We start from the raw sequence: 55,215 nt of genomic DNA, 5'->3' as shown, positions 1-55,215 counted from the left end.
CCGTGGCGGTGATCGTGGGTGCCATGCTGGTGGGCTTCATCGCCCTGATCGCCCTCATCAACTACCTGTTCGAGATGGCATTCGGCGTCAACTTCCAGCACGTCATGGGCTACATCTTCTACCCCATCGCCTGGATCCTGGGCATCCCGGGCAGTGAAGCGCTGCAGGCCGGTTCCATCATGGCGACCAAGCTGGTGACCAACGAATTCGTGGCCATGATGGATCTGGGCAAGATCGCGGCCCAGCTCTCTCCGCGCACCGTCGGCATCCTCTCCATCTTCATGGTGTCGTTCGCCAACTTCAGTTCCATCGGCATCATCGCCGGTGCGGTGAAGGCGCTGAACGAAGAGAAGGGCAACATGGTCTCCCGCTTCGGTCTGAAGCTGGTGTACGGCTCCACCCTGGTGAGCCTGCTCTCCGCCGTGATCGCCGGTGTGATGCTGTAAGTCATCCACCCGCTCTCACCACTACAAACCCCTGCCTCGGCAGGGGTTTGTTTTTTGGCGGCCGACCACCTAGCCGGGCCAGTGGGCCCAGTAACCGGCGGCCAGCAGGGTGAGGGTGCAAAAGCCGGTCTCGAGGGCGCCGCCACTTCTGAGCGGCCAGCCCGGCAGCCGGTAGCGGCGCTTGCTGGGCCAGAAGAGCGGGATGCCGGCCGGGGTGAGCCAGTCCCCCAGCAGGTGGCTGAGGTAGCCGATGATGAGGGCATCCTTGACCCCGACCGGCAGAGTATCGGGTGGCAACTGCTGGTTGAGCCCCCAGATGGCGACCGCCACCGCCAGCAGGCTGTGGGTGAAGCCGCGATGACCGAACAGGCGAGAGAGGGGTTTCGAGATCCAGGGCAGCCGCTGCCCCAATACCGACTTGGGGTGGTCGAGGTCGGGCAGCAGGGCGCTGGCCAGGGCGGCGGGCACGGTCTGCCACAGGCTGGCGTCGGCCAGGGCCGGCGTCAGCTGGAGTTTGTGGGCGATCAGGGTGCAGGTAACGGAGAAGAGCAGGTGCCCTTGGGCGGTCATGATGGCTACGACATGGGAAAATGGCGGCGCATCTTACCAGTGTCGCGGGCCATTGCAGCAAAAAACCGGGGCCCGGCGGGCGACCCGGTCATTAACTGCGCGGATCTTCCACCTTGGTGTCGGCAGGCACCCGTTTTTTACCCAACACCATGGCGCGCACCAGGTCGCTGCGGGTGAAGCGATCGGTCAGGATCACCACGGCCGCATGGACGCCGACGGTGGCCATCAGGGTGTTGGCGAGGACGCCGTGCAGCTCCTCCAGCCAGTCGTCGCCCCAGAAGGCATCCCAGGTGGTGAGCCAGCCGGTGACCACGGTGCCGACCAGCGACAGCAGCAGCAGCCAGATCATCAGGGCGCCGACCGGGTTGTGGCCGAGGTAGTAGGGGTGATGCCCGCTGGCCAGCTGGCGCAGGTAGTAGCGTACCCGGGCCGGGGTCGGCCACCACTGGCCGAAGCGGGCATAATGAGGGCCGATCAGTCCCCACAGCAGGCGGATGATGAGCAGGATGCCCACCGCGTAGCCGGCGTACTTGTGGAGCTTGCTCCCCTCTTCCAGCACGAAGAAGTTGAGCAGGCAGAGGGTGACGGTGGCCCAGTGGAACACCCGGATGAGGGGATCCCAGACTTTCACTTCAGACGAGGTTGTCATGGTGTGGCTCCATAGAAAGGGCCGGCAGGAGACCGGCCCATGGCCGGATTATTCGTCGATCTCTTCTTTCACTTTCTTCAGATCGGTCGGGTCGAAGTAGATCTCGACCTTGCGCTTCTCCTTGTCCCAACCGTAAATCTCGTAGCAGTTGGTCTCGGTGACCTTGAACTTCTTGATGTCATAGCCCATCGCCTTGATCTTCTGCTGGGCGTCGGCTTCGCTCATCCACTTGCTCTTGTCGGCCTGGGTACATTGGGGATCGGCCAGGGCTGCGCCGCTCAACAGAGGGATCAGTAACAACAGGGGGGTCAGTTTCATTGCTTGCTCCTTGCCGGTGGTTGGGTCAACAGCCACAAGGCTAGTTCACCAGCCTTAAGAAAGAATTAAGCGCAGAAGGGGATGAACGGGTCTCCCCGGCAGGGCGCCGGGGAGCGGGCTCAGCTCAGCTTGCCCCTGACCAGCCACTTGTCCAGCGCGTTGGCGAAGCGCTGCTTGTCGGCCGCGTTGAGGGGGGCCGGGCCACCGGTCTGGACCCCGGCCGAGCGCAGCTCTTCCATGAAGTTGCGCATGCCGAGCCGCGCCTTGATGGTCTCGCGGGTGTAGATCTCGCCGCGGGGGTTGAGCGCCTCGCCGCCGGCATCGATCACCAGGGCGGCGAGGGGGATGTCACCGGTGATCACCAGATCGCCGGGTTTGACCTGCTGGGCGATGACATGATCTGCCACATCGAAGCCCTTCTCCACCTGCTGGGTCTTGATGAAGGGGGAGGGGGGCACACGCAGCCCCTGATTGGCCACCAGGGTGGTCACCACCTGGGCGCGGTGGGCGGCACGGTAGAGGATCTCCTTGACCGGAATGGGGCAGGCATCGGCATCGACCCAGATGGGCATGGCATGGTTTCCTGTGTCTGAAACGAGTGGCGCATCTTAGCACGGCAGGGGGCGGCCGGCTGCCCCGGGGCTGAGTCGGGTCCGGCTTTGGTGTAAGCTGGGCCGATGAACATGAGCGAGAAGGACGAGCAGATGGATCGGGTGCCCAGTGACGTGATTTATGGCCTGACCCTGGATGGCAGGGGGGGCATGCAGCCGCTGGCGGCGGGCAGCGAGATACCGGCAGCGCAGCCGGGCTGGCTGCATCTGGACTATGGCAACCCGGAGGCGGCGCGCTGGCTGTTGCAGACGCCACTGCTGGGTGACGCGGCACGCGAATCCCTGCTCGGCCAGAGCAATCGTCCCAAACTGGTGCGGATGGGGGAGACGGTGCTGCTGATCCTGCGCGGCATCAACCACAACAAGGATCACAGGCCCGAAGAGATGGTGGCGCTGCGGATCTTCATCACGCCGGATCTCATCATCAGCAGCCGGCGCCGGCCACTGCTGTCGGAAAAAGACGTCTTCGAGCAGCTGAAGCAGGGGGGCGGTGCGGACACCCCGGCCGATTGGCTGGTGGAGATCTGCGACGCCCTGACCGATCGGGCTGGGGAGTTCGTCGAGGAGCTGCACGACCAGATCCTGGATCTGGAAGAGCAGGTGCTGATGCGCGACCTGCCTGCCAACGGCCGGCTGGCGCTGATCCGCAAGCAGCTCATCATGATCCGCCGCTACCTCTCCCCCCAGCGGGATCTGGTGGCGCGCCTCGCCAACGAGAAGATCAGCTGGCTGGATGAGGACGACCGGCGACGCCTGCTCGACATCGCCGACCGGCTGCGGCGCTGGCTCGACGATCTGGATGCCGGGGTGGCGCGCACCGCCGTGCTGGCGGACGAGATCAACAACCTGATGGCGGAGGCGACCAACCGCCGCGCCTACCAGATGTCGGTGATGGCGCTGCTGTTTCTGCCCGCCAGCTTCCTGACCGGCCTGTTCGGCATCAACCTGGGAGGCATCCCCGGAGCCGAGAGCCCGACCGCCTTCTGGATCTTCTGCGGATCCCTGGTGGCGCTGGCGACCGGGCTGGCGGTCTGGCTCAAACACAGACGCTGGTGGTAAGGAGCCGACATGACAACATGGGAATCTTTTGGCGTGACCCTGCTGCTGTTGCTGGGCCACACCCTCATTCGCGGCCTCATTCACAAGAGCCTGATGGCCCTCGGCCAGAGCCGGCAGGTGAGCGAGAACCGGGTGCTCTACGTGGAGCACGTGTTCCACTTTCTGCTCGGCTGCGCCACCCTGCTGATCCTGGCCGGGGTGTGGGGGCTCGACTTCTCGCGGCTGGTGGTGCTGGCCTCCTCCTTCTTCGCTGTGCTGGGGGTCGCCATGGTGGCGCAGTGGTCGATCCTCTCCAACATCACCGCCAGCATCACCATCTTCTTCGCCTTCCCCTACCGGATTGGCGATCGGATCCGGATCCTCGACAAGGATGACTCGGTCACCGGGGTCATCACCGAGATCGGCCTCTTCTATGTGCGGGTGCGCGATGACAACGGCGATCTGGTCACCTATCCCGCCAACCTGATCCTGCAAAAGCCGGTCAGACGGCTGGAGGGCAAGGGGGCTGACCCCCTGCAACCGGAATGAGAAAAGGCTCCCGCGGGAGCCTTTTTTGCGCCTGCCAGCTTCTCAGCGTTCGAAGAAGCGGTAGAGGTGCTCGATCTGGATCGGGCAGTCCGCCACCAGATGCACGTGCTGGCGGGCCTCTTCGACCGAGCCGAAGCTGAGGGGGCAACCCAGGGTGTCGGTCATCTCGTACAGTTTGCCGTCCTGTCCCCTGAACTCCACGATCCAGCCGGGCAGGATGGCATCCTGCAGGATCTCGGCTTCCTTGAAGGCTTGTTGCTGGTAGAGCAGACGAAGTTCATTGACTGTCATGACATCCTCCCGTGACGCTTGATGCCACTTCAAGTCTAGTGGTTGCGGCCGCCATCAGGCGGCTCATTTGGCCGTCTTGAGGTATTCCCAGGCCCAGCGCAGGCGGATGAAGGTGTCGGCATCGCCCCCCCGATCCGGATGGTGTTGCAGTGCCAGCTCACGCCAGCGGCGGCGAATGGCGTCAGGCCCCGCCCCGGCCGGCAGGGCGAACAGGGTCAGCGCCTCGGCCCTGTGTTCATCCCGCTCACAGGCCCGCCAGAAGCTGACGAGCAGGGCTTCCACCTCCTCCCGGTCTGTCTGCCAGAACACCCGCCAGTCGAGGTAGTAGCTGCGCAGCGCCTCGCCCTGGGCGAGGGCGCTTGCCGCGTTGCGAGGGGCGAGCGGTTCGAGCCGGATATCCAGGGTGCTGATCAGCAGCCACCACCCTTCATCGTGGAGCTCGGCCTGCAGCTGATAGAGGGCGTTCATGATGAGGAAGTTGAGCCGAAACAGCTGTTGCTGCTCGTCCCCCGGCAGAGGCGGGATAAGCTCCTGGCGGCGCAGCTCGGCCAGCAGCTCGTGTACCTTGTAGCTGCCGCTGGCCTGCCTGAGCAGTGCCAGCAGCGGGGCGAGCAGCGGGTTGGCGGTCGGCTCGACAGAATTCACTGGCCGGCCCCCTCTTTGGGGGGCTGCAGGGCGATCAGCAGCTCCCCGGCCAGCGGCTCGACGGGGCCGGTGACGATGCGGGTCCGCCCCTTGCCGTCCAGCACGAACAGCGGGATGGCGCCCGGGTTGGCCTCCTGGTACTGGACCCAGTCGAACGCCTCGCTCAGGCGGGTTGCCTTGATCTGGCCGCCCCGGCTCAGCAGGCCGCTCAGCCTGGCGTAGTTGATGTCGGGACCGAACAGGTTCTGACGGGCGCGGAAGGTGGCGCTCTCCCGGTTGGCCTTGCCGTGCTGCTCGCTGGAGCGCAACGAGTAGACCTTCTCCTCGCCGTAGAGGTGGGCGAAGTGCAGCACGCCGAGGGCGTTGTTGTGGCGGTTGGGGGAGAGCGCCAGCACGGTACTGATGCTGGTGAGCGGCAGGTGCAGCTCGGCGTGTTCGGATTGCGGGTTGCCGAAGTAGCAGGGCAGGTTGCTCATCCGCGCCTGTCGGCAGAACTCCCAGGCCGGATCGCAGAGCTGAACCGGCACCCCCTGATCCGCCAGTGCCCGGCCGATGGCCCGCGCCACCGAGTTGGCCCCGATGATGAGCCAGGTGTTGGGGGCGCTCTGGCGCATCTTGAGCAGACCGGCCAGCGGCGCCGAGGTGAGGCTCTGCAGCACCACGGTGGAGATGATCACCGCAAACACCAGGGGGACCAGCTTGTCGGCATCTGGGATGCCGGCCTCATGCAGGCTGATGGCGAAGGAGGCGCTGACCGCCGCCGCCACTATGCCGCGCGGCGCGATCCAGCCGAGCAGGGCTCGGGCCCGCCAGGAGAGATCGGATCCCCAGGTGGAGACCAGGATGCAGAGCGGGCGCGCCACGAACTGCACCACGCACAGCAGCGCCAGCACCATGGGGCCGAGCTGCCAGAGCTGGGCCAGATCGAGGCGGGCCGCCAGCAGGATGAAGAGGGAGGAGATGAGGATGACGGCGAGATCCTCCTTGAAGGCCAGCACCTCCTCCAGATCCAACCCCTCCTGATTGGCGAGCCAGATGCCGAACACGGTCACCGCCAGCAGGCCGGATTCGTGGCTGAGCCAGTTGGAGAGGCTGAAGGTGACCAGCACCAGCGCCAGTACCCCGAACTTGTGCAGGCTGACCGGCAGCCAGTCCTTGCGGATCAGCAGGGTGGTGAGCCAACCGGCGCCGACCCCGATGAGCGACCCCACCCCCACCGTCTTGGCCAGCGCCAGCAGGGTGTGACCGACCAGATCCCCCTGGCTGCCGAGGCGCACCGCCTCGAACACCAGCACCGCAAACAGGGCGCCGATGGGATCGATGACGATCCCCTCCCAGCGCAGGATGCGGTCCACCTCCCGGGTCGGGCGGATCACGTTGAGCATGGGGGCGACCACGGTGGGGCCGGTCACCACCAGCACGGCGCCGAGTACCATGGCGACCCGCCAGTCCAGCCCCAGCAGGAAGTAACCGGCGCTGCCGATGACGGCGAAGCTCACCAGCATGCCGGTGGAGCAGAGGTTGCGCACCACTTTGCCGATCCCTTTTAGCTCGGCCAGGTGCAGGGTCAGTGCCCCCTCGAACAGGATGATGGCGACCGACAGGGAGACCAGCGGAAACAGCAGGTCGCCGAGCAGGGCGTCGGGGTCGAGCAGGCCGCCGACCGGCCCCAGCAGCAGGCCGGTGAGCAGCAGAAACAGGATGGCGGGCACCCGCAGCGACCAGGCCAGCCACTGGGCCAGCACTGAGACCAGGGCGATCCCGGCCAGGGAGAGAGCGATCATGCAGACCTCGGTTGGGGCAATGGACCTGGAGGAAGTGTAGTGGGGAAGATGGTCAGATTGACACCAGCCGGCGGCGGGAGCAAGGGGGGACGCGGGTCGCGCGACAGCGGGCGTCACGGTTGCGGGGAAGGCGAGGCAGGGGGCCGCAGGCTACGGCCACCAGCCGGATTAGATGGGGCTCTCTTTGTGGAGTTCGGTGACGCAGTCGGCCACCGCCAGCACCAGCGCCGAGCGCACCACCTGATCGAGCCGGTTCAGCTGCATCTGGTAGAAGGGCCAGTCCTCCTCGTTGGCGGGGGCCTCCTGCGGCATCATGCCGCCCTGGCTGACGCCGTGCAGACGTGCCAGCAGATCGCGGATCGGCTTGTCGCTGAAGCGGTAATCCTTGGGGTCGCGCACCAGAAAATCGCGGATCTTCAGGTAAGCCTCGAGATCCTGATAACGTTCGAGGGAGATGAGGCCGAGGGCGAAGATGAGCTTGAGGCGCACCTCCAGCTGGCCGAGGGGGCCGCTCTGGTTGAGCAAAGGTTCGATGGCGTATTTGACGGCATACTCCTCCTGACGGAACGCGCGTCGCATCAGGGAGTCGACCGCCTCTTCCAGGATGGTCACGACCTCGAGAAAGAAGCCGCGGGGGCCATCCTGCTCGTTCAGTCGTTCCAGTACTTCATCTTCCTGGTGTGTGGTCATAAGTGCATTGGGTCCAGCTGACTGGGAGAGAGTGGGCCTCTCTCCCGGTTTTTATCGTATGAGGCGCTTTGGTGGCCGGCCTGAGCGGGCCGGCACGGTGGCGCCTCATCAGGTCACTTCAAATTGCCATAACGGGTGACGATGGCGCTGACGATGTCGCTGTCGGCGGCCAGGCCGGTGATGCGAGCCAGGGCCTGGGCCGGGCCCAGCTCCGCCAGCAGCTGTTGCAGCTCCACCGCCTGCGGGTCGTCGGCGTTGCGATAGTGCAGGGCCGCGGCGATCCCCTCCTGCAGGTGATCGTTTGGCAGGCCGTACTCCAGGGTGCCGAGCAGCGGCTTCACCAGCCGATCCCCCGCCGCCAGCTTGCGCAGCGGCTGACGGCCGACCCGGTCAATCTCGTCCACCAGATAGGGGTTGGCGAAGCGGGCCAGGATCTTCTCGATGTAGGCGGCGTGCAGGCGCGGGTCGAAACCGTAGCGTTGCACCAGCACGGCGCCGCTCTCCTCCATGGCGCGGCGTACCTTGCTGCGGATCAGCGGATCCTCGATCGCCTCGCGGATGGTGCGATAGCCCCTCAGCTTGCCGAGGTAGGCGGTGACGATGTGGCCGGTGTTGAGGGTGAACAGCTTGCGCTCGACGAAGGCCATCAGGTTGTCGGTGGGCTCCATGCCCGCCACCTGCGGCAGCTCCCCCTTGAACTGGGTCTGGTCGACGATCCACTCGCTGAAGCTCTCCACCGTCACTTCCAGCGGATCATCGTTGGCCGCCGCGGGCGGAACGATGCGGTCCACCGCCGAGTCGACGAAACCGATGCAGGCGTCGAGGGTGGCATGATACGCGACCGGCAGGTACTTGAGTACCTCCTGCTTGAGGTGGCTGGTGCCGCGCACCATGTTCTCGCAGGCGATGACGTTGAGCGGTGTCAGGTTGCCGGCATCGAAGCGGGCCTGCAGCCCCTGGGCCAGGGTGCTGGCAATCTTGTCCAGAATGTTGGGGCCGACCGCGGTGGTGACCAGATCGGCGGTGATGATGCGGGCGATCACCTCGTGGCCGGCGGAGCTCACCGCCGCCACGTTGCGCACCACGTCCAGCTTCTGATCTGCTCCCACCACGTGCACCTTGTACTCCTGGCGGTGGTTGAGCTGGTCGATCAGGGTCTCGTTGACGTCGGCGAAGGTGACCTGGTGGCTGGCGTCAGCCAGCAGTTTTCCGATGAAGCCGCGACCGATATTGCCGGCACCAAAATGCAATGTTTTCATGATATTAACCTCTTGAACCAAAGACGATGAAGGACGATCAGGCAGCCTGCTCGGCACCCAGCAGATCCAGGAACTCCTGGGGATCCTGAGTGCTGGCCAGCCGGTCGATGAGGCCGGGTTCGTCCAGTGCATTGGTCAGGCGGGTTATCACCTGCATGTGTTCGTCGTTGCGGGCGGCGATGCCGATCACCAGCCGCGCCACTTCATCGGCCGCCTCGCCGAAGGCAACCCCGGCCGGGTATTGGCAGATGACGATACCGGTGCGCTTCACAAACTCCTTGGCGGCAATGGTGCCGTGCGGCACGGCGATGGATTCGCCGAGGTAGGTGGAGACCAGCTTTTCGCGCTCCAGCATGGCGTTGACGTAGTCGGGCGCCACGTAGCCCCGCTCCGCCAGCAGCTTGCCGGCAGCCCGGATGGCGGCCTCCTTGTTGTCGGCCTTGAGCCCCAGGTGCACGTCATGACGGCTCAGGGTAAAGACCTCGGCCGCTTGCGGCTCGTAGCTGTCGTCGTTGGCAGCCACCAGCAGCTGCGGGTTGGCGACGTCATCGTTGGCGGCCTGGGTCAGGCTCTGTACCAGCTCCTGATAGAGACCGTTGTCGAGGAAGTTGGTGAGCGAGATGTGGTGGGCGTGCGGCGCGTGGCGACGGGCCCTCTCGGTCAGATCCTTGTGGGTGATGACCCAGTCCACCTGATCGTCAAGCTGATCGATGGCGCGGTTGGTGACGCTGATGTCGAGGCCGGCGGCCTGCACCCGCTTGCGCAGCAGGCCGGCGCCCATGGCGCTGGAGCCCATGCCCGCATCGCAGGCAACGACGATGTTGCGTACCGCCATCAGTTCACCGCCCGGCTTCTTGGCCGCTGCGGTCTCGGGCTTGGCACCCTTCATGGCTTTCATCTTGCGAGTGGCTTCACCGAGGGCATCGGCCTCGTCGGCTTCCGGCTGCTGGGCGCGCACGAACACGGCGGCGACCAGGAAGGAGACCAGGGTGGCGCTGATGATGGAGAGGGCGACCCCGATCAGGGAGGCTTTCGGTGTCATCAACAGCACGGCGAAGATGGAACCCGGTGAGGCGGGGGAGACCAGACCTGCGTTGAACAGGGTCAGGGTGAACACCCCGGTCATGCCGCCGGCAATCACCGCCAGAATGAGGCGCGGGTTCATCAGCACGTACGGGAAGTAGATCTCGTGGATGCCGCCGAAGAAGTGAATGATGGAGGCACCGGCAGCGGACTGCTTGGCGGCGCCGCGACCGAACACCATGTAGGCCAGCAGCACGCCCATGCCCGGGCCCGGGTTCGCTTCGATCAGGAAGAAGATGGAGCGGCCGTGCTCGGTGGCCTGCTGGATCCCCAGCGGCGAGAAGATGCCGTGGTTGATGGCGTTGTTGAGGAACAGGATCTTGGCCGGCTCGACGAAGATGGAGGTGAGCGGCAGCAGGTTGTTGTCCACCAGGAAGCCGACGCCACCGGCCAGTACGCCGGAGAGCACCTTGACGAAGGGGCCGATCACGAAGAAGGCGAGGATCGCCAGCAGCATACCGATGAGGCCGGCGGAGAAGTTGTTGACCAGCATCTCGAAGCCGCTCTTGACGCGACCTTCCATCGCCTTGTCGAAACGTTTGATGGCCCAGCCACCGAGCGGGCCGACCATCATGGCGCCCATGAACATGGGGATGTCGGTCCCCACGATGACGCCCATGGTGGTGATGGCACCGACCACGCCGCCGCGCTCACCACCCATCAGCTTGCCGCCGGTATAGCCAATCAGCAGCGGCAGCAGGTAGGTGATCATGGGACCGACCAGCTTGGCCAAGGTTTCGCTCGGCAGCCAGCCGGTGGGGATGAAGAGGGCGGTAATAAAGCCCCAGGCGATGAAGGCGCCTATGTTGGGCATGACCATATTGGACAGGAAGCGTCCAAAATTCTGTATCTTGACTTTGGTATCCGGTGATAACATGTCGGGACCCCGTTTTAAGCCTGTTTGATTAAAAGTGGTAGTCGGGCTGGCCGGTTTTGCCGAACCGCCATCCCTGTCGTCTAAGCAACTTCAATCTACCAGCTTGTGATCAAATTAGGCTGAAAACGGGGTGTCTTGTGACGCATCTCTCAAATACCTCGACCTCCCCCCTCCCTTCATAGTGACTTCGATCACATTCACTCTCTGTATTTCGGCTACATTTCGATCTTTGCTGCCGTCAGTATCTTTTTTATGTGACATGGCTCACCTTTTGGTATTTGCGCAAACCTGTTGTCAATGTGATCTATTTCTCATTTCTATTATTTGTATTCAAATGGAACAATCCGCCTGACCTGAAAAGTGAGGGTGTTGACGATGGATTTATTGAATCAGCGTTAAAGTAATCAATGAATCAATTATTTTGTAGCTCACTTTCAGTTTTTCATGATGCCCTTCAGCCGCAGAGCCGACGCATCAGCCACTCCAGTGGGCCTCGCTCGAAGCGCAGACTCCAGAGATTGGCAAACAGCAGCGCCGCCAGGGCGAAGAGGCTGGCGGCCAGCACCACCTCGGGCAGATCCTGCCCCTGCAGCCAGCCGATGGCCTCCAGCATCCCCATGCCGAGCATGATGTGAGCCAGATAGAGGGTCAGGGTCTGCCGGCCGACCGGCAGCCACACTCGCCACCAGCGGGCCTCGGGCAGGGCGCGTCCCAGCCAGAGACAGAGGGCGATCAGGGTGCTGGCCGCGCCCATGCCGAACAGCAGGTAGAGCGGCGCCGGGGGAATGGGCTGAGTTGCCAGCAGCGGCGCCAGCTCAGGGTTCGGCAAGAGGGTTGGCAACCAGAGTGACAGCCCCCTGGCCAACACCATGGCACTCACCCCGCCGGCCAGCAGCCAGCGCTGGGTGAGCGGATTGGCCAGAGACTGGCGGCTCAGCCAGAGGCCGTAGAGCAGAAAGCCCAGCCAGGGCACCACCGGGTGCCAGCCGTTGAACAGCAGATTGCGGATGAAGCCGGCCAGGGTCCAGAACTCGGGATAGCTGAAGCTGTGCCACTGCCAGCCCCGATCGTAATCGAGCAGGAACAGCAGGCCCACGAAGCTTGCCGCCAGCAGCGGGATCAGGGCCAGCAGCCAGGGGGAGGAAAGCCGGAGACAGCAGGCCCCCAGCAGAAAGTAGACGGCGTAGTAGTGGATGATGTCGGCCGGAAACACCAGGTAGTTGAGCAGCCCCACGATCAGCAGAAACAGGGCCCGCCTGGCGGTGTGGGTCATGGCCGCCGACCACGCCAGTTTGCGGGTCGACAGCCCCAGCCCGATGCCGGCCAGCACCACGAAGCTGGCGGCGGAGCGCCCCTCCAGCGCATCCAGCAGGGGCTTGAGCCAGGTCGGCCCGCCCGCCAACACCCCCATGGCGATGCGAAAATTCACCAGCACCATGCCGAGCAGGGCCATGGCGCGGGCCAGATCCAGCCCTTCCAGTCGATTGTGCGGGACGGTCATGGGAGCGACTCCTTTGGTGATCAGCGGGTCAGCAGGCCGGACCCAACAGCTGGTCCAGCAGGGACGGCAACCTTTGCTCCACCGGCGCCTGCTCTGGATGCAGGGCCAGGGCGTGGCGCAGGGCCTGCCCTTCCAGCGCGTCCAGCAGCAGCTGGGCCGTGAGATCCGGCTGAAGGTGGGCGGCCAGCTCCCCCGCCTGCTGGCCACGGTGCACCGTCGCCGCCAGGGCATCACACAGCTGGCGCTGGTTGCTGGCGAAGGTGGCCGCCATCTCGGGGTGGCGGGCCAGCTCGGCCAGGATCTCGGTGCCGAGCAGCAGGTTCTCCGGGGTCAGCGACCAAGCGAGGTAGCCGGCGGCGAAGCGGGCCAGCGCCGCCCGGGCCGGCCCCTGAACCAGCTCATCCAGCAAGGGTTGCAGCTCGGCCGCCTCCAGCGAGGCGATCAGGGCGATCAGCTCCTCCTTGCGGGCGAAGTGGTTGTAGAGGTTGCCGAGGCTCACCCCGGCGGCGGCGGCGATGTCGCGCATGCCGGTCTGGTGGAAGCCCCGCTCTATGAAGCAGCCGAGCGCCGCCTGGATGATCTGCTCGCGCCGCTGCTCCAGCCGCAGGTTGTTGGTGGTCATAGGGATGCCTCTTGCCTGAAAACTCTTTATGAGCGAACGTTCGTTCATTTGTGGATTCACTCTATGCCCGTGGCGAGCCACTGGCAAGCTCAGGGCGTACAAAAAGTGATCTGCTGACCAGGCGGGCGGCATGACCCAATAAAAAAGCCCGCAGGGTGCGGGCTTTTGCAAGGAGGGAAGGCCTTGGCTTATTCGGCCTTGGGGGCCTCGTCGGCAGGCGCGGCATCGGCTTCGCTGGCCGGAGCGACCGGCGCCGGGCCCGGCACCAGCTCTACCGCCGGCTTGGCGATGAGGGAGCGGGTCTCTTCCACCGCTTCGGTCAGCTTCACCTCGATGATCTGGCCGAGCTCGTAGACCACCTCGGTCTTGTCCAGATAGACGCGGCCGTTGTCCCAGTTGCACTCCAGCCGCTCCTTGTTGTCCAGGATGTGGCGGGCGGGCATGAACACCACGGCACCGTTCTCCTGCAGACGCAGCTTGAGGCCGGCGCGCATCACGTCGATGATCTCGGCGTTGAACACCTTGTCGGTACCCGCATCGGCCTTCAGGTAGCGCACATAGAGCCAGTCGCCGATGTCGCGCTCCACCATGCGGTGCAGGCGACGGCAGGCGGTCAGGTGCTCGGTCAGCTCCAGGCTCGGGCGCTCACCCGGGGTCTTGCCGGCGATGACGGCCTTGAGCAGGCGATGGTTGACCATGTCGCCGTACTTGCGGATCGGTGAGGTCCAGGTGGCGTAGGCATCCAGCCCCAGGCCGTAGTGGGCACCCGGTTCGGCGGACATCAGGGCATAGCTCTGGAAGCGGCGGATCTTGCCGTCCAGCCAGCGGGTGTCCAGGCTGTCGATCCAGCGGCGCAGGGCGCAGAAGCCGGACAGGCTGGCGATCTCTTCCTTCTCGAACGGGGCCTCAGCGCTTTTGAGCAGGTCGATGGCGCCGTCGAGGGACTCTTCATCAAAGCCGGTGTGGACGTTGAAGATGCCGTAGCCGACGCTCTTGCCCAGCACACGACCGGCGCAGATGTTGGCGGCGATCATCGACTCTTCCACCATGCGGTTGGCGATGCGGCGCGGCTCGACGTGGATGGCCAGCACAGCACCGTTCTCGCCCAGCTCGAAGTCGTAGTCGGGGCGGTCCGGGAACACCAGGGCGTGCTCGGTGCGCCACTTGATGCGTGCCTCGGTCATCGCCTTCATCAGCGGCAGCTGGGCCAGCACGCCTGCGTCGATATCCAGCGCTTTGCCGTGTTCGGCCCAATCGGAGACGTCGTCATAGTTGAGGCGGGCGTGGGAGCAGATGCGGGCGGCGAAGAACTCGGTCTCCTCCAGCAGCAGGCCATCCTCGGCGATCAGCAGGCGGGCGCACAGGGTGTTGCGCTCCTCGCCCTCTTTCAGGGAGCAGAGTTCGTCGGAGAGGGTGCGCGGGATCATCGGCACGTTGCGGCCCGGCATGTAGACGGTGAAGGCGCGCTGGGCGGCCTCCTTGTCCAGCTCGCTCCCTTCGGCCACATAGGCGGTCGGGTCGGCGATGGCCACCAGCAGCTCCCAGCCGTTGTCCAGCTTGCGGATGGCCAGGGCATCGTCCATGTCCTTGGTCTTGGCGCCGTCGATGGTGAAGAAGGGGGTCGCGGTCAGATCGGTGCGGGGCAGCTCTTCCTCTTCGATCACCTTCCACTCCGGCAGATCCGCCGGCTCGACCTGGGCCAGGTTGTGGCGCGCCAGCACCACCCACCAGGGCACGTTGTGATCTTCCTGGGCGGCGATCTTCTGGGTGATCTCGGCGGAGAAGTTGCCGTCCACCAGGGCGTGACGCTTGAGGGTGGCGACCACCCAGTCCCCTTCCTTGAACTCTTTCTCGTCCAGACCCTTCTTGACGCGGGCCTTGATGGCATCCTTGATCAGCGGATGATCGGCCACCACGTTGAGGCGGTCGCGGAACATCTTGACCCGGGCCACGAAGCGGGTGACGGACTGCTCCAGCAGTTCATCCGGCTCGGCCACTTCCTTCTCTTTCTCGGTGCGGATCAGGGCGGTCACCCGGTCACCGTGCATCACCTTTTTCATGTAGGGAGGCGGCACGAAATAGCTGGTCTTCTCATCGACCTCCAGGAAGCCGAAGCCCCGATCGGAGGCGCGGATCACACCCTCTTTCTTGGGGATGTTTTCGCGGATTTGTTGCTTGAGCTGGGCCAGCAGCGGATTGTCTTGGAACATAAATGGGGAACCTGAGTGGAGACCTGGTGGTTAATCGCCCAGCACTATACGTTTTTACCCCTCCAAAGCCAAGGTGAATGGCCCTGTCAGGGGCGTTGCAACGCCCGGCGACCCTGCTCGATCAGACGCTGGGATATCTGTTTGTGCAGCCCGCGCTCCAGCACCCAGCGGTGCCAGTAGAGTCGCTCTATCAGGTGCTGTTCCGGGTTGAGATCGAGCAATGACCCCTCCGCCAGCTGGCGACGGATCTGCAGTTCCGGGATGAGGCAGCAGGCCAGCCCCTGCTCGGCCATGGCGACGAAGGCCTCCGACGAGCGCACCGTGTGGCAGGGGTAGCCGCCGGGCTCCAGCCCGAAGTGACGGGCCATGTAGCTGACGTGCATGTCGTCGCGCTGATCGAAGGCCACCGCCGGCGCCTTGGCCAGCGCCGCCAGGGTCAACCCCTGCGGGAAGTGGCGCTCGACGAAGGCGGGGCTGGCGGTGAGCAGGTAGCGCATCTCGCCGAGCTCGTCGACGCAGCAGCCCGCCAGTGGCTGGCCGTGCAGGCTGACGGCACCGAACGCCTGCCCCTCGCGCACCCGATCCAGGGTGCGGCTCTCGTCATCCACCAGCAGGTTGAGCTCGATGGGGTGCTGTTCCAGCAGCGGCGCCAGGGCGGGCAGAAACCAGGTGGCCAGGCTGTCGGCATTGACGGCGATACTGACCCGGATCGGCGCCTGGGGTTCGGCGGGAGAGAGCTCGCCGGCCAGCTCCAGTTCCAGCTGGCGCACCTGGCGGTAGTGGGCCAGCAGCTTCTGCCCGAGCGCGGTGGCCTGCAGCGGCTGGCCGCGAATGATCAGCGGCTCGGCAAACTGCTGCTCCAGCTGCTTGATGCGCTGGGAGATGGCGGACTGGGTGATGTGCAGGCGCTGGGCGGCCCGCTCGAAGTTCTGCTCCTGCATCACCGCATCCAGCGCCAGCAGCAGCTTGTAGTCCAACGCCTTCATCAGCATTCCTTATCAGCAGGGAGATTGAGAAGGGATGCTACTCAAGTGGTGGCGAGAGAACAACCGGAGAGCGCTGAAAATGTCGGCAGCGCAGGCGGGACAAGGGCTGTGGGGTCAAAGCGGGTTTGTCACTGTGAGATGTGACAGTGGTGGTCAAAAGGTATTCAGGAGATACTCTTTTGCGTCCGTTTTTGCATGGGGTGGAAACGGGCCATAGCGAGAACTTTTAATCCCGGGTCTTACCCCGGGATTTTTTTGCGTCACCCTTATTCGGTGACCAGCTCGCGGGCTTCGTCATAGGCACCCTGCAGGGGCTGACCGACGGCACGGGCGAAACGCTCGTCCAGATGGAAGCGGATCCCCACCCCGCGCACGGCGCCCAGATCCACCGCCTGGCGGTGACCGAGCCGCTCGATGGGCAGGCCGAGGCGGCGGAAGATGCGTTCCACCGGCAGGCTGACCACGGCGACCAGCTCGCGGATCCCCTTCGCCCTGGCGAAGGCATAGACCTCGCGGAAGATGACGCAGGTCAGCTCGCTGACCCCGTTGCCCAGGCGCGGTGCCCGTTCGGCATCGATGGCGAGGCGGGTCAGTTCCCACACGTCGTTGCTGCGCGGCGGGGCTTCGCCGGCGAGGGCGGTGGGGAAGATGCTGGGCAGCATGTAATCCTGGGCACAACTGAGCAGACGGATGCAGCCGCACAGGCCTGAATCGTCTTCAATCAGAACCCAATGGGTGTCAGGGGTATCGAAACTGTCCTGCTCCAGACCACGGTGAGATTCCACATCCCAGCCGAGGCGATCGGAGAAGACGCGATTGCGAAAGCGATAAAGCTCGTTTTCTACCTCCCATCTGGGGTGTTCTTTTAATTTTCCTTTGAAAACAAGCATTCAGATGTCTCCATTTCAGTGTTCGGCGCTATAATCGAGGCCCTGGCCAGGGGGGCTAGCCTATGAAACAAGACCAACTGCTTGAGTACCTCGAACATTTCACTTCGGTAACGGACGGGGATCGTCTGGCCGAGTTGATCGGTCGGTTCACGCTCGGTATGGGTTACGACTACTACCGGTTTGCGCTGATCATTCCCATGTCGATGCAAAGACCCAAGGTGGTGCTGTTCAATCAGTGCCCTGACTCCTGGGTGCAGGCCTATACGGCAAACCATATGCTGGCCTGTGATCCCATCATTCAATTGGCCCGCAAGCAGACCTTGCCCATTTACTGGAACCGGCTGGATGAGCGAGCACGTTTTCTGCAAGAGGGCAGTCTGGACGTGATGGGGTTGGCGGCGGAGTTCGGGCTGCGCAACGGCATCTCGTTTCCGTTGCACGGGGCGGCGGGGGAAAACGGCATACTGTCGTTCATCACCGCCGAGCGGGCATCGAGCGATCTGCTGCTGGAGTCCTCGCCCGTCCTCTCCTGGATGTCCAACTACATCTTCGAGGCGGCGATCCGGATTGTGCGGGTCAGTCTGCGGGACGATGACCCTCAGGAGGCCCTGACTGACCGGGAGACCGAATGCCTGTTCTGGGCCAGTGAAGGGAAAACGTCGAGTGAAATCGCCTGCATCCTGGGGATCACGGAGCGAACCGTGAACTACCACCTCAATCAGGTCACCCGTAAAACGGGGTCGATGAATCGCTACCAGGCCATCGCCAAGGGGGTGAGCAGTGGCATCTTGCTGCCCAATCTCGAGCAGGTCGTGGTCACCAACTTCCCCAAGCTGATGCAATAAAACCCGATGATTCTCGGGGCAGAGTGACTGGCTAACAATTGTCAGATCCTGCAATTGACAGCCATGAACGGGTCTAGCCCCTTCTACCTCGAAGGGGTTGGGTCGAGCCCTCTGTCATTAGCAAAACAAATTGCTCAGCAGATTAATGAATTTCTCTAAACGTCTGGCCGCCCCTTATAGTGCCGTCCAATCACTCTGCTGGACGGTTCATCCATGTTTGCAACCACCCTGCAAGGCTTCACCCTCGGCCTTGCCATGATCATCCCCATCGGTGCCCAGAATGCCTTCGTGCTGAGTCGGGGCATCCACCGCAACCACCATCTGCTGACGGCGACCCTCTGCTGCCTGTGCGATCTCGTGCTGATCGGGATCGGGGTGTTCGGCGGTGCCAACCTGCTGGCGGCCAGCCCGATCGGACTGGCCCTGCTGACCTGGGGCGGCGTGCTGTTCCTCGGCTGGTTCGGTATCCGTTCCCTGCGCAGCGCCTGGCGTGGGCAGGGGGCTGCGCTTGCTGACTCGCCCCAGCTGATGGGAGTCAAGAGCGTGCTGGCCATGACGCTCGGGGTGACCCTGCTCAACCCCCACGTCTACCTGGACACCCTGATGCTGCTCGGCTCCTTCGGCAGCCAGTTTGCCGAGGAGTTGCGGCCCGCCTTTGCGGCGGGGGCCATGTTGGCCTCGCTGGTCTGGTTTTACAGCCTGGCGTTTGGGGCGGCGGCCCTCTCGCCCTGGCTCGCTCGCGGCAGGGTTCAGCAAGCTATTGATACTATTGTTGGTTTCATCATGCTCGGGTTGGCGTTGCAGCTGGCGAGCGGGGCTTTGCTGGCGTCATAAGGCTATTTTTGTGCCGCACCTCATAAAAATTCACCCCGGCTTCATCCGCTGACATATTCGTCTGTTAAATTCCCGTCGCTGGTAAAGCGACACTCTAATAAAAGGGACAAGACAGTGAATAAATCCATGAAGCTGGGTGCTATTGCAGCCATCGTGCTGTTGTCTGCCTGTAGCAATGACAACGACAGCAAGGCGCAACCGGGCGAGGTTGCCCTGCGTCTGATCCAGACCTCCGACATCCACTCCAACGTGCTGGGGTACGACTACTACCAGAACAAGGAGGATCGCAAGTTCGGCCTCTCCCGCACCGCGCTGCTGATCCGCGCGGCCCGCGCCGAAAACCCCAACAACCTGCTGCTCGACAACGGCGACCTGATCCAGGGCACGCCGCTGGCTGACTACATCTTCGAGCAGTCCGGTGCCGGCTACCTCGACAAGCAGGCCCACCCGGTGTTCAAGGCGATGAACGAGCTCGGCTACGACGCCGGCAACCTGGGCAACCACGAGTTCAACTACGGTCTGGATTACCTCACCAAGACCCTGCAGGGGGCCAAGTTCCCTTATGTGAATGCCAACGTGTTCGAGGCAGGCGCCTTCAAGCGGGATGCCAAGGGGCAAATAGACTGGAGCGGCAACAAGTTCACCCCCTACCTGCTGCTGGAGCGCAAGGTGAAGGATGACAAGGGCCAGCTGCAGACCGTCAAGGTCGGCATCCTGGGGCTGACCCCGCCGCAGGTGCTGCAGTGGGACAAGCGTCATCTGGAAGGCAAGGTGGTGGTGGCCGACATGGTCGAGACCGCCAACCACTATGTGCCCGAGCTGCGCGCCAAGGGCGCCGACGTGGTCGTCGTTGTTGCCCACACCGGCATCAATGCCAGCAGCTACGAGGCCATGATGGAGAACTCCGCCTGGCACCTGGCCAAGGTGAAAGGGGTGGACGCCCTGATGCTGGGCCACGCCCACAAGAACTTCCCGGGCGACTTCCCTGATTTGCCGGAGGTGGACAACCAGGCCGGCACCCTGAGCGGCATTCCGACCGTGATGCCTGGCTACTGGGGCAACCACCTCGGCATCATCGACCTCAAGCTGGAGCAGGTGGACGGCAAGTGGCAAGTGAAACAGAGCCAGGCCAGTCTGCGCAAGATCGACTCCAGCGAAGGCAGCGCGGTGGATCAGCGGGTGGTGGACCTGGTGCAGGCCGACCACGACGCCACCAACCAGTGGCTGGACGAGCCGCTCGGCAAGATCACCTCCTCCATCCACAGCTTCTTCGCCCTGGTGCAGGATGACCCCTCGGTACAGCTGGTGAGCGATGCCCAGCGCAAGCATGCAGAGCAGTTGCAAAAAGATGGTCTGCTCAAGGAGTCCTACCCCATCCTGTCGGTAGCGGCCCCATTCCGTGGCGGTCGCAACGGCATCAACGACTTCACCTACGTGGCCCAGGGCGACATCTCCCTGCGCAACGTCTCCGACCTCTACATCTATCCGAACACCCTGCAGGTGGTCGAGGTGAACGGGGCCAACGTCAAGGAGTGGCTGGAGATGAGTGCCGGCCAGTTCAACCAGATCGACACCGGCAAGACCGAGGTGCAGTGGCTGGTGAACGAGAAGTTCCCCACCTACAACTTCGACGTGATCGACGGGGTCAACTACGAGGTGGATATTACCCAGCCGGCCCGTTACAACAAGGAAGGGGCCAAGGTCAGCGACGGCCAGCGCATCAGCAGCCTCACCTTCAACGGCCAGCCCATCGATCCGGCCCAGAAGTTCTACGTGGTGACCAACAACTACCGCGCCAGCGGCGGCGGCCACTTCCCGGGCATCGACGGCAGCAACATCGTCCATGAAGATCCCTTCGAGACGCGCGAGATCATCGCCCAGTACCTGAAGGCCCAGTCTGCCGAGAACCCGGCCGGCTTCAGCCCGGCGGCCAACAACAACTGGCACATGAAGGCCCTGCCGGCCAACGTGGACGTGCGGCTCTACTCCTCGCCCCGCGAGGAGGCCAAACAGCTGGCCGGTGCGGATCTGGAGTACAAGTCCACCCTGCCGATGGATGACGCCCAGCACCCTGGCTACGCCATCTTCCGGCTGATCCGTCAGTAATTCCCGGCCGACATGGCAATAAAAAAAGCCCTCGCACTGCGAGGGCTTTTTCATGGGCGGAGGGTTCCGAGGGCTTAGTTGACCACGGCCACGTTGATGGTGCCGTTGCCCTGGGTCATGCGTACCCGGGCGCCCGGTACGAAGGTGGGGCTGGCCTTTTGCACCACCACGATGGATTCGCCGTTCTCTTTCTTGATCTCGAGCTCGACGCCATCCACCTGGTTGAGCTTGTCACCGGCTGCCTTGCCCGCCGCTGCACCCGCGATGGCGCCACCGGCCGCAGCGATGTCGCTGCCGCGCCCGCCGCCGATGGTGCTGCCGAGCAGGCCGCCGACCACGGCGCCGCCTATGGTGCCGATCAGCGAGTTCTCATCGGCCTGGATCTTGACCGGGCGGGTGGAGAGGATGGTGCCGTAGCTGACGGTCTGTACCTGCTTGGCGCGATCCTTGGTGTAGACGTCGCCGGAGTAGACGTCGCTGTTGGCACAGCCGCTGAGGGTGGTGGCGGTGGTGGTGGCCAACAGGGCGATGAGGGTAATGCGTTTCAACATGATGGGCCTCCTGGGCTGGCATCTAATCTGGTTTGTTCGGTCAGTGATTCAACTCTACGCCAACCGGATTGAGCATGAAACCAGCAAAGTGTAACCAATTATAAGGCCCGGGCCCGGCAAACCCCGTCACCGCCGGCTCAGCCGAGCCGTTTTTCCAGCAGCAGGCGATCCTCGCCCTGGCCGAAATAGTCGCGCTCCTCGGCCAGTTGCTGATAACCGAGTCGAAAGTAGAGGCGCTGGGCCGGATTGGCCGGATCCACCGTCAGTCTGACCCGCTCGATCCCCAGCTTTTCCAGTGACTGCTCCACCTGCAGCATCATGCGTTCGGCCAGACCGAAGCCGCGCGCCTCCGGCAGCACCGCCAGCGACAGCAGCCAGCCCTGCGACCGATCCTGTCCCAGCCCACCCAGGGCATAGCCCAGCAGCCTGCCGTCCAGTTCGGCCACCAGCAGCAGTTCGGGCCACAGATCCATGGCCTGGCGGAAGAAGAAGCCGGGATAGACATCCTCCCCGAACACATTGACGTCGATCTGCCAGATGGCGTGCATGTCGGTGTGAGTGGCGGTGCGCAGCAGGGGCGGGGTGTGGTGCATCAAGACTCCTTCGGTCAATATTGGCGAAAGGTGATGCCCTGGGTCTGTACCTTGCGGTCGCTGCCGCCTCGCCATTGGGCAGGGCGCGCCAGCTCGCGGACATCCAGAGCGGTATAGGCGATATCGTGGTGAAACAGGCTCTCGGCGAGCGACTGGCGCAGTGCGAGCAGGCGCTGATCGTCGAGTTGCCAGCCACTGGCAAGCTCGGGCGCGCTCTCGTGGCGGTAGAGCGCGAAGTAGTAATGGAGCCAGCGGGGCGGCAGTTTATGGATCCTGGTCTGGGTCAGCAACTGCCCCGCACTGTATTGCTCGCGGGCACCATACTCTTTGGCCAGGATAGCCGACATCGCCAGATAGCGACGCAGGGCCCGACGCTCACGAAAACGGGTAAACCAGCCCATCTTATCTCCACTTCTCCACTGTCAGATGCAGACCGCAAGAGGCGGTCTGGACGGGGTGGAGTTTACCGGCTGATTCCTGAATCCAGCATGAGTGATCAGGGGGGAAGCGGGCGGCTGTGGGGGCGTCTGGGGGCCTTGCGACGACTGTCCAGCAGGTGGCGCAGGGCCAGCCAGGGGTGATGCCACAGCATGCGCGGGCCGCTCCACTTCATTACCAGCTGGATCTGCTTGCGCATGGCCGGGGCATAGCAGTGGATGTGGCAGTTGGCACAGGTGGGCTTGTGGCCGTGACCATAGCGGCAGCGGCGCAGCCGCTGGTGGGCGAACTCCTGCAACTGCTGGCAGTGCCGGCAAGCGGGATCCTGATGATGGTGGTCGCAGTAGAGGCGGATCATGGCGCTGACCGTCTGCTGCTCACGCTTGAGCCTGGGATGCACGGGCGCCTTGTCGGCACGGGCCGGGCGTGCGGGGTGGGTGTGATGGGTCGTCATGCAAGGCATTGTCCGGACCTGGGGCGACGGGGTCTTGATACAGGTCAAACCGGCGGGCAAAAAAACAGGGCCTGCAGGCCCTGTTTCATCAGACAACTTCGATTGTCTGCGCTTAGATAAGGCTGGTTGCCTGCTCCAGCCAGGCGAGATCCTCGCCCTCCAGCAGCGGGCTCAGGCGGCGGTAGACCTCGGCGTGGTACTCGTTGATCCAGCGGAACTCGGCCGGGCTCAGCAGGCTGCGATCGATGAGGCGGGTATCGAACGGTACATAGGTCAGCCGCTCGAAGCCCAGCATCGGCAGCTCGCCGATCTGCTCCTGTTCGGTAACCACCACCAGGTTCTCGCAACGGATGCCGAAGGCATCTTCCCGGTAGTAGCCGGGTTCGTTGGAGAGAACCATGCCTGGCTGCAGGGCCACCAGGCTGCCCTTGGGGGCGATGCGCTGCGGGCCTTCGTGCACGCTCAGGAAGTGGCCGACGCCGTGGCCGGTGCCGTGGTCGTAGTTGTAACCGGCCTGCCACAGCGGCATGCGGGCCAGCACGTCGAGCTGAATGCCGGCGGTACCGCGCGGGAAGCGGGCCTGATCCAGGGCGATGTGACCCTGCAGTACCCGGGTGAACATCGCCTTGTGCTCGTCGGTCAGCTCACCCACCTTGATGGTGCGGGTGATGTCGGTGGTGCCGTCCAGATACTGGGCGCCGGAGTCCACCAGATAGATGCTGTCCTGACCAAAGGTACGCGGGGTGCCGTTGGTGTGGCGGTAGTGGCACATGGCGGCGTTGGGGCCGAGCGCCGAGATGGTGTCGAAGCTCGGCTCGACATAGTGATCCTGCTCGCGGCGGAAGGCTTCCAGCTGGTCGGCCAGGGTGCCTTCATCCACGCCGTCGAACTCGCCGCTGGCGATCAGCCGATCCAGCCAGGCCAGGAAGCGGGTGACGGCGACGCCGTCGCGCAGATGGGCGGCACGCATGCCGGCCAGCTCCACCTCGTTCTTGCACGCCTTCGGCAGCATGGTCGGATCCTGACCTGCCACCAGGATGGCGCCCGCTTCTTCCATGACCAGCTGGGTCCAGGCGTTGGCGGTGTTGGGATCGGCCAGCACCTTCTGCTGATCCTCGCCGATGCGTTTGAGCACGTCACCCAGCTTGTCGATGGGGTAGACGGAGACATCCTGCCCCACGTGCTGGCTGAAGGCGAAGCAGTCGATCTTGTCGGTATCGACGAAGAAATCCATGGTGGCGTTGGCGTAGAGCACCGCAAAGCCGAGTACCACCGGCAGCCGCTCCACGTCGCGACCGCGCAGGTTGAGCAGCCAGTTGATGGGCTCGGCCTGGGTCAGCAGCACCGCATCCAGCCCGCGCTTGCGCAGATCGCTGGCCAGCAGCTCGCGCTTGGCCTGGCTGGACTGGCCCGCCAGCGCCTCGCTGTAGAGGATGGCCGGATTCTTGGTGGGGGCGGGGCGATCGCTCCAGTGCAGATCGATGGGGTTCTGATCCACACGCACCAGCTCGATGCCGCGCTCGGTCAGGATCTCTTTGGCGTGTCGATACCAGGCCAGGCTGTGCAGGCGGGCATCGAAGCCGACCCGGGAACCGGCAGGCAGCTGCTCGGCCAGCCACTGCACGTGGGGATCTTCGTTCAGGTGGAGAAACTCGAAGAGCTCGGCCGGTGCCTGCATGCGGGCCTGCACCGTGTAACGACCGTCGATGAACAGGGCCGCCCGCTGCGCCAGTATGATGGCGAGGCCGGCGGAGCCGTTGAAACCCGTGATCCAGTCCAGTCGCTCGGCGTAGGCGGGAATGTACTCCCCCAGGTGCTCGTCGTCATGGGGGACGATGAAGGCGTCCAGCTCCATCATGGCCAGTTCGGCCCTGACCTGGGCGACGCGGGTTTCAATAATCTCGAAATGATTCATGTCGTTAATGCCAGATTGTAGTGATGTGAGTGTTCAGTGGTTGTGGCCGCTGTCCAGGATCCGCTTGATTGACTGGCCAGCCGCCTCAATATGTTGCTTGAGCAGTACCACCGCCTCGTGTTTGCGGCGGGCGCGGCACAGCTCCAGCAGCTGGGCGTGTTCCCGCTCCGCCTTGTCGACGCCATCGCTGGCGAACAGCAGCTCAAAGCGCACATAGCGGTCACAGCTCAGATTGATCTGGGCGATCAGCTCCAGTGCCTGGGGGCGGCCGGCGGCCTGATAGAGGGTGGCGTGAAAACTGTGGTTCAGTTCGGCCCAGTGTTCGATCTGGGTGCCCGACTCGAGGGCCTGGTCGAACTGGGCGAGGATCGCCTGCGCCTTGGCGAAGGTCTCCTCCGTCATCAGGTCGACGGCGTGGAACAGGGTATCGGCTTCCAGCAGGGCTCGCAAATAAAAGAGCTCCTCGATGGCTGCGGCGTCCAGCATGGTGACCACGGCGCCGCGGTGGGCCTCGAACTTCACCAGCCCCTGAGCCTCCAGTTGCATCAGGGCCTCCCGCACCGGGATGCGGCTCACCGCCAACTCCTTGGCGATGGCGTCCTGGCGCAGGGGGGCGCCGGCGGGAAACTCACCGCGCAGGATCCGGCCACGGAGGTTTTCCATCACCATTTGGGTACGGGTCTTGTAGGGTGGGGTCATGATCGGGTCACAGGGGAATCGTTACAAAATTGTATATTGTATAAAGTTGGGCTGAATCTAACGCGCAAGGGCCCACAAGGCAAGGTTTGGCGGGAGTCAAACGCCGCGCTCTGCTCAAAAAAATACCGGTCAGCTGGGCTGACCGGTATGAGATTGGTTGTGAACGGGGTCGCTGTTACAGCTGCGGACCCGCCGCGACCAGACGCTTGCCTTCGTCGTTGTCGGTGAAGCGCTCGAAGTTCTTGATAAAGCGCTGGGCCAGATCCTGCGCCTTGGCATCCCACTCGGCCTTGTTGGCGTAAGTGTCGCGCGGGTCGAGGATCGCCGGGTTCACGTCGTGCAGGGCGGTCGGTACTTCCAGATTGAAGATCGGCAGCACCTTGGTCTCGGCCTTCTCGATGGAGCCATCCAGGATGGCGTCGATGATGGCGCGGGTATCCTTGATGGAGATGCGCTTGCCGGTGCCGTTCCAGCCGGTGTTGACCAGGTAGGCTTCCGCGCCTGCCGCTTCCATCCGTTTCACCAGCTCCTGACCGTACTTGGTCGGGTGCAGGGAGAGGAAGGCCGCGCCGAAGCAGGAGGAGAAGGTCGGGGTCGGCTCTGTGATGCCGCGCTCGGTACCGGCCAGCTTGGCGGTGAAGCCGGACAGGAAGTGGTACTTGGTCTGCTCCTTGGTCAGCTTGGAGACCGGGGGCAGCACACCGAAGGCGTCGGCGGTCAGGAAGATCACCTTGGTGGCGTGACCCGCCTTGGAGACCGGCTTGACGATGTTCTCGATGTGATAGATGGGGTAGGAGACCCGGGTGTTCTCGGTCTTGGAGCCATCGTCGAAGTCGATGGTGCCGTCGGCCGCCACGGTCACGTTCTCCAGCAGCGCATCGCGACGGATGGCGTTGTAGATGTCCGGCTCGGCTTCCTTGGAGAGCTTGATGGTTTTGGCGTAGCAGCCCCCTTCGAAGTTGAACACGCCGTCGTCGTCCCAGCCGTGCTCGTCATCGCCGATCAGCTGACGCTTGGGATCGGTGGAGAGGGTGGTCTTGCCGGTGCCGGAGAGGCCGAAGAAGATGGCCACGTCGCCGTCCTGACCCACGTTGGCGGAGCAGTGCATGGAGGCGATGCCGCGCAGGGGCAGGAAGTAGTTCATCATGGAGAACATCCCCTTCTTCATCTCGCCACCGTACCAGGTGCCGCCGATGAGCTGGATCTTCTCGGTCAGGTTGAAGGCGACGAAGTTCTCGGAGTTGAGACCCTGCTCCTTCCAGTTCGGGTTGGTGCACTTGGCACCGTTCATCACCACGAAGTCCGGTTTGAAGGTTTTCAGCTCTTCATCGCTCGGGCGAATGAACATGTTTTTCACGAAGTGAGCCTGCCAGGCCACCTCGGTGATGATGCGCACGGCCAGGCGGGTGTCCGGGTTGGCACCGCAGAAGCCGTCCACCACGAACAGGCGCTTGCCGGAGAGCTGCTTGGTCACTAGGGATTTCAGATGTGACCACACTTCCGGGCTGATGGCTTTGTTATCGTTTTTACCCTGGTCAGACCACCACACAGTATTCTGGGTAGTGGCGTCTTTGACGATATATTTATCTTTCGGGGAGCGGCCGGTGAAGATGCCGGTATTGACATTGACGGCCCCCAGTTCGGTCACCACGCCGCGCTCGAACCCTTCCAGGTCGGCACGAGTCTCTTCCGCGAACAGCTGGTCGTAGGAAGGGTTGCGCAGGATTTCAGTGGAGTTCTTGATACCGTACTGGTCCAGTCCTAATTGTTGGGCCAGGGTGGGTTCTGCCACGATTGTCATTGTATTCTCCTGGGTTCAGAGGTTGGTAGGGTTCTATCTGGCGTTCATCCTATCACTTAGGTGGTAGAGTTTAGCGATCGCCATCAAACTTTATAAAATAGGGTATTTTTTTGTTATTTAAGTTAAAGGCGGGTTTTGCCCGCCTTCAATTAGTGTAACTTGTTTGCATCATTACCGGGAGCCCCGCTGAACAGGGTTTCGACATCGATCCCGTCAAATTCGTACTGGGCGCCACAATAATCACAGTGCATGCCGATCTTGCCGAGCTCCTGCACCATCTCCATTACCTCTTCCTTCTCGATCTGCAACAGGGCCCCTTCGCAACGCTCGCGGGAGCAGGTGCAGCGGAATTCGACCGCCTGCGGATCGAACACCCGCACCTTGTCCTGGTGGTAGAGACGGTAGAGGATCTCTTCCGCTTCCAGACCGAACAGCTCTTCATCCTTGATGGTGCTGGTGAGCTGGGTCAGGTGCTCGAAGTCGTCGCCGTGATCCTCGCTCTGGGCAGGCAGCTCCTGTAGCAGGATGCCGGCGGCACGCGGCGCGCCTTCGTGGTAGCCGGTGCGGATCCAGAGCTTGGTCGCCAGCTGTTCGGACTGGGTAAAGTACTGCTCCAGGCAGCCGGCCAGGGTGTCGGCGTCCAGCGCTATGATGCCCTGATAGCGTTCACCCTGCTCCGGGGTGATTGTGATGACCAGCTGGCCTTCCCCGATCAGGCTCTGCAACTTGCCGTCGCTCGGCAGCTCACCCTCGTAGCGGGCCACGCCGCGCAGCTGCTGATTGTTGTCGCCGTTGATGACGGCCAGCCGTACCGGGCCGTTGCCCTGCAGCTGTACCGTGATGGAGCCTTCGAACTTGAGGGTGGCGGTCAGCAGGCTGGTGGCGACCAGCAGTTCACCCAGCAGTTTTTGCACCTGTACCGGGTAGTTCTGAGCCTCCACCACGTGGCGGTAGGTGTGGTCCAGCTGGACCAGCTCGCCCCGGACTTCGTACTCTTCGAACAGATAGCGATACAGGAGATCTTGGTTACTCATCATGCATTCCTGGGTTCTTCGGTGGGGTAAATAGATAAAAACATTAATAAACAGGTGGTTAGGAACTTATTCCGCCATCTGTCGTCATAAAAGGGCCATCTTGGCGGGTCAATATTGCTTGACCTTGATCAGCTGGCGCCGCTCCTGCTTGTCGGGACGACGCTCGGGGCTCGGGGCAAACTGGCTGTTGAAGCGGCGTGCCTCGCTGTTTTCCGCCCGTCGTTTCAGGCTGGCCTCGGTCTCTTCATAGAGCTGCTGGGCCAGCGGGGCGGATTTGCGCTGCTCGCTAACCTCGACCACCCGCACCTCCCGCTCGTCCTGGCCCTGCCAGAAACGAATGAGGGCGCCGACCTCGACATGCTTGCCCGGCTTGCTGCGCTGGCCGTTGTAGTGCACCTTGCCCCCTTCAATCTGGTCGCGGGCCAGGCTGCGGGTCTTGTAAAAACGTGCCGCCCACAACCACTTGTCGAGACGGACCTGGGTTGGGATTTCTGCGGGGTTCGGCATGAATCGACTCCGGAATGGCTGAAAGGGGTGCCTGATTATACCAGAGGCAGGCCCCGGGATAGAAACAGGGGGCCCAAGGGTGTGACGGAATGTCAATTTTCGCAGCTTACTCCCATCCGGTCGGTTGTCTCTGGGTCCATTGCCGTACACAATAGCCAACCGATTTGGATGCCAGAAAATATTGATAAACATGACGCTACCGTTCAGGGATGACTTGTTGAGCTCCCTTCTGGCCCGTTGTAAAACCGTGCCACTCTCCCGTTTCAGCCAGCCTCTGTTCTGGCTTCTGCTGCTGTTGCTGGCCCACCAGTGTGCCGGTCTCACCTGGCGTCTGCTGGATCTCGGCAGCCGCCCCGTCAGTCAGCCCTGGCAGCCGTCGGTGGTAGCCAGTCAGGGCCAGGGTTCAAACCGCCTCGATCTGAGCGGCGTCAGCCGGCTGGCGCTGTTCGGCAAGGCCAAGCAGCAGGCCCAGGCGGCCGATGTTGTCGCAGCCGATGCTCCCAAGACCCAGCTCAACGCCCAGCTCAATGGCGTGCTGGCGAGCTCGGATCCCGCCAAGTCCATCGCCATCATCGCTCACAACGGGCTGCAGAACTCCTATGGCATCGGTGACCTCATCGACGGCACCCAGGCCAAGGTCCGCCAGGTATTTGCCGACCGTGTCATCATCGAGCGGGACGGGCGCGACGAGACCCTGATGCTGGACGGGGAGGAGTACGGCAAGCCGCTGCCCCAGCAGGGCAAGCAGGACGACAAGCTCTCCTCGGTGCGCAACGAACTGATGGGCAACCCCGGCAAGATCACTGATTACCTCAATATTTCCCCGGTCCGGGTCGATGGTCGCATGGTCGGCTATCGCCTCAATCCGGGTCGCAATCCGGAACTGTTCAATCAACTCGGGCTGGTCGCCAACGATATGGCGGTCAGCATCAACGGGCTGGATCTGCGGGATAACGCTCAGGCCATGCAGGCGATGCAGCAGGTGGCTGGCGCAACGGAAATGACCGTCACCGTCGAGCGGCAAGGACAGCTCTACGACGTTTATGTCGGCTTGTCAGAATAATGAATTGGAGTAGCACCAAGAATGACAAATAAAGGGAAGGGCTGGCGTCTGGCCACCGTGGCCGCGGCGTTGATGATGGCAGGCTCAGCCTGGGCCACCGAATACTCCGCCAGCTTCAAGAATGCCGACATCGAAGAGTTCATCAACACGGTCGGCAAGAACCTGAACAAGACCATCATCATAGAGCCGTCGGTGCGGGGCAAGATCAACGTCCGCAGCTATGATCTGCTCAACGAAGACCAGTACTACCAGTTCTTCCTGAGCGTGCTCGACGTCTATGGCTTCGCCGTGGTCCCGATGGACAACGGCGTGCTCAAGGTGGTGCGCTCCAAGGATGCCAAGACCTCCGCCATCCCGGTGGTGGACGAGAGCAACCCCGGCAGCGGTGACGAGATGGTGACCCGGGTCGTGCCGGTGCGCAACGTCTCGGTGCGCGAGCTGGCGCCGCTGCTGCGCCAGCTCAATGACAACGCGGGCGGCGGCAACGTGGTCCACTACGATCCCTCCAACGTGCTGCTGATCACCGGCCGCGCCGCCGTGGTCAACCGGCTGGTGGAAGTAGTGCGCCGGGTCGACAAGGCGGGCGACCAGGAAGTGGACATCGTCAAGCTGAAGTATGCCTCCGCCGGTGAAATGGTGCGGCTGGTGACCAACCTCAACAAGGACGGCAACAACCAGGGGGCCAACACCTCCCTGCTGCTGGCCCCCAAGGTTGTGGCCGACGAGCGCACCAACTCCGTGGTGGTGAGCGGCGAGCCCAAGGCGCGCGCCCGCATCATCCAGATGGTGCACCAGCTCGACCGTGACCTGCAGAGCCAGGGCAACACCCGGGTCTTCTATCTGAAATACGGCAAGGCCAAGGATCTGGTAGAGGTGCTCAAGGGCGTCAGCTCCAGCATCGAGGCCGACAAGAAGGGCGGCGCGGCTACCACCACAGGCGGTGGCGGTGCCAGCATCGGCGGTGGCAAGCTGGCCATCTCCGCCGACGAGACCACCAATGCGCTGGTGATCACCGCCCAGCCGGACGTGATGTCCGAGCTGGAGCAGGTGGTGGCCAAGCTCGACATCCGCCGTGCCCAGGTACTGGTGGAGGCGATCATCGTCGAGATCGCCGATGGCGACGGCCTCAACCTCGGGGTGCAGTGGGCAAACACCAATGGCGGTGGCACCCAGTTCACCGACACCAACCTGCCCATCGGCTCGGTGGCCATCGCGGCCAAGGATTACCAGGACAACGGGACCACCACAGGCCTGGCCTCGCTGGCCAAAGAGTTCAACGGCATGGCGGCCGGCTTCTACAAAGGCAACTGGGCCGCGCTGGTGACGGCCCTGTCGACCAACACCAAGAACGATATTCTCTCCACCCCGAGTATCGTCACCATGGACAACAAGGAAGCCTCCTTCAACGTCGGCCAGGAAGTGCCGGTGCAGAGCGGCTCCCAGAGCTCTACTACCAGCGATCAGGTGTTCAACACCATCGAACGCAAGACGGTGGGGACCAAGCTGGTGGTGACGCCGCAGATCAACGAAGGGGACTCCGTGCTGCTCAACATCGAGCAGGAGGTCTCCAGCGTGGCGCAGACCCAGGCGACCGGGACCGCCACTCTGGGCCCGACCTTCGATACCCGCACCATCAAGAACGCCGTGCTGGTGAAGAGTGGCGAGACAGTGGTGTTGGGCGGCTTGATGGACGAGAAGACCCAGGAGAAGGTCTCCAAGGTGCCGCTGCTGGGCGACATCCCGGTGCTGGGCTACCTGTTCCGCTCCACTACCAATACCACCTCCAAACGCAACCTGATGGTGTTTATCCGGCCCACCATCTTGCGTGACTCCGATGTTTACAGTGGCATCTCCGGCAACAAGTACTCACAGTTCCGCTCCGAACAACTGGATGCGGCGGCGCAGGAGGGTTACCTCACCTCGCCCAAGCGCCAGGTGCTGCCCCAGTACGGCCAGGACGTGACAGTCTCGCCCGAGGTGCAGAAACAGCTCCAGCAGACACAGTCGGCCCCGCAGACGAGCGGCGGATCCCAGCCATTCGTGGGTAACAAGTAATGGCGGCATACCAGCTGGATGGCGTCGACATGCCGGCAGCCCTGCCCGAGCTGCCGTTTGCCTTCGCCCGCAACTTCGGGGTGATCCTGACCGAGCGGCAGGGGGCCCCGGTGCTGCTTTGCCGCCAGGGCGTGACGCCGCAAACCCTGCTGGAAGTGCGGCGGGTGGCGGGTTGTGCCTTCACGGTGGAGCAGATGGATGGCGAGGTCTTCGAAGAGCTGCTGATGGCCCACTACCAGCGTGACTCCTCCGAGGCGCGCCAGCTGATGGAGGATCTTGGCAACGAGATGGACTTCTTCGCGCTGGCCGAAGAGCTGCCCCAGAGCGAAGACCTGCTGGACGCCGACGACGACGCCCCCATCATCCGCCTCATCAACGCCATGTTGAGCGAGGCGATCAAGGAAGAGGCGTCCGACATCCACATCGAGACCTTCGAGCGGGCCCTGGTGATCCGGTTTCGCATCGATGGGGTGCTGCGGGAGATCCTGCGCCCCCATCGCAAGCTCGCCTCCCTGCTGGTGTCGCGCATCAAGGTTATGTCGCGGATGGACATCGCCGAGAAGCGGGTGCCGCAGGATGGTCGCATCTCGTTGCGCATCGGCGGCCGGGCGGTGGACGTGCGGGTCTCCACCATGCCGTCCAGCTATGGCGAGCGAGTGGTGCTGCGACTGCTCGACAAGAACAACGTGCGCCTGGAACTCAAACAGCTCGGCATGACGCTGGCCAACCGCAACATCATCAGCGAACTCATTCGCAAGCCTCACGGCATCATTCTGGTGACGGGCCCGACCGGTTCGGGCAAGTCGACCACCCTCTACGCGGCCCTCTCCGAGATCAACTCTCGGGATCGCAACATCCTGACCGTCGAAGACCCCATCGAATATGACCTCGAAGGGGTGGGCCAGACCCAGGTTAACAGCAAGGTGGACATGACTTTTGCCCGCGGCCTGCGCGCCATCCTGCGTCAGGATCCGGACGTGGTGATGGTGGGGGAAATTCGTGACCTCGAGACCGCCCAGATCGCGGTGCAGGCGTCGCTGACCGGTCACCTGGTGATGTCGACCCTGCACACCAACACCGCCATCGGTGCCATCACCCGGATGCGGGATATGGGCATCGAGCCCTTCCTGCTCTCCTCCTCACTGCTGGCGGTACTGGCCCAGCGGCTGGTGCGCACCCTCTGCCCGGATTGCCGCGCGCCGCGCCCCATTACCGAGCAGGAGCGTCTGGCCATGGGCATCGAGCTGGCGCCGGATCAGCAGGTGTGGCGGCCGGTGGGCTGCGAGCAGTGCAACCACACCGGCTATCGCGGCCGGACCGGCATCCACGAGCTGGTGGTGATCGACGAAGCGGTGCGCGAGGCGATCCATAGCGCCAGCGGCGAGCTGGCCATCGAGCGGCTGATCCGGGGCCATACCCCCAGCATCCGCCGCGACGGCATCGACAAGGTACTCAAGGGGCAGACCAGCCTCGAAGAGGTGCTGCGCGTGACCCGGGAAGACTGAGATGGCGGCATTTGAATACAAGGCCCTCGACGGCAAGGGACGCAACAAGAGCGGCGTACTGGAGGGGGATTCCGCCCGTCAGGTACGCCAGCTGTTGCGCGAGCAGGGGCTGACCCCGCTCGAGGTGAACGAGACCACCGAGAAGGCCAAGCGCGAGGCGAACCGCTTCGTGTTGTTCCGCCGTGGTGCCAGCACCGCTGAGCTTGCGATGATCACCCGCCAGCTGGCGACCCTGGTGGGCGCCGGCCTCACCATCGAGGAGGCGCTCAAGGCTGTCGCCGAGCAGTGCGAGAAGGCCCACCTGCGCAGCATGGTGGCCACGGTGCGCAGCAAGGTGGTGGAGGGCTATTCGCTGGCCGATTCGCTGGCGGCCTTTCCCCATGTGTTCGATCAGCTGTTCCGCTCCATGGTGGCGGCCGGCGAGAAGTCCGGTCACCTGGAGAAGGTGCTCAACCGCCTCGCCGACTACACAGAGCAGCGCCAGCACATGCGCACCAAGCTGCTGCAGGCGATGATCTACCCCATCGTATTGACCTGCGTCGCCATCGGCGTCATCTCCATCCTGCTCACCGCCGTGGTGCCCAAGGTGGTGGCCCAGTTTGAACACATGGGCCAGCAACTGCCGGCCACCACCCGCTTCCTCATCGGTACCAGCGAGCTGATGCAGCACTATGGCCTCTGGTTCCTGTTGCTGCTGCTGCTGGGCGGCTTTGTCTGGCGCTGGTGGCTGACCGACGACAAGCGTCGCCGTCACTGGCACCAGCTGATCCTGCGCCTGCCGGTGATCGGCCGGGTCAGCCGCGGTCTCAACACCGCCCGTTTCGCCCGCACTCTGAGCATCCTCAACGCCAGCGCCGTGCCGCTGCTGGAGGGGATGAAGATCTCCGGCGAAGTGCTCTCCAACGACTTTGCCCGCATGCGCATCGGTGAGGCCACCGAGCGGGTGCGGGAGGGGACCAGCCTGCGCAAGTCGCTGGATGAAACCAAAATTTTTCCGCCCATGATGCTGCACATGATCGCCTCCGGCGAGCAGAGCGGCGAGCTCGACAACATGCTGGAGCGGGCGGCGGACAACCAGGATCGGGAGTTCGAAACCCAGGTGAACATCGCCCTCGGGGTGTTCGAACCCATGCTGGTGGTCTCCATGGCCGGGGTGGTGCTGTTTATCGTGATGTCGATCCTGCAGCCGATCCTCGAGCTCAACAATATGGTGAATCTGTAGGTGAGGGTGTCCGAATACGCTTCGCTATTCGAACCTACAAACCCAGTCGAACCCGTAGGTTCGATTAGCCGACAGGCGTAATCGAACGATCGCGGTTTAACAGTTAATCGTTGATGGTTCATGCCATCTCATTTCGTGAGGGAGTAAGTCATGCAAAAGCGTCGTCAATCGGGTTTTACCCTGCTGGAAGTGATGGTGGTCATCGTGATCCTGGGGATCCTGGCCAGCCTGGTGGTGCCCAACCTGATGGGCAACAAGGAGAAGGCCGACCAGCAGAAAGCGGTCTCTGACATAGTGGCGCTGGAAAACGCCCTCGACATGTACAAGCTGGACAACAACCGCTACCCGACCACAGAGCAGGGGCTGGATGCGCTGGTCAACAAGCCGACCGCCGCACCTGAGCCGCGCAGCTACCGGGAAGGGGGCTACATCAAGCGCCTGCCGCAGGATCCCTGGGGCAACCCGTACCAGATGCTGAGCCCGGGCCAGTTCGGCAAGATCGACATCTTCTCCATGGGGCTGGATGGCGAAGCCGGTACCGATGACGACATCGGCAACTGGAACCTGAAGGACTTCCAATAAGTGATCTCGCCGCGTCGCGCTCACCGAGACATGCCGAGGCTGCCTGAATGAAGGTGGCCTCTTCTGCCCGTCGCCAGGCCGGTTTTACCCTGCTGGAAGTGTTGCTGGTGGCCATGTTGATGGGTCTGGTGGCCACTGCCGTCACCCTTAGCATGGGCGGCGCCAGGGGGGATAGAGAGCTCGACAAGCAGGCGCGCCGCTTCATGGCCGTGCTGCAGCAGGCGCAGGAGTACTCGGTGATGGATGGCCGGCTGGTGGGCCTGCGTGTCGAGGACAACGGCTGGCAGTTCATGCAGCGCGCGGCCAAGGATCGCAAGTGGCAGGTGATGAGCGGCGACAAGCTGCTGGATCGGGTCGAGCTGCCCGACAACATGCAGCTGGCCATCGAGCTCGAGGGTTTCAGCTGGCGGACCGACTCCGACGAGAAGTACGAGAAGGGGCGCGACGAGAAGGAGCGCACGCCCCAGGTGTTCATCTTTCCCGGTGGCGAGCTGACCCCCTTCGTGCTGACCCTGACCCAGCAGGACGACGATCAGCGCTATGTGCGCACGGTCAAGGCGGACGAGTTCGGCCGCCTGCGCCTGCTGCAGGACGAGGAGGAAGAGGAATGAACGCCCGCGGCATGACCCTGCTGGAAGTCATGGTGGCACTGGCGGTGTTCGCCATCGCCGGGCTGGCGGTGATGAAGACCGCCAGCGAGCACCTCTCCGGCCTCAACTATCTGGAACAGAAGACCCTGGCAACCTGGGTGGTGGAGAACCAGCTGGTGCAGCAGAAGCTCGAAGCCAAGTGGCCAGGTGACAGCTGGGTGGAGGGGGACGAGCAGATGGCGGGCCAGACCTGGTACTGGCGCTATCGCGGCGTCGCCACCGCCGACAGCAACTTCAAGGCGCTGGACATGGAAGTGCGCACTGCGCCCAAGGCCGACAGCCCGGTGGCCATGATCCGGACCTATATCAGCCGATGAACCTGCATCAAGGTGTCTCCATAAGCCGGAGCCGGCATCAGCCGATGAACATTCACCAACGTCTCTCCATTAGCCGGCGTCAGGCGGGGTTTACCCTGCTGGAGATGCTGGTGGCCATCGCCATCTTCGCTGGCCTGAGCCTGGGCGCCTATCAGGTGCTGCAAGGAGTGCTCACCAGCGACGAGGTGGCCAAGCGCAAGGAGGCACGTCTCTCCGAACTGCAGCTGGCCTTCTCCGTGCTGGAGCGGGACGTCACCCAGATGGTGCCGCGCAGCGGCCGCATCGACGGCGAGAGCAACAAGGTGCTGCTGGCGGCCTCCCGCTTCGGCCAGCAGAGCGACGACTGGGGCATGGCCTTCATGCGCGGCGGCTGGCTCAACCCGGACGGCATGCTGCCGCGCTCCGGCCTGCAGCGGGTCGGCTGGCGGCTCAAGGATCACAAGCTGGAGCGGCTGAGCTACCTCTACCCGGATCCGGTGATCGGCACCGAGCCGCGCATTCAGCCGATGCTGGATCGGGTGACGGCGCTGCGACTCTACTTCTACGACAAGGGCAGCTGGAAAGAGGAGTGGACCCAGCGCAACGTGCTGCCCTACGGGTTGGCGGTGGAGCTGGATCTTGAAGACTACGGTACCATTCGCCGCCAGTTCCTGATCGGTGCCGGTGGTCAGAGGGCAGATAATGGTAACTGATCGTCAGTTTCCCCTGTCCGTCATGGAAGATGACGGCACTATTCGACGCCGCCAGTTCCTGATCGGCGCAGGCGGCCAGCGAGCGGACAATGGCAATTAAGCGCGGCCGGGGCCGATCCCGCACCACTCCGGGCCGCCAGGGGGGCATGGCCCTGCTGGTGGTGCTGCTCATCCTGTCGGTGATGGTGATCATCGCCAGCAACATGAGCGGCCGGTTGCAGCTGGAGCTGCGCCGCACCGCTAACCTCACCGCCGGCAAGCAGGCCTGGTGGTATGCCATGTCGGCGGAGGCGCTGGTGAGCAAGGTGCTGGCTCAGGATTTCAAGGACGACCCCAACGTGGTCAGCCTGGGGCAGAACTGGGCGCGCCAGGATGCGGTCTTCCCGGTGGATGACGGCAAGCTCACCGGCCGGGTGCGGGATCTGCAATCCTGCTTCAACCTCAACAGCCTGAGCGTGCCGTTGAAGGACGGGATCAGCGGCGACGACCTGGAGAAGCAGCCCTATCCGGTCAAGGTGTTCAAGGCGCTGCTCAAGCAGCTCGAGGTGGAAGATTACGAGGCGGTGCAGCTGACCGATGCCATCCGCGACTGGACCGACAAGGATACCGTGCTGGTGTCGAGCTACGGCGCCGAGGATGCCTATTACGAAGGGCTCACCCCCCCTTATCTGACCGCCAACCAGTGGATGCTCGGCACCGACGAGCTGCGAGCGGTGCGCGGGGTGAGCGCCAAACTGTATGCCCGGCTGGCGCCCTATGTGTGCGCCCTGCCCAACGACAAGCTGGTGGTGAACGTCAACACCATCCGGCCGGAGCAGTCGGCCCTGCTGGTGGCGCTCTATCTGGACAAGGTGGGGCTGGACGATGCCAAGCGGGTGCTGACCAGCCGTCCCCAGAAGGGGTGGAAGAACAAGAAGGAGATGACGGACCAGATGCCGGTGCAGGTGGGCAACATCCAGGGGCTGGATGCGGCGCTGGACGTCAAGAGCAGCTATTTCGAGGCCAGGCTGCTTGCCGAGGTGGGTGACACCCGGGCCAGGCTGGAGAGCGTCTTCGTGCGCGGCAAGGACAACAAGCTGGTGATGCTGCGCCGTCTGAACGGCGGCGCCGAATAACAAGGGAGGCGGGTGACGGTCGTTGGCCGGCCCGCGCCATCCCTCGATTGGACTGCAGCCCATGGCTGCGCGCCCGCCCATCCCGAGGGATGCGAGCGAGCATGGCAGGAGAGACATTAGTGAGCGAGAGTCTGGTCATCCGTCTGGGGACCAATGCGCAGCAGCCGGTCGAGTGGCTGGTGTGGTCGGGCGGGGAGGAGGAGGTGATTGCCTCCGGTACCCTGGCCTCGGCCCATGCCCTGGGCGAGCTGCAGGAGCGGGCCGGCGGCCGCCCGGCGGTGGTGCTGGTGCCCGGCAGCGATCTTATCTTCCGGCGGGTGAGCCTGCCGGGCAAATACAGCCGCCAGAGTGCGGCCGCGCTTCCCTATCTGTTGGAGGAGCAAATCGCCTCCGACGTGGATGAGCTGCACCTGGTGGTGCTGGGCCATCAGGGTCATGAGGTGGACCTGATGGCGGTCGACAAGGAGAAGATGCAGACCTGGCTTGGCTGGCTGGAGCAGGCCGGTCTCAAGAGCCGGCAACTGCTGCCGGACGTGCTGGCGCTGCCGCAGGCGAGCGAGGGCTGGTCGGCGCTGCAGCTGGGCAAGGAGTGGCTGCTGCGCCAGGGGCCCTGTCAGGGCATCGTCGCCGACGAGCCGCTGCTGGCCATGCTGCTGGCGGCGGAGCCGGCGCCGGTGACCATTCACAGCCATACCCCGCCGCCGGCCATTGCGGCGGCCAGCTGGCAGGCGGCCGATCCCGAGCTGCCCATGCTGTTGCTGGCCCGGGGCGCGCTCGCCAGTCAGGCAAACCTGCTGCAGGGGCCCTACCGGCCGCAGACCGAATACTCCCGCTACTGGCAGCAGTGGCGCAAGGTGGCGGTGGTGGCCGGAGCGCTGCTGGTGGTGGCGTTCGCCCAGCGCGGCGTGCAGCTCTATCAGCTGGCGGAGCAGGACAAGGCGCTCAAGGCGGAGATCCGGCAGGTCTACACCCGGATCTTCCCGGGGGAGAGCCGCATCGTCAACGTGCGCAGCCAGATGACCCAGCACCTCCAGCAGCTGGGGCAGACGCCCCAGGACGGGGTGTTGATGGTACTGACCGAGTTGGCCCCCACCTTTGCCGAAGTGCCCGGCCTCAAGCCAGAGGTACTGCGTTTCGACGCGGCACGCGGCGAGCTCAGGCTGCAGGTGACGGCCCCCGGTTTTGCCGAGATCGAGCGTTTTCGCGAGCTGGCCGGCAAGCGCTTCGAGGTGCAACAGGGAGAGGTGCGCAGCACCGAAGGCAAGGTCGAAGGGGCACTGGTGCTGAAGGGTAAATCATCATGATGGACAAACTACAAGGCTGGTGGCGGAGCATCAGCGCCCGCGAGCAGCGGCTGGTGGCGGTGGGTGGCAGCGTACTGTTGATCGGCTTCTGCTACTGGGTCATCTGGCAGCCCATCGGCAACCGCATCGACGAGCGCGAGCGGCAGGTATTGAGCCAGCAGCAGACTCTCGCCTGGCTGAAAGAGAAGGGTGAAGAGGTGCTGGCGCTGCAGGGTGGCCAGGGCCGCCAGCTCGATACCAGTGGCACCCTGGAAGGGGTGGTCAACCGCACCGCCTTCAACCAGAAGATCAAGATTGCCCGGCTGCAGCCCCAGGGCCAGGAGCTGCAGGTATGGATCGACACGGTGGCGTTCGATGATCTGCTGATCTGGCTGGCGACCCTGGCGGATCGCCATGGCGTGCAGGTACAGGTGATCGAGCTGGCCAGCGAGAATCTGGCGCCCGGTCTGGTCAAGGTACGCCGCTTGCAACTGAGCCGTCCCCAATGAAACCACGCGTCCCGAGCAGGGCCTCGCGCCTGAACGGGCGTTTGCAGTCGAGTCGTTTTCTATGAAGCAAAGAGTGCTGATTGCCGTGCTGTTTCTGGCGGCCTATCTGGTTTTCCTGCTGGCCAAGCTGCCGGCCTCTCTGGTGGTGCGCCATCTGCCGCTGCCGCCCCTGGTGCAGCTGGAAGGGGTGAGCGGCACCCTCTGGAGCGGCCAGGTTGCCCGCCTGCAATACGCCAGCGAGTCGCTGACCCAGCTGCGCTGGGAGCTCAACGGCTGGTCGCTGCTGCGTTTTGCCCCTGAGGTCTCCCTGCGCTTTGGTGAGCGCAGCGGCCTCAACGGGCAGGGGGTGGTCGGCTGGAGCGGCGCCGCCTTTGGCCGCGACATCACCCTCAACGTGCCGGCCCCCTGGCTGCTGGCGCGGGTGCCGATGCAGCTGCCCGTGCCGGTGACGGTGGCTGGCCAGTTGCAGCTCAAGCTCGATCAGTTTGCCCAGGGCAACCCCTGGTGCGACAACCTCTACGGCAACCTCTACTGGTACGGGGCCGATGCCGATACCCCGGCCGGCAAGCTGGTGCTGGGGGATCCCGAGATCAAGCTGACCTGCATCGACTCCCGGCTGGTGGCCGAGCTCAAGCAGGGCTCGGAGGCGGTACAGGTGCAGGGCAAGCTGGAGCTGCAGGCCAATCGCCAGTACCTGTTCCAGGGCACGTTGAAACCCGGGCCTGAACTGCCTGAGCAGATGAAGCAGGGGCTGCCCTTCCTCGGCCAGCCCGATGGGCAGGGGCGCTTCCCGCTGCGCTACCAGGGCCGTATCTGACGGCGTTGCCGTCTGAGCTGGCAAGCATCAACACCACCCCGCCCCGGCGGGGTGGTGTCGTTATGGGGCCGCGGCGGCTGGCGCCGTGATGAGGTGATTGAGGAAGAAGCGGAACAGCTCGGCCCGCGAATGCAGGTGCAGCTTGGCGTAGAGGTGCTTGCGATGATTCTTCACCGTGCCGCTGCCGATGCCAAGCGTACCGGCAATGGCCTCGGTGTCGAGCCCCTGCAACAACAATCCCGCCACCTGGCGCTCGCGGCGGGTGAGGCTTGCGCCCCCTACGCTGGCGATGGCCTGCTCCACCGTCGCCTTGAGATCGGCGCCACCCGGCAGTGCCGGGCTCTGGGCCAGCAACGCGGCTCCCTCCCGCCAGTGCTGGCGGCACAGCGAATGCATCAGAGGAAACAGCGCATCCAGTCGGGCCAGTTCGTCACGACTGAGGGAGCTGCGCTTGTCGAGGCGGCCCAGAAACAGCATCAGGGTGAGGCCGCCGCGCACCGGCAGGATCAGCCCCACCTCCTCCTGCCAGCCGGTGGCCTGATAGAAGTGGTGGCGATACTCGGGGTCGAGCCGCCCCCGCGACACCTGCGCCAGGGTCCAGACCCCGGCCCCCAGCCCCTGTTCCAGCGCCTGCATAAAGGGATCCTGGCTGAAGTGGCGGGTGAGGTAGTGGTCGAACAGCAGCGCCCGCTGGTGGTGCAGGTTGTCGTAGAGGTAGACGGGGCGCTGCCCCACCCCGAGCAGCAGGGCACAGTCGAACGCCACCTGCTGCTGGATCAGGCGCACCAGGGCTGCCGGGAAGCCGCTGCCATGCAGGGCATCGACCACCTCGGTCATGCTGCGGGTCAGGGCTTCTGTGGCGAGTGGCTGGATCATGGGCATTGGGTCATGGCGATAAGTTCCGGATGGCGGGCGGGCTCCCCGCAATGGTCGTGCGATGGTCACACTATGGCCGGATGCTAGCACGGAGTGGCAAAACTGTCCCCTGGGGGACATATTCGGCGCGAGCCAGAGCGGCGAGGATGTGGCCTTTTCCCCCTGCTGTTGGAGAACCCATGATCAACCCCCACCTGCTCGATGAGCTGACCCGACGCGGCCTGGTGGCCCAGAATTCCGACCCGGCGGCGCTGCGCGATCATCTAGCCACCCCGCGCACCATCTACTGCGGGTTCGATCCCACCGCCGGCAGCCTGCACATCGGCCATCTGGTGCCACTGCTGATGCTGCGTCGCTTCCAGCTGGCGGGTCACACCCCGGTGGCGCTGGTGGGCGGTGCCACTGGCCTGATCGGCGATCCCAGCTTCAAGGCAAGCGAGCGCAGCCTCAACAGCGCCGAGACGGTGCAGGGCTGGGTAGCCAGCCTGTCGGCCCAGATAAAAGCGCTGCTGCCGGCCAGCGACGGGCTGGCGGCGCCGCTGCTGGTCAACAACGTCGACTGGATGGGGCAGATGTCGGCCCTCGATTTTCTGCGGGACATCGGCAAGCACTTCTCGGTCAACGCCATGCTGGCCCGCGAGTCGGTGCGCCAGCGCCTCGCCCGACCGGATCAGGGGATCTCGTTTACCGAGTTCTCCTACGCCCTGCTGCAATCCCAGGACTTCGCGGTGCTCAACCAGCGCCTCGGTTGCACCCTGCAGATCGGCGGCAACGACCAGTGGGGCAACATCACCAGCGGCATGGATCTCACCCGCCGGCTCAATCAGGCCCAGGTCTATGGCATGACGTTGCCGCTCATCACCAAGGCGGACGGCACCAAGTTCGGCAAGACCGAGGGGGGCGCCATCTGGCTCGAACCGGCGCTCACCTCGCCCTACGCCTTCTACCAGTTCTGGCTCGGTACCGCGGACGAGGATGTCTACCGCTTCCTGCGCTACTACAGCTTTATGGCGCTGGCCGAGATTGAGGCGCTGGAGGCGGAGGATGCCAAGCGGCAAGGGCGCAAACTGGCCCAGCAGGTGCTGGCGGACGAGCTGACCGAGCTGGTGCACGGCAAGGGGGCGCTGGCGGCGGCGCGGCGCATCAGCGAGCTGCTGTTCAGCGGTGACGTGGCACGCCTTGGCGAGAGCGATTTGGCCCAGCTGGCCCAGGATGGCCTGCCGAGCAGCCCCATCGAGGGGGAAACGGATCTGGTGACCCTGCTGGTGGAGTGCGGCCTGGCAAATTCCAGGCGCATCGCTCGCGAGCTGCTGGCGGCGGGGGCGGTCAGCCTCAACGGTGCAATCCGCCAGGATGGGCAAGTGACCGACGGCGACTGGCTGTTCGGCCGCTATCTGCTGCTGCGCCGGGGCAAGAAGCAGTACCACCTGGTGATCCGCTCATGAGGGGGTGAGCGCCTCGATGACGTAGTCGAGGAAGTGGCCGACCAGGGCAGACTCGGCCCGGCGCTGGGTGTAGAGGGCATAGAAGCCGGTCCCCTTGGGACTGTAGTCGGGCAGCACCTCGCGCACCACCCCCTCGGCCAGCTCGGCCGCCACCAGGTAGCGCGGCAGGCGGGCGATCCCCAGCCCCTGGCGCATCGCCTGGTGAATCGCCTTCTTGCTGCTGAAGGCCAGCTCGCCCGCCACTTCCAGCGGGATCTCGCGCCCCTGGGCAAGCAGGGTCCAGCGCTCGTGGCGGCTGTACTCCTGGCAGCGGGTGATGAGGGGGTGCTGCTGCAGATCCTGTGGCTCGCTCAAGGGCGGGTGGCGGTCCAGGTAGTCGGCGCTGGCGCAGAGCACCAGATCGTCCACCCCGATGGGGCGCGCCAGATAGGGCTGGCTGCCAAGCTCGGTGCTGCGAAACGCCACGTGCAGGTTGTCGCGCAGCAGGTCGGCCGGGGTATTGCTGAAGTCGGCGATGATCCGCACCTCGGGGTGGTCGGCGCGAAAGCGCAGCAATACGGGGGTCAGCACCACCTCGCCCCACAGATCCGGCGCCGTGATGCGCAGCTCCCCGCACAGGGCCGAGCGGCGGCGCTGCAGGCCGTCCAGCAACTGCTCGTGCAGGGCGATCATCTGGTCAGCCTGGCGGTAGGCGAGCTCTCCCGCGTCGGTCAGCTGCACCCGGCGGGTGGTGCGGCTCAGGAGCGTGTTGCCGAGGCTCTGCTCCAGGTGGCGCAGATCCTTGGACGCCTTGCTCGGGGTGATGCCGAGCTGGGCTGCTGCCGCGGCGAAGGATCCGCAGCGGACGATGGCGACCAGCAGGCGCATCAGGTAGAGGGTGTCGAGCTTGTGGTGACGCATGAGGGGTGGCCTATTGTGTCTTGCTGGGAATGAATGCCTTGCTTGTGTGCCTGATTATATCCTGAATGCCCGGGATTATAGTGGCGACATTCCATTGCGATCCCGGGAGAGGGCGATGAACAAGGCACTTGGCGACAGCTTCCACTTCGAACGGGCCGGATTGCGGCTCAAGAACCGGGCCGTGCTGGCCCCTTTGACCCACAACATGAGCGGTGCAGGCGGCGATCCCGCTCAGGCCGAGCTCGACTGGCTGGCGCGCTGCGCCCGGGGCGGCTTCGGTCTGCTCATCGCCGCCGCCACCCAGGTGCAGCCTGGCGGACGCTGCTGGGCGGGGCAGCCAGCCCTGATGACCGACACCCAGCAGCAGGCCTTCACGGCCCTGGCCGACAGTGCGCGGCAGGCCGGGGCGCTGGCGGTAGTGCAACTGCATCACGGCGGGATGCGGGCCTTGCCCGAGCTGAACGACGGGGCGCCGGTCGGTCCGTGCGAGCTGGCGCCGGGCGGGCGCTACCCCCTCGGGGTCAAGGGGCTGAGTGAGGAGGGGATTCTTACGCTGATCGAGGCCTTCGTGGGCGCCGCCGAGCGGGCTCATGGCGCCGGCCTGCACGGGGTCGAGCTGCACGCAGCCCACAACTTCCTGCTCTGCAACTTCCTCAACCCCCTGCACAACCGTCGCACCGACCGCTGGGGGGGCAGCCTCGCCAACCGGGCGCGGATCCTGGTGGAGATAGTGCGCGGCATTCGCGCCCGCCTGCCCCGGGACTTTCTGGTCGGGGTGCGTCTCTCCCCCGAGAGCTATGCCCATATCCAGGGCATCGAACTGGCCCATCAGCTGGCGGTGGCGCGCCTGCTGGCTGACGAGGGGATCGACTACCTGCACTTCTCCATGGGAGACAGCTTCAAGGCGGTGGCGGGGGATCCCGATGGCGGCGCCCTGCTGGAGGCGGTGCGGGTCGGGTTGGCCGGGCGGGTGCCGCTCATGGTGGCGGGCAAGATCCACGACGCAGATTCGGCCGAGCTGGCTCTGGCCGGCGGTGCCGACCTGGTAGCGGTGGGCACGGCGGCGATCGGCAATCCGGACTGGATGGAACGGGTGAGCCGCGGCCTGCCCCTGCAGCGCGCCCCCTTCACGGCGGCGCACCTAGCGGAGATCGGCTTCACCCCAAACGCCCTCGATTACCTGGCCGGCATGGGGGTACTGGCCCCGCGCGATGCGGCCTGAAGGCTTTAATCAGCGGACTGGCTGCTGAGCCGATATGACAAGGCCCTCGCGATGAGGGCCTTGAGCGTATCAGGTGCCGAGGGGCAACAGCTCTGCGTAGTCGCGGATCGCCGGGAAGGCGGTGATGCGCTGCTCGGGCTGCCGGCTGTCCGGGTTCTGGATGGCGAGCTGGTAGCCGATGCCGTAATCGGCGGCGGCGCGCAGGATCCGCTCGCTGTCATCCACGAACAGGGTGCGGGCCGGGTCGAACGCCAGCCGCTCGGCCAGCGCCTGCCAGCAGTGCTGGCTCTCCTTCGACCAGCCCAGCTCGTGGGTGCTCACCATCAGATCGAGGTGCTCGGCGAGGCCGAGGTGCGCATCCTTGACCGACAGGCTGGCAGGGTGGGCATTGGTGAAGAGCACCAGCTGCTTGCCGGCGGCCTTGAGCGCGGCCAGGAAGGGGATGACGTTGGGGCGCCACTGGATCTTCTCCAGGATCTCCTGCTTGAAGGCGTGGATGTCGAGCCCGAGCGTCTCGCTCCAGTAATCCACGCAGTACCAGTCGAGGGTGCCGCTGACGGCCTGGTAGTGCGCCTCGATCTGCACTCTGGCCTCGGCCAGCGGCAGGCCGAGTCGTTCGGCATAGCGCTCGGGGACCAGCTGCTGCCAGAGGTGGTTGTCAAAATGGAGGTCGATCAGGGTGCCATCCATATCGAGCAGGACAGTGTCTATCTGGTGCCAGGGCAGTGGGGTCGGCATGGGGCCTCGGTGGTCGGGTCGAAACGGGCGGGCATTATAACGGATTTTTCCCGCCGCTTTCCCACCCTTGCCCCGTGGTGTTCGAGAGGGGAGTCGTTTACTCTTGAAACACGATTTTTTAACGAGCAGCCAGCCCCGATGAGTGATCACCACCAACGCAAACCCGTCCACCTCAGCGTCGAGACCATGGCGCACGACAAGAGCAAGCCGGAGATCCTCAAGGCCGAGATCGTGGCCGAGAGCCGGCTGTTCAAGGTGGAGTCGCTCCACCTCAAGTTCTCCAACGGCGAGGAGCGGGTCTACGAACGGATGCGTGGCGGCAACCGGGGCGCCGTCATGGTGGTGCCCTTGTTCGATGCCCACACCCTGCTGCTGGTGCGCGAGTACGCGGCGGGCACCCACTCCTACGAGCTGGGCTTTCCCAAGGGGCTGATCGACCCGGGTGAAGATGCCCTCGAGGCGGGCAACCGTGAGTTGATGGAGGAGGCGGGCTTCGGGGCCAACAGCTTGACCCTGCTCAAGCAGGTGTCGCTGGCGCCGGGCTACTTCTCCAGCCGGATGGACATCTTGCTGGCGCGGGATCTCTTCCCCGAGCAGCGGGTGGGGGACGAGCCCGAGCCCCTCGAGGTGATCCCCTGGCCGCTGAACCGGATCGACGAATTGCTGGCGCGCCCCGACTTCACGGAGTCGCGCAGCATCAGTGCGCTGCTGCTGGCCCAACGCTGGCTGGCGGAGCAGGCAGAGTAGCCCGCAGGGGCAGTTTGAATACAGAGGATAACAAGATGCAGGAGTTGTTGGCCTGGGTGCCGGGGGTCAAGGAGATCGCGCGCGAAGCGGGCCGGATCCTTCACGAAATCTATCACGGCGGTCAGTTCGAGCGTCAGCTGAAGGAGGATGCGACCCCGGTCACCAGTGCCGATCTTGCTGCCGATGCCTACCTCAAACAGGCGCTGTCGGCGCTCACTCCCCACGTGCCCGTGCTGACCGAAGAGGCGGCCGACATCCCCTTCAGCCAGCGCGCCAACTGGCGGCAATACTGGCTGGTGGATCCCCTCGATGGCACCGGCGAGTTCATCGCCGGCAGCGGTGACTTCGCCACCCTGATCGCCCTGGTGCAGGACAACGTGCCGGTACTCGGCGTCATCTATGCCCCCGAATCGGACGTGCTCTACTGGGCGGTGCGCGGTCATGGCGCCTTCAAGGAGGCGAACGGCGAGGTGCACCCCATCAGCGCCATGCACCACGAGCACGATCAGCCCGATTCGCTGGTGGTGGCCATCAGCCGCCGCCAGAAGCTGGAGAACCTGACCCGCCGCCTCAACCCGGCCATCAACTACGAGCTGATCCCGCTCGGCTCCAGTTCCCTCAAGTCCTGTCTGGTGGCGGAAGGAGCGGCCGACTGCTACGTGCGGCTCGGCCCTACCGGCGAGTGGGACACTGCCGCCGCCCAGTGCATCGTCGAGGCGGCCGGTGGCCGCATCCTCAGCCTGGCGCTGCAGCCGCTGCGCTACAACGAGACGGAGTCGCTGGAGAACCCGGACTTCATCGTGATGGGGGATCCGGATCTCGCCTGGGGCAGCATTCTGGCCCATTGAGCGGGTAAACAGGTCATCGTTGACGGCAATCAGGCGGCCCCATGGCCGCCTGATTGCATGGTGTGATCCGCTGGTTTTATCGGGGATGAACAGGAATATCCGCTGGCAAAGCGCGGGAATGACAGTGAATCATCACAAGAGAGGGCGGCGGAATGGCACGATTTTTCAGGTAATTCTGCAAACGATCATTTGGCCAAAATAAAAAATTGACCATGAATGAAAATTTGGTTTTAAATTTTGTTAATTTCACCGAATTTAGTTTTACTTATTTATGTGATCCCAATTCCATTCCCAATCTCACTGGCTGAAGCCCGTAATGGTAGTGATATGTTTCAGGGGGGATTTTTGAGAATTAAATCCCGATAAACCACAATGAACTCAGATTAAAACACTGACAAAAAGTGAATTAGTAATGAGTTTATCTGTAGACGTCACAGGGGAGCTGTCCGGTTCCCGCTCCACCACCGTCAGCGCCACCCCCTGGCGCCGCCACGACACCCACTGGGTCATCAGCCTGTTTGGTACCGCCGTCGGTGCCGGCATCCTGTTCCTGCCCATCAACCTGGGTCTGGGCGGGATCTGGCCCCTCATCATCGTCGCCGTGCTGGCCGGCCCCATGACCTTCCTGGCCCACCGCGGGCTGGCGCGCTTCGTGCTTTCCTCTTCGCGCCCCCACGCCGACTTCACCGAGGTGGCCCAGGAGCACTTCGGCAAGATGGCCGGCCGCCTCATCTCGGCGCTCTATTTCCTCTCCATCTTCCCGATCCTGCTCATCTACGGCGTCGGGCTGACCAACACGGTGGAGAGCTTCATGATCAATCAGCTCGGCATGGCGACCCCGAACCGGGTGATGCTCTCCGGCATGCTGGTGTTCGCCATGATCGCCGTGATGCTGGCCGGTGAGAAGGCGATGCTGCGCGCCTTTGCCGTCATGGTCTATCCGCTGGCGGCCATCCTGGCGGCGCTCTCCTGCTACCTCATTCCCCAGTGGCAGTGGCCACAGCTGGGCAGCCTGGGGGGCGGCAGCTTCCTCAACACCGTCTGGCTGGCGCTGCCGGTCACCGTGTTCGCCTTCAGCCACGCCGCCGCCATCTCCGGTTTTGCCAACGTGCAGCGCCGGGAGTACGGCGAGCAGGCGGAAGCCAAGAGCAGCCTGATCCTGCGCAACACCACCGTCATGCTGGTGGGCTTCGTGCTGTTCTTCGTCTTCTCCTGCGTGCTGAGCCTCTCCCCGGCCCAGCTGGCCGAGGCCAAGGCCCAGAACGTCTCGGTACTCTCCTATCTTGCCAACATCACCGACAACCCGGTGATCGTGACTCTGGGGCCACTCATCGCCTTCATCGCCATCAGCTCCTCCTTCCTTGGTCACTTCCTCGGTGCCCGCGAGAGCCTGAAAAGCCTGATCGCCAAGCCCACCGGCCTGTCGCTGGCCAAGGCGGACAAGCTCGGCATCGCCCTGATGTTCTTCTCCATCTGGGGCGCCGCCATCATCAACCCGGGGATCCTGGGGCTGATGGAGACCCTCTCCGGTCCGGTGATCGCCATGATCCTGTTCATCATGCCGGTGGTGGCCATCTACAAGGTGGAGGCGCTGGCGCGCTTCCGCCAGCGCTGGGCCAACGGCTTCATCCTGCTGACCGGCTCGCTGGCGGTGTCGGCGCTGATCTTCAGCCTGCTGAAGTAACGGCGAGCAACCAGCCGCAAAAGAGAGAGGCGACCCTTGGGTCGCCTCTCTTGTATCCGTCCGGTGGTGGCCTCAGCCGAGCTTGGCGCCGTTCTCCACCGCCTGCTCGGGGATGGCGATCACCACGGCGCCGTCCGGCCGGTAGAAGCCGGTCAGCAGAAACTCCGACTGGATCGGCCCTATCTGCTTGGGGGGGAAGTTCACCACGGCGACGATCTGGCGACCTACCAGATCCTCCGGTTGGTAGAGGTCGGTGATCTGGGCGCTGCTCTTGCGCACCCCGAGCTCGGGGCCGAAATCCGCCCACACCTTGTAGGCCGGGCGGCGCGCCTCGGGGAAGGGTTCGACCCGCACCAGGGTGCCCACCCTGAGCTCCACCATCTCGAAATCCTGCCAGCTTATGGTCTGCATCTTGGCTCCTCGTTACCCATACCTTGCATGAGCCTCAGCATGCCTCGAAACCACCTGTGCCGTCTTCGGCAAACGGCCGCCCGGTTACGGCAAGCGGCCGTTTTGTTGGCGCCAGAGGGAAGGGGTCACTCCGGTTTCGGCCAGGAAGCGCTCGCCGAAGGCCCCCTGATTCTGGTAACCGCAGCGGCTGGCCACGTCGCCGACGGGCAGGGCGGTGTGGGCGAGCAGGGTACGCGCCAATGCCATGCGCCGCGCCCGGATGTATTGGGAGACGCTCATCCCCACCTGCTGCTGGAAGGCGTGCTTGAACTGGCTCTGGCCGAGGCAGGCGATGGCGGCCAGCCGCTCGTTGCTGAGGGGCTCGGCGAGATGCGCCTCGATATGGCGCTGCACCTTGCCGATGCGCGGGGCGAGGCGGGCACGGCCGCGCGAGCCTGCCTGCTGCGCCTCTGCCAGCAGACCCAGCCACACCTGCTCCATGCCGGCCACGTGGCGCCCCTCGGCCACCATGCGGTGCAGGAAGGCGAGGTAGTGGCGCTGGGCCTCGTCCAGCTCGATGAAGGGGCGCTCCCCCAGCTCGCCGGGCAGCCAGTGACTCTCCTGCACCAGAAACGAGAGCGCCGGATCGGCGGCGTAGTCGTGCCGCTCACCGGGGGCGATGATGCAGGCAAAGCCGGGCGCAAGCCGCCGCCCCTGGCCCTGCACCTCGATCTCGATGGGACCGTCGAGGGGGATCACCAGCTGGGCATGGTCGTGGCTGTGGCTGCAGACGTCGCTCTGGTAGCGACGCAGGCTGAAAGGGGCGGATAGCGATGACGCGGCCTGGGGCCGCGTCATCGAAGGGGGTTTGCTGTCTGGCATCTGCTGCTGGATTACTCGGCGTCGAAATCTTCGATCTCTTTGCCCAGCGCTTCCATGATGGCACGCGCCTCGGCAGGGACGCTGTCCGGATGATCCTTGCGCAGATCTTCGTCGCAGGGCAGCGGCTGACCGGTGAAGGCGTGCAGGAAGGCTTCGCAGAGCAGCTCGCTGTTGGTCGCATGACGCAGGTTGTTCACCTGACGGCGGGTGCGCTCATCAGTCAACACCTTCAGCACCTTGAGCGGGATCGAGACGGTAATCTTCTTGACCTGTTCGCTCTTCTTGCCGTGTTCCGCGTAGGGGCTGACGTAGTCGCCGTTCCACTCTGTACCCATGATCCACCTGTTCTCGTTTAGCCGTGAGCGCGGATTTTAACCCTTAAGGAATTTAATGGCAATCCAACAGCAAAGCCATTTAGACGTCTGGAAGTGTTGACGGCCTTTTTAAGCTGGCGTAGTGTGGTTCACCATGAGCCTGCAATGGCGGGATGACGCGTGGCAGCAAGATGCCAGCGTGTGAAGAGACATCAAGGAGAGTGACATGACCCACAAGGCCACCCAGGCAGTGCGCACCGGGATTGAGACTGATCAGCAACACGGTGCCGTGGTGCCGCCCATCTACCTCTCCAGCAACTACACCTTTGCCGACTTTGGCGAGCCCCGTCAATACGATTATGCCCGCTCCGGCAACCCGACCCGCACCAATCTGGCGGACGCGCTGGCGGCGCTGGAAGGGGGCGCCGGCGCCGTGGTGACCGGCACCGGCATGGGGGCCGTCCATCTGGTCACCACCGCCCTGCTCAAGGCGGGGGATCTGCTGATCGCCCCCCACGACTGTTACGGCGGCACCTGGCGCCTGTTCGAGTACCTGGCGGCCAAGGGCCACTACCGGGTGCAGTTTGTCGATCAGGGGGATGCGGCGGCACTGGCCGAAGCGCTGGCCCAAAAGCCGGCGCTGGTGTGGGTGGAGACCCCCTCCAACCCGCTGCTGCGGGTGGTGGACATCGCCGCCATCGCCGAGGCGTCTCACGCGGCGGGGGCCAAGGTAGCGGTGGACAACACCTTCCTCTCGCCGCTGCTGCAACAGCCGCTGGCGCTGGGGGCGGACCTGGTGGTGCACTCCACCACCAAGTACATCAACGGCCACTCCGACGTGGTGGGCGGGGTGGCGATCGCGAAGGAACCCGAGCTGGCCGACTCCCTGGTGTGGTGGGCCAACTGTCTGGGGCTCACCTCCGGGGCGTTCGACTCCTACCTCACCCTGCGCGGTCTGCGCACCCTGGCCCCCAGGTTGCGCACCCATCAGGAGAACACCGACCGCATCCTCGCCTTCTTGCAGCAGCAACCGCTGGTTAGACGCATCTATCACCCCAGCCTGCCGAGCCATCCGGGCCACGATATTGCGCGCCGTCAACAGTCCGGTTTCGGCGCCATGCTAAGTTTTGAGCTCGATTGCAGCGAGGCGGGCATTCGCGCCTTCCTGGCGGCCCTCACCCTCTTCTCGGTGGCCGAATCCCTTGGCGGGGTGGAGAGTCTGGTGGCCCATCCGGCCAGCATGACCCACAGGGCCATGACCCCGGCCGCCCAGCAGGCGGCAGGCATCAGCGCCCAGCTGCTGCGGTTGTCGGTCGGTATTGAACACGGTGAAGATCTGGTGGCCGATCTGGCACAGGCTTTTGCACAGGCGCAGCAGGCAGAACAGGTAGCGAAGTAATGGAACAGCAGCAACAAGGAGAGATCGCGGTGGCAACAGAAGCAGGCTTGAAGCGACGTCACGTCCACAAATTCGGTGGCAGCAGTCTGGCGGATCCGGTCTGTTATCGCCGGGTCGCCAGCATCGTTGAACAACAGGTGGGTGGGGATGAACTGATCGTAGTCTCCGCCGCCGGCAAGACCACCAACCGGCTGATCCAGCTGGTGGAGCTGGCCGAAGCAGGTGATGAAGCCGCTGGTGAAGCTATCTCCGCCCTTCACGCCTATCAGCAGGGGCTGATCGACGGCCTGCTGGAAGGTGAACTGCAGCTCGATCTGAGCAAGCAGCTGGCCGACGACATGCAGCTCATCGCCAAGACGCTTGAGGGGCAGTTTGACCGCTTCGCCCGCAACGGCCTGCTCGCCTTTGGCGAGGTGTGGTCGGCGCGCCTGCTGGCTGCCCTGTTCACCAGCCGCGGCGACAAGGCTATCTGGCTCGATGCCCGCAGCTTCCTGCGTGCCGAGGATGGCGCTCTGGTCAAGGTGGATACTGCGCTCTCCAGCGAACTGCTCAAGGCGCGACTTGCGGAGCATGCCGGTCGCATCGTGGTGACCGGCTTTATCGCTGCCGACATGGAGGGCCGCTCCCTGCTGCTCGGCCGCAACGGTTCCGACTACAGCGCCAGCCTGTTGGCGCTGCTGGCAGACGGCGAATCCACCACCATCTGGAGTGACGTGGCCGGGGTCTACAGCGCCGACCCGCGCCGGGTGAAGGAGGCGCGTCTGCTGGAGCGCCTGAGCCTAGCCGAAGCCAACGAGCTGGCCCGCCTCGGCTCCTCGGTCTTGCACTCCCGTACCCTGCAACCGGTGGCCGACAGTCGTCAGCGCCTCACCCTGCGCTGCAGCTACAACCCGGACGAGGGCTGCACCCACATCCTGCGCCGCGCCCCTCGCTCCGGCGGAGCCCGCATCGTCTCCTCGGTGGATCAGATCGCACTGATCGAGCTGAAGGTGCTGCCACAGACCAACTATGAGCAGACGGTAGCCACCATCGAGGCCCATCTGGCCCGTCACCGCCTCAATCCGCTTACCCTGCAGCGCCAGCCGGATCGCCGGATCCTGCGCCTCGCCTACACCCTCGAGGTGGCGCAGGGGGCGTTCGAGTTGCTGCGCGACTTCCAGCTGCAGGGCAGCTTCACCGGTCTTATCCAGCGCGAAGGCTACAGCCTGGTGGCGCTGGTGGGGGCTGGCGTCACCGACAATGCCGAGCAGTGCCACCGCTTCTACCAGCTGCTGGCGGATCAGCCGCTGGAGTTCGTCCAGGTGGCCAAAGATGGCCTGAGCCTGGTGGCCGTGCTGCGCCAGGTGGTGCTGGAGCCGCTGCTGATCGCCCTGCACAGCGCCCTGTTCAGCCGCCCGAACCGGGTCGGGCTGGTGGTGTTCGGCAAGGGCAACATCGGCGGTCACTGGCTCAACCTCTATGCCCGCGAGAAGGCGCGGCTCGAGCATGAACTGAACCTGGCGCTCACCCTCTACGGGGTGTTCAGCTCGGAAGGGGGCCTGCTGGATGAAGAGGGGCTGGATCCCCTCAAGGTACAGGACAACTTCAATCCCAAGCCGCTGATCTGGCCCGAGCTGCTGGCCCAGCTGGAGCAGCACGGCTTCGATACCCTGATCGCGCTGGACATGACCGCCAGCGAGACGGTGAGCCGCTACTACCCGGACTTTGCCCAGCTCGGCATTCACATCATCGCCGCCAACAAGTTTGCCGGCGCCGCCGACAGCGAGTTCTACCAGCGCATCAAGCAGACCTGCCGCGACCATCAGGTGCAGTGGCGCTACAACGCCACCGTCGGCGCCGGGCTGCCGATCCAGTCCAGCATCCAGATGCTGCGCCAGAGCGGCGACCGCATCCAGGGGGTCTCCGGCATCTTCTCCGGCACCCTCTCCTGGCTGTTCCAGCAGTATGACGGCACACGCCCCTTCTCCGAGCTGGTGGACGAGGCGTGGCAGCACGGCCTGACCGAGCCGGATCCCCGCGAGGATCTCTCCGGCCAGGATGTGCGCCGCAAGCTGCTGATTCTGGCGCGGGAGGCGGGCTTCGAGCTCGACTCCGCCGACATCGAGCTGGAGAACCTGGTGCCCGTCTCCCTGCGCAAGGTGAGCACGGATCAATTCATGGACAGGCTGAAAGAGCTGGATGACCCGATCCAGACCGCCTTCGAGGGGGCGCGCCGGGTCGGCAAGGTGCTGCGCTACGTCGCCCGTTTCGAGCACGACGGCAAGGCGCGGGTCGGGCTGGAGGCGCTGGAGCCGCACCACCCGTTCGCCAACCTGCTGCCGTGCGACAACATCTTCGCCATCGAGAGCGACAGCTATCGCACCAACCCGCTGGTCATTCAGGGCCCGGGCGCCGGCCGAGAAGTGACGGCCGCCGCCATCCAGTACGACCTCTGGCAGATCTGTGCCAGCCTGTAACAGCGGACAAGCCGTTCAGTCAAAGAGGCGCCAGTGGCGCCTCTTTTTATTGTTTAGCGTCAGGTTTTTAGGTCTACGGGCTGATTTCCCTATCTCGTAAGCGGCCGGTTTTTTAGCTTCTTCAACAGGTTGCAGGCAAGAGTCAGGTAATAACCGGACTTGCACAGGTAGCATGAACGGGCACTACTCCCGCACAGACTGGCCAAGAATGGGCACGGTATTGGTTCCCCCTCTTATTCGCTGAGGCGAGTACGCTTGTCCAGGTCGCGAGACAGGATGTCGAGCGAGTGGCGCCGGGCCATGGATGGCCCGTCGGCGCGTGCCGTCGGACATGCGGGTGAGCCGAAGGTACCCGACGTAGTCGGGCGAAGAAGTGGGGGAGAAGACCTTTGGTGACTTTGGGTCTTTCCAAAGTCACTCGCCCCAGCCCGAAGGGCGGGCGAAACCCCTTCAAGACCGGCAGGCTTGCATCCACCATCCTCTAAAGCTGTAAAGCGGGCGATTGCCCCTGATAGTTAATCGACCCTGCGATTCCATGGCAACGCCTAACGACCAAGGATTCTCCGGCAACATGGCTCCTGCGGGCCCTGTATATATAACAAAGGGCGCCGAGGCGCCCTTTGTCATTGAGGGGAGCTTGATAGCCCCGACTATCAACCCGTGTTGCGCATACCTGCGGCGATGCCGGCGATGGTGACCATCAGCGCC

Annotated in this window: 56 protein-coding genes (2 of these 56 running past the window's edge); 25 read left to right on the top strand and 31 right to left on the bottom strand. The window is 64.1% G+C overall.

Annotated features, from left to right (window positions below):
* Positions 1–446: the 3' portion of a NupC/NupG family nucleoside CNT transporter gene (locus AB5Y94_RS07670; protein WP_005308404.1), read on the top strand. Its footprint begins 760 nt before the window's first position; 446 of the gene's 1,206 nt are visible here — the last part of the coding sequence; its start codon lies off the left edge, out of view; the stop codon is at positions 444–446.
* Positions 447–515: 69 nt separating this feature from the next.
* On the opposite strand, the gene AB5Y94_RS07665 is transcribed toward AB5Y94_RS07670, so the two are convergent.
* The 4 genes from AB5Y94_RS07665 to AB5Y94_RS07650 all read right to left on the bottom strand — a co-directional run bounded on the left by AB5Y94_RS07665 (position 516) and on the right by AB5Y94_RS07650 (position 2,555).
* The gene (locus AB5Y94_RS07665; protein ID WP_005308407.1) at positions 516–1,016 is read right to left on the bottom strand and encodes a metal-dependent hydrolase; all 501 of its coding nucleotides are present in this window, start codon (positions 1,014–1,016) and stop codon (positions 516–518) included.
* Between the two features lie 91 nt (positions 1,017–1,107).
* Entirely contained in the window at positions 1,108–1,665 is a 558-nt protein-coding gene (locus AB5Y94_RS07660) for a cytochrome b/b6 domain-containing protein (protein WP_368205295.1), read from the bottom strand.
* A gap of 48 nt (positions 1,666–1,713) precedes the next feature.
* Complete coding sequence (locus tag AB5Y94_RS07655) at positions 1,714–1,983, bottom strand: PepSY domain-containing protein (protein WP_017765207.1); 270 nt, start codon at positions 1,981–1,983, stop codon at positions 1,714–1,716.
* Between the two features lie 119 nt (positions 1,984–2,102).
* Positions 2,103–2,555, bottom strand: coding sequence for a YaiI/YqxD family protein (locus AB5Y94_RS07650; RefSeq protein WP_005308419.1), 453 nt, complete (start codon positions 2,553–2,555; stop codon positions 2,103–2,105).
* Between the two features lie 105 nt (positions 2,556–2,660).
* Here AB5Y94_RS07650 and zntB point away from each other — a divergent pair, with 105 nt between their 5' ends.
* A complete protein-coding gene (gene zntB / locus AB5Y94_RS07645; RefSeq protein ID WP_024942312.1) occupies positions 2,661–3,653 on the top strand; it encodes a zinc transporter ZntB in 993 nt (330 codons plus the stop codon).
* 9 nt (positions 3,654–3,662) lie between these two features.
* Entirely contained in the window at positions 3,663–4,181 is a 519-nt protein-coding gene (locus AB5Y94_RS07640; protein ID WP_005308424.1) for a mechanosensitive ion channel domain-containing protein, read from the top strand.
* A gap of 42 nt (positions 4,182–4,223) precedes the next feature.
* Here the strand turns inward: AB5Y94_RS07640 and AB5Y94_RS07635 are convergent, their stop codons facing one another.
* From AB5Y94_RS07635 to AB5Y94_RS07585, 11 genes are all read right to left on the bottom strand, one after another.
* Entirely contained in the window at positions 4,224–4,472 is a 249-nt protein-coding gene (locus AB5Y94_RS07635; RefSeq protein ID WP_005308429.1) for a hypothetical protein, read from the bottom strand.
* A 63-nt stretch (positions 4,473–4,535) separates the two neighbouring features.
* Positions 4,536–5,117 (bottom strand): DNA-J related domain-containing protein, encoded by a 582-nt coding sequence (locus AB5Y94_RS07630; protein WP_368205294.1) that lies wholly within the window; start codon positions 5,115–5,117, stop codon positions 4,536–4,538.
* The gene (locus AB5Y94_RS07625) at positions 5,114–6,901 is read right to left on the bottom strand and encodes a cation:proton antiporter (RefSeq protein WP_368205293.1); all 1,788 of its coding nucleotides are present in this window, start codon (positions 6,899–6,901) and stop codon (positions 5,114–5,116) included. The genes AB5Y94_RS07630 and AB5Y94_RS07625 overlap by 4 nt, the downstream gene beginning before the upstream one ends.
* 168 nt (positions 6,902–7,069) lie before the next feature.
* Complete coding sequence (locus AB5Y94_RS07620; RefSeq protein ID WP_005308438.1) at positions 7,070–7,591, bottom strand: MltR family transcriptional regulator; 522 nt, start codon at positions 7,589–7,591, stop codon at positions 7,070–7,072.
* A 113-nt stretch (positions 7,592–7,704) separates the two neighbouring features.
* On the bottom strand, positions 7,705–8,850 hold the full coding sequence (locus tag AB5Y94_RS07615) for a mannitol-1-phosphate 5-dehydrogenase (protein ID WP_010635246.1): 1,146 nt from the start codon (positions 8,848–8,850) through the stop codon (positions 7,705–7,707).
* A 37-nt stretch (positions 8,851–8,887) separates the two neighbouring features.
* Complete coding sequence (locus tag AB5Y94_RS07610; protein WP_139431233.1) at positions 8,888–10,810, bottom strand: PTS mannitol transporter subunit IICBA; 1,923 nt, start codon at positions 10,808–10,810, stop codon at positions 8,888–8,890.
* A 454-nt stretch (positions 10,811–11,264) separates the two neighbouring features.
* Entirely contained in the window at positions 11,265–12,311 is a 1,047-nt protein-coding gene (locus AB5Y94_RS07605) for a DUF418 domain-containing protein (protein ID WP_368205292.1), read from the bottom strand.
* Positions 12,312–12,339: 28 nt separating this feature from the next.
* A complete protein-coding gene (locus AB5Y94_RS07600; RefSeq protein ID WP_213344031.1) occupies positions 12,340–12,933 on the bottom strand; it encodes a TetR/AcrR family transcriptional regulator in 594 nt (197 codons plus the stop codon).
* A 188-nt stretch (positions 12,934–13,121) separates the two neighbouring features.
* Positions 13,122–15,143 (bottom strand): exoribonuclease II, encoded by a 2,022-nt coding sequence (locus AB5Y94_RS07595; protein WP_213344030.1) that lies wholly within the window; start codon positions 15,141–15,143, stop codon positions 13,122–13,124.
* Between the two features lie 86 nt (positions 15,144–15,229).
* Positions 15,230–16,129, bottom strand: a complete 900-nt coding sequence (locus tag AB5Y94_RS07590; RefSeq protein ID WP_017765214.1) for a LysR family transcriptional regulator ArgP — start codon at positions 16,127–16,129, stop codon at positions 15,230–15,232.
* 266 nt (positions 16,130–16,395) lie between these two features.
* Positions 16,396–17,019 carry an acyl-homoserine-lactone synthase gene (locus tag AB5Y94_RS07585; protein WP_005308454.1) on the bottom strand — a complete coding sequence of 208 codons (624 nt, stop codon included), beginning with the start codon at positions 17,017–17,019 and terminating at the stop codon, positions 16,396–16,398.
* Positions 17,020–17,081: 62 nt separating this feature from the next.
* On the opposite strand from AB5Y94_RS07585, the gene AB5Y94_RS07580 reads away from it, so the two are divergent.
* The 3 genes from AB5Y94_RS07580 (at position 17,082) to AB5Y94_RS07570 (ending at position 20,804) form a co-directional block, all read left to right on the top strand.
* On the top strand, positions 17,082–17,864 hold the full coding sequence (locus AB5Y94_RS07580) for a LuxR family transcriptional regulator (RefSeq protein ID WP_005308457.1): 783 nt from the start codon (positions 17,082–17,084) through the stop codon (positions 17,862–17,864).
* Positions 17,865–18,077: 213 nt separating this feature from the next.
* Positions 18,078–18,698 (top strand): L-lysine exporter, encoded by a 621-nt coding sequence (gene lysE / locus AB5Y94_RS07575; RefSeq protein WP_005308459.1) that lies wholly within the window; start codon positions 18,078–18,080, stop codon positions 18,696–18,698.
* Between the two features lie 126 nt (positions 18,699–18,824).
* Positions 18,825–20,804 (top strand): bifunctional 2',3'-cyclic-nucleotide 2'-phosphodiesterase/3'-nucleotidase, encoded by a 1,980-nt coding sequence (locus AB5Y94_RS07570; protein ID WP_368205291.1) that lies wholly within the window; start codon positions 18,825–18,827, stop codon positions 20,802–20,804.
* A 74-nt stretch (positions 20,805–20,878) separates the two neighbouring features.
* Here the strand turns inward: AB5Y94_RS07570 and AB5Y94_RS07565 are convergent, their stop codons facing one another.
* The 9 genes from AB5Y94_RS07565 to hslR all read right to left on the bottom strand — a co-directional run bounded on the left by AB5Y94_RS07565 (position 20,879) and on the right by hslR (position 28,796).
* A complete protein-coding gene (locus AB5Y94_RS07565; RefSeq protein ID WP_005308463.1) occupies positions 20,879–21,355 on the bottom strand; it encodes a glycine zipper 2TM domain-containing protein in 477 nt (158 codons plus the stop codon).
* A 137-nt stretch (positions 21,356–21,492) separates the two neighbouring features.
* Positions 21,493–21,948 carry an N-acetyltransferase gene (locus AB5Y94_RS07560; RefSeq protein ID WP_043169395.1) on the bottom strand — a complete coding sequence of 152 codons (456 nt, stop codon included), beginning with the start codon at positions 21,946–21,948 and terminating at the stop codon, positions 21,493–21,495.
* Between the two features lie 14 nt (positions 21,949–21,962).
* Positions 21,963–22,349, bottom strand: coding sequence for a DUF6559 family protein (locus AB5Y94_RS07555; protein ID WP_368205290.1), 387 nt, complete (start codon positions 22,347–22,349; stop codon positions 21,963–21,965).
* Between the two features lie 95 nt (positions 22,350–22,444).
* Positions 22,445–22,840, bottom strand: a complete 396-nt coding sequence (locus AB5Y94_RS07550) for a nitrous oxide-stimulated promoter family protein (RefSeq protein WP_052248731.1) — start codon at positions 22,838–22,840, stop codon at positions 22,445–22,447.
* A gap of 112 nt (positions 22,841–22,952) precedes the next feature.
* Positions 22,953–24,755: an aminopeptidase P family protein gene (locus tag AB5Y94_RS07545; RefSeq protein WP_043169382.1), complete on the bottom strand. Its 1,803-nt coding sequence runs from the start codon at positions 24,753–24,755 to the stop codon at positions 22,953–22,955.
* Positions 24,756–24,788: 33 nt separating this feature from the next.
* Positions 24,789–25,454, bottom strand: coding sequence for a GntR family transcriptional regulator (locus AB5Y94_RS07540; RefSeq protein WP_017783592.1), 666 nt, complete (start codon positions 25,452–25,454; stop codon positions 24,789–24,791).
* A gap of 175 nt (positions 25,455–25,629) precedes the next feature.
* Positions 25,630–27,255 (bottom strand): phosphoenolpyruvate carboxykinase (ATP), encoded by a 1,626-nt coding sequence (gene pckA / locus AB5Y94_RS07535; protein WP_017765220.1) that lies wholly within the window; start codon positions 27,253–27,255, stop codon positions 25,630–25,632.
* A 149-nt stretch (positions 27,256–27,404) separates the two neighbouring features.
* On the bottom strand, positions 27,405–28,289 hold the full coding sequence (gene hslO / locus AB5Y94_RS07530; protein ID WP_005308471.1) for an Hsp33 family molecular chaperone HslO: 885 nt from the start codon (positions 28,287–28,289) through the stop codon (positions 27,405–27,407).
* A gap of 108 nt (positions 28,290–28,397) precedes the next feature.
* Positions 28,398–28,796 carry a ribosome-associated heat shock protein Hsp15 gene (hslR, locus tag AB5Y94_RS07525; protein ID WP_017783591.1) on the bottom strand — a complete coding sequence of 133 codons (399 nt, stop codon included), beginning with the start codon at positions 28,794–28,796 and terminating at the stop codon, positions 28,398–28,400.
* 214 nt (positions 28,797–29,010) lie between these two features.
* Between hslR and exeC the strand changes: the two genes are divergently transcribed.
* The 12 genes from exeC to exeN all read left to right on the top strand — a co-directional run bounded on the left by exeC (position 29,011) and on the right by exeN (position 40,606).
* A complete protein-coding gene (gene exeC, locus AB5Y94_RS07520) occupies positions 29,011–29,859 on the top strand; it encodes a GspC family type II secretion system variant ExeC (protein ID WP_368205302.1) in 849 nt (282 codons plus the stop codon).
* Positions 29,860–29,880: 21 nt separating this feature from the next.
* Positions 29,881–31,914, top strand: coding sequence for a GspD family T2SS secretin variant ExeD (gene exeD, locus AB5Y94_RS07515; protein ID WP_368205289.1), 2,034 nt, complete (start codon positions 29,881–29,883; stop codon positions 31,912–31,914).
* Complete coding sequence (exeE, locus tag AB5Y94_RS07510) at positions 31,914–33,419, top strand: GspE family T2SS ATPase variant ExeE (protein WP_368205288.1); 1,506 nt, start codon at positions 31,914–31,916, stop codon at positions 33,417–33,419. Before exeD ends, exeE begins: the two co-directional genes overlap by 1 nt.
* 1 nt (position 33,420) lies before the next feature.
* Positions 33,421–34,641: a GspF family T2SS innner membrane protein variant ExeF gene (exeF, locus tag AB5Y94_RS07505; protein ID WP_166464098.1), complete on the top strand. Its 1,221-nt coding sequence runs from the start codon at positions 33,421–33,423 to the stop codon at positions 34,639–34,641.
* Positions 34,642–34,791: 150 nt separating this feature from the next.
* Positions 34,792–35,223, top strand: coding sequence for a GspG family T2SS major pseudopilin variant ExeG (gene exeG, locus AB5Y94_RS07500; protein ID WP_005308483.1), 432 nt, complete (start codon positions 34,792–34,794; stop codon positions 35,221–35,223).
* A 47-nt stretch (positions 35,224–35,270) separates the two neighbouring features.
* Positions 35,271–35,834 (top strand): GspH family T2SS minor pseudopilin variant ExeH, encoded by a 564-nt coding sequence (gene exeH, locus AB5Y94_RS07495; protein WP_017765227.1) that lies wholly within the window; start codon positions 35,271–35,273, stop codon positions 35,832–35,834.
* A complete protein-coding gene (gene exeI / locus AB5Y94_RS07490) occupies positions 35,831–36,190 on the top strand; it encodes a GspI family T2SS minor pseudopilin variant ExeI (RefSeq protein WP_005308487.1) in 360 nt (119 codons plus the stop codon). The genes exeH and exeI overlap by 4 nt, the downstream gene beginning before the upstream one ends.
* Before the next feature lie 44 nt (positions 36,191–36,234).
* Positions 36,235–36,882, top strand: coding sequence for a GspJ family T2SS minor pseudopilin variant ExeJ (gene exeJ, locus AB5Y94_RS07485; protein WP_024942324.1), 648 nt, complete (start codon positions 36,235–36,237; stop codon positions 36,880–36,882).
* Between the two features lie 89 nt (positions 36,883–36,971).
* On the top strand, positions 36,972–37,997 hold the full coding sequence (gene exeK, locus AB5Y94_RS07480) for a GspK family T2SS minor pseudopilin variant ExeK (protein ID WP_017780398.1): 1,026 nt from the start codon (positions 36,972–36,974) through the stop codon (positions 37,995–37,997).
* A gap of 119 nt (positions 37,998–38,116) precedes the next feature.
* Positions 38,117–39,301, top strand: coding sequence for a GspL family type II secretion system protein ExeL (gene exeL, locus AB5Y94_RS07475; protein ID WP_005308494.1), 1,185 nt, complete (start codon positions 38,117–38,119; stop codon positions 39,299–39,301).
* Positions 39,298–39,789 carry a GspM family type II secretion system protein ExeM gene (gene exeM / locus AB5Y94_RS07470; RefSeq protein WP_005308496.1) on the top strand — a complete coding sequence of 164 codons (492 nt, stop codon included), beginning with the start codon at positions 39,298–39,300 and terminating at the stop codon, positions 39,787–39,789. The genes exeL and exeM overlap by 4 nt, the downstream gene beginning before the upstream one ends.
* A 61-nt stretch (positions 39,790–39,850) precedes the next feature.
* On the top strand, positions 39,851–40,606 hold the full coding sequence (exeN, locus tag AB5Y94_RS07465; RefSeq protein WP_017783584.1) for a GspN family type II secretion system protein ExeN: 756 nt from the start codon (positions 39,851–39,853) through the stop codon (positions 40,604–40,606).
* A gap of 60 nt (positions 40,607–40,666) precedes the next feature.
* Here exeN and AB5Y94_RS07460 read toward each other — a convergent pair whose 3' ends face one another.
* Positions 40,667–41,482 carry a helix-turn-helix transcriptional regulator gene (locus tag AB5Y94_RS07460; protein WP_216988738.1) on the bottom strand — a complete coding sequence of 272 codons (816 nt, stop codon included), beginning with the start codon at positions 41,480–41,482 and terminating at the stop codon, positions 40,667–40,669.
* A 179-nt stretch (positions 41,483–41,661) separates the two neighbouring features.
* On the opposite strand from AB5Y94_RS07460, the gene tyrS reads away from it, so the two are divergent.
* Positions 41,662–42,927 carry a tyrosine--tRNA ligase gene (gene tyrS, locus AB5Y94_RS07455; protein ID WP_368205287.1) on the top strand — a complete coding sequence of 422 codons (1,266 nt, stop codon included), beginning with the start codon at positions 41,662–41,664 and terminating at the stop codon, positions 42,925–42,927.
* On the opposite strand, the gene AB5Y94_RS07450 is transcribed toward tyrS, so the two are convergent.
* On the bottom strand, positions 42,922–43,827 hold the full coding sequence (locus AB5Y94_RS07450) for a LysR family transcriptional regulator (RefSeq protein ID WP_368205286.1): 906 nt from the start codon (positions 43,825–43,827) through the stop codon (positions 42,922–42,924). The two genes, tyrS and AB5Y94_RS07450, sit on opposite strands and share 6 nt — an antisense overlap.
* 115 nt (positions 43,828–43,942) lie before the next feature.
* Between AB5Y94_RS07450 and AB5Y94_RS07445 the strand changes: the two genes are divergently transcribed.
* Positions 43,943–45,049, top strand: coding sequence for an NADH:flavin oxidoreductase (locus tag AB5Y94_RS07445; protein ID WP_368205285.1), 1,107 nt, complete (start codon positions 43,943–43,945; stop codon positions 45,047–45,049).
* Between the two features lie 69 nt (positions 45,050–45,118).
* Here AB5Y94_RS07445 and yrfG read toward each other — a convergent pair whose 3' ends face one another.
* A complete protein-coding gene (gene yrfG, locus AB5Y94_RS07440) occupies positions 45,119–45,787 on the bottom strand; it encodes a GMP/IMP nucleotidase (protein ID WP_368205284.1) in 669 nt (222 codons plus the stop codon).
* 138 nt (positions 45,788–45,925) lie between these two features.
* Here yrfG and nudE point away from each other — a divergent pair, with 138 nt between their 5' ends.
* From nudE to AB5Y94_RS07425, 3 genes are all read left to right on the top strand, one after another.
* Positions 45,926–46,534: an ADP compounds hydrolase NudE gene (nudE, locus tag AB5Y94_RS07435; protein WP_172442833.1), complete on the top strand. Its 609-nt coding sequence runs from the start codon at positions 45,926–45,928 to the stop codon at positions 46,532–46,534.
* 35 nt (positions 46,535–46,569) lie between these two features.
* Positions 46,570–47,382 carry a 3'(2'),5'-bisphosphate nucleotidase CysQ gene (gene cysQ / locus AB5Y94_RS07430; protein WP_005308514.1) on the top strand — a complete coding sequence of 271 codons (813 nt, stop codon included), beginning with the start codon at positions 46,570–46,572 and terminating at the stop codon, positions 47,380–47,382.
* 412 nt (positions 47,383–47,794) lie between these two features.
* Positions 47,795–49,066 carry an aromatic amino acid transport family protein gene (locus tag AB5Y94_RS07425; RefSeq protein WP_019840798.1) on the top strand — a complete coding sequence of 424 codons (1,272 nt, stop codon included), beginning with the start codon at positions 47,795–47,797 and terminating at the stop codon, positions 49,064–49,066.
* Positions 49,067–49,138: 72 nt separating this feature from the next.
* Here the strand turns inward: AB5Y94_RS07425 and AB5Y94_RS07420 are convergent, their stop codons facing one another.
* The 3 genes from AB5Y94_RS07420 to metJ form a co-directional block, all read right to left on the bottom strand.
* Positions 49,139–49,477 carry a tRNA-binding protein gene (locus AB5Y94_RS07420; protein ID WP_017783578.1) on the bottom strand — a complete coding sequence of 113 codons (339 nt, stop codon included), beginning with the start codon at positions 49,475–49,477 and terminating at the stop codon, positions 49,139–49,141.
* Positions 49,478–49,561: 84 nt separating this feature from the next.
* The gene (locus tag AB5Y94_RS07415; protein ID WP_368205283.1) at positions 49,562–50,314 is read right to left on the bottom strand and encodes a helix-turn-helix domain-containing protein; all 753 of its coding nucleotides are present in this window, start codon (positions 50,312–50,314) and stop codon (positions 49,562–49,564) included.
* Between the two features lie 35 nt (positions 50,315–50,349).
* Positions 50,350–50,673: a met regulon transcriptional regulator MetJ gene (gene metJ / locus AB5Y94_RS07410; RefSeq protein WP_005308521.1), complete on the bottom strand. Its 324-nt coding sequence runs from the start codon at positions 50,671–50,673 to the stop codon at positions 50,350–50,352.
* Positions 50,674–50,878: 205 nt separating this feature from the next.
* On the opposite strand from metJ, the gene metB reads away from it, so the two are divergent.
* Entirely contained in the window at positions 50,879–52,051 is a 1,173-nt protein-coding gene (gene metB / locus AB5Y94_RS07405; RefSeq protein ID WP_368205282.1) for a cystathionine gamma-synthase, read from the top strand.
* Positions 52,051–54,507, top strand: a complete 2,457-nt coding sequence (locus AB5Y94_RS07400; protein WP_368205281.1) for a bifunctional aspartate kinase/homoserine dehydrogenase II — start codon at positions 52,051–52,053, stop codon at positions 54,505–54,507. The genes metB and AB5Y94_RS07400 overlap by 1 nt, the downstream gene beginning before the upstream one ends.
* A gap of 653 nt (positions 54,508–55,160) precedes the next feature.
* Here the strand turns inward: AB5Y94_RS07400 and ppc are convergent.
* Positions 55,161–55,215 carry the 3' portion of a phosphoenolpyruvate carboxylase gene (gene ppc, locus AB5Y94_RS07395; RefSeq protein ID WP_368205280.1) on the bottom strand. 2,579 nt of this gene lie beyond the right edge of the window, so only the last 55 of its 2,634 coding nucleotides appear in the window; its start codon lies off the right edge, out of view — the gene reads right to left on this strand; it ends in the stop codon at positions 55,161–55,163.

The organism is Aeromonas sp. s5, assembly GCF_040907865.1.
Lineage (GTDB): Bacteria > Pseudomonadota > Gammaproteobacteria > Enterobacterales > Aeromonadaceae > Aeromonas > Aeromonas dhakensis.
This window is presented reverse-complemented; position numbering and strand designations above follow the sequence as displayed.

Bases quoted from the DNA above. Each gene is read 5' to 3' on its own strand.
- exeN (WP_017783584.1), top strand. From the start codon at position 39,851: ATGAAGCAAAGAGTGCTGATTGCCGTGCTGTTTCTGGCGGCCTATCTG.
- AB5Y94_RS07605 (WP_368205292.1), bottom strand. From the start codon at position 12,311: ATGACCGTCCCGCACAATCGACTGGAAGGGCTGGATCTGGCCCGCGCC.
- exeE (WP_368205288.1), top strand. From the start codon at position 31,914: ATGGCGGCATACCAGCTGGATGGCGTCGACATGCCGGCAGCCCTGCCC.
- AB5Y94_RS07565 (WP_005308463.1), bottom strand. From the start codon at position 21,355: ATGTTGAAACGCATTACCCTCATCGCCCTGTTGGCCACCACCACCGCC.
- AB5Y94_RS07635 (WP_005308429.1), bottom strand. From the start codon at position 4,472: ATGACAGTCAATGAACTTCGTCTGCTCTACCAGCAACAAGCCTTCAAG.
- pckA (WP_017765220.1), bottom strand. From the start codon at position 27,255: ATGACAATCGTGGCAGAACCCACCCTGGCCCAACAATTAGGACTGGAC.
- AB5Y94_RS07460 (WP_216988738.1), bottom strand. From the start codon at position 41,482: ATGATCCAGCCACTCGCCACAGAAGCCCTGACCCGCAGCATGACCGAG.
- AB5Y94_RS07445 (WP_368205285.1), top strand. From the start codon at position 43,943: ATGAACAAGGCACTTGGCGACAGCTTCCACTTCGAACGGGCCGGATTG.
- AB5Y94_RS07590 (WP_017765214.1), bottom strand. From the start codon at position 16,129: ATGAAGGCGTTGGACTACAAGCTGCTGCTGGCGCTGGATGCGGTGATG.
- AB5Y94_RS07550 (WP_052248731.1), bottom strand. From the start codon at position 22,840: ATGACGACCCATCACACCCACCCCGCACGCCCGGCCCGTGCCGACAAG.
- AB5Y94_RS07545 (WP_043169382.1), bottom strand. From the start codon at position 24,755: ATGAATCATTTCGAGATTATTGAAACCCGCGTCGCCCAGGTCAGGGCC.
- AB5Y94_RS07650 (WP_005308419.1), bottom strand. From the start codon at position 2,555: ATGCCCATCTGGGTCGATGCCGATGCCTGCCCCATTCCGGTCAAGGAG.
- exeH (WP_017765227.1), top strand. From the start codon at position 35,271: ATGAAGGTGGCCTCTTCTGCCCGTCGCCAGGCCGGTTTTACCCTGCTG.
- metB (WP_368205282.1), top strand. From the start codon at position 50,879: ATGACCCACAAGGCCACCCAGGCAGTGCGCACCGGGATTGAGACTGAT.
- tyrS (WP_368205287.1), top strand. From the start codon at position 41,662: ATGATCAACCCCCACCTGCTCGATGAGCTGACCCGACGCGGCCTGGTG.
- zntB (WP_024942312.1), top strand. From the start codon at position 2,661: ATGAACATGAGCGAGAAGGACGAGCAGATGGATCGGGTGCCCAGTGAC.
- AB5Y94_RS07415 (WP_368205283.1), bottom strand. From the start codon at position 50,314: ATGACGCGGCCCCAGGCCGCGTCATCGCTATCCGCCCCTTTCAGCCTG.
- AB5Y94_RS07585 (WP_005308454.1), bottom strand. From the start codon at position 17,019: ATGCTTGTTTTCAAAGGAAAATTAAAAGAACACCCCAGATGGGAGGTA.
- AB5Y94_RS07595 (WP_213344030.1), bottom strand. From the start codon at position 15,143: ATGTTCCAAGACAATCCGCTGCTGGCCCAGCTCAAGCAACAAATCCGC.
- exeG (WP_005308483.1), top strand. From the start codon at position 34,792: ATGCAAAAGCGTCGTCAATCGGGTTTTACCCTGCTGGAAGTGATGGTG.
- AB5Y94_RS07625 (WP_368205293.1), bottom strand. From the start codon at position 6,901: ATGATCGCTCTCTCCCTGGCCGGGATCGCCCTGGTCTCAGTGCTGGCC.
- yrfG (WP_368205284.1), bottom strand. From the start codon at position 45,787: ATGCCGACCCCACTGCCCTGGCACCAGATAGACACTGTCCTGCTCGAT.
- AB5Y94_RS07555 (WP_368205290.1), bottom strand. From the start codon at position 22,349: ATGGGCTGGTTTACCCGTTTTCGTGAGCGTCGGGCCCTGCGTCGCTAT.
- exeM (WP_005308496.1), top strand. From the start codon at position 39,298: ATGATGGACAAACTACAAGGCTGGTGGCGGAGCATCAGCGCCCGCGAG.
- AB5Y94_RS07665 (WP_005308407.1), bottom strand. From the start codon at position 1,016: ATGACCGCCCAAGGGCACCTGCTCTTCTCCGTTACCTGCACCCTGATC.
- AB5Y94_RS07570 (WP_368205291.1), top strand. From the start codon at position 18,825: ATGAAGCTGGGTGCTATTGCAGCCATCGTGCTGTTGTCTGCCTGTAGC.
- AB5Y94_RS07610 (WP_139431233.1), bottom strand. From the start codon at position 10,810: ATGTTATCACCGGATACCAAAGTCAAGATACAGAATTTTGGACGCTTC.
- exeI (WP_005308487.1), top strand. From the start codon at position 35,831: ATGAACGCCCGCGGCATGACCCTGCTGGAAGTCATGGTGGCACTGGCG.
- AB5Y94_RS07640 (WP_005308424.1), top strand. From the start codon at position 3,663: ATGACAACATGGGAATCTTTTGGCGTGACCCTGCTGCTGTTGCTGGGC.
- AB5Y94_RS07620 (WP_005308438.1), bottom strand. From the start codon at position 7,591: ATGACCACACACCAGGAAGATGAAGTACTGGAACGACTGAACGAGCAG.
- AB5Y94_RS07615 (WP_010635246.1), bottom strand. From the start codon at position 8,850: ATGAAAACATTGCATTTTGGTGCCGGCAATATCGGTCGCGGCTTCATC.
- exeJ (WP_024942324.1), top strand. From the start codon at position 36,235: ATGAACATTCACCAACGTCTCTCCATTAGCCGGCGTCAGGCGGGGTTT.
- exeD (WP_368205289.1), top strand. From the start codon at position 29,881: ATGACAAATAAAGGGAAGGGCTGGCGTCTGGCCACCGTGGCCGCGGCG.
- AB5Y94_RS07420 (WP_017783578.1), bottom strand. From the start codon at position 49,477: ATGCAGACCATAAGCTGGCAGGATTTCGAGATGGTGGAGCTCAGGGTG.
- AB5Y94_RS07450 (WP_368205286.1), bottom strand. From the start codon at position 43,827: ATGCGTCACCACAAGCTCGACACCCTCTACCTGATGCGCCTGCTGGTC.
- AB5Y94_RS07600 (WP_213344031.1), bottom strand. From the start codon at position 12,933: ATGACCACCAACAACCTGCGGCTGGAGCAGCGGCGCGAGCAGATCATC.
- cysQ (WP_005308514.1), top strand. From the start codon at position 46,570: ATGCAGGAGTTGTTGGCCTGGGTGCCGGGGGTCAAGGAGATCGCGCGC.
- lysE (WP_005308459.1), top strand. From the start codon at position 18,078: ATGTTTGCAACCACCCTGCAAGGCTTCACCCTCGGCCTTGCCATGATC.
- exeF (WP_166464098.1), top strand. From the start codon at position 33,421: ATGGCGGCATTTGAATACAAGGCCCTCGACGGCAAGGGACGCAACAAG.
- AB5Y94_RS07660 (WP_368205295.1), bottom strand. From the start codon at position 1,665: ATGACAACCTCGTCTGAAGTGAAAGTCTGGGATCCCCTCATCCGGGTG.
- hslR (WP_017783591.1), bottom strand. From the start codon at position 28,796: ATGCCGAACCCCGCAGAAATCCCAACCCAGGTCCGTCTCGACAAGTGG.
- AB5Y94_RS07540 (WP_017783592.1), bottom strand. From the start codon at position 25,454: ATGACCCCACCCTACAAGACCCGTACCCAAATGGTGATGGAAAACCTC.
- metJ (WP_005308521.1), bottom strand. From the start codon at position 50,673: ATGGGTACAGAGTGGAACGGCGACTACGTCAGCCCCTACGCGGAACAC.
- exeK (WP_017780398.1), top strand. From the start codon at position 36,972: ATGGCAATTAAGCGCGGCCGGGGCCGATCCCGCACCACTCCGGGCCGC.
- AB5Y94_RS07425 (WP_019840798.1), top strand. From the start codon at position 47,795: ATGAGTTTATCTGTAGACGTCACAGGGGAGCTGTCCGGTTCCCGCTCC.
- nudE (WP_172442833.1), top strand. From the start codon at position 45,926: ATGAGTGATCACCACCAACGCAAACCCGTCCACCTCAGCGTCGAGACC.
- AB5Y94_RS07560 (WP_043169395.1), bottom strand. From the start codon at position 21,948: ATGCACCACACCCCGCCCCTGCTGCGCACCGCCACTCACACCGACATG.
- AB5Y94_RS07400 (WP_368205281.1), top strand. From the start codon at position 52,051: ATGGAACAGCAGCAACAAGGAGAGATCGCGGTGGCAACAGAAGCAGGC.
- AB5Y94_RS07580 (WP_005308457.1), top strand. From the start codon at position 17,082: ATGAAACAAGACCAACTGCTTGAGTACCTCGAACATTTCACTTCGGTA.
- hslO (WP_005308471.1), bottom strand. From the start codon at position 28,289: ATGAGTAACCAAGATCTCCTGTATCGCTATCTGTTCGAAGAGTACGAA.
- AB5Y94_RS07655 (WP_017765207.1), bottom strand. From the start codon at position 1,983: ATGAAACTGACCCCCCTGTTGTTACTGATCCCTCTGTTGAGCGGCGCA.